Below are 57,671 nucleotides of genomic sequence, written 5' to 3'. Positions count from 1 at the left end.
TCAGCACGCGCTTCTTTTTCAAACTGTTCAGCTTCTTCAATTTCGCTAAGAATTTGTTGGCATGATAAATTAACATCACTTACTTTCTTAGTCTGTACGACATGTGGAGTCGCACAACCTTGTGCTAATAATGCAAATACACCAATCACCAAAATAGCTTTTTTCATAATCTTCTCAGAAGTTGTCTAACTTACAATTATTAATAGATAAGTTACGTTGCTTAAATTAAGTTTACATTTATATACATTAAGAAAGATAATGTCAACTTAATTTCACTCCTGAAAGGATCTAATTATCTATATTTTTTTGTTGTGGTACTAAATCATTGTATTTATTAATTTTTTAGAAAGATATATCTAGTAGATTTATCTAAATATTAGTAATATCTGATAAAGATCTTCTAGGACATATCTATCACATCAAGGTCTCTAGTATATGGGCTATGCTAAACTCTCTATTATGATTAACCCTCTAAATCCTATTTAATAAAAGAAACATGACTATGACCGACTCACAATTTATCAATCCCAATGAAGACACGCGCATCACTTTTGGCAGTCTCGTAAAGCTGCATTTTGAAGTATCATTAGAGAACGGTACGATGATTGACTCTACCTTTAGCCGCGATGCGCCTGTGACGCTGACCATTGGTGACGAGAGCTTACTACCGGGTTTTGAGCAAGTGTTAATGAACCTGCGTGCAGGTGACACACGCTCTGCCCACCTTGATCCAGAGCAAGCATTTGGTGATTGGAATCCCGACAATATTCAGCATTTTAGCCGCCCTCAGTTCGCGCTGGTCGCTGATAATCCAGAAATTGGTATGATGGTAGAATTTGAAGATAAAGGCAAAAACACCCTACCCGGTACCATCAGCGCCATCGATGATGACCAAGTCGAAGTGGACTTCAATCATCCACTCGCTGGGCAAGCTGTATTGTTTAAAGTAAAAATATTCAAAGTGACACCGCCCGGTGTAACGGGCATAAAGCTCATGTAAAACAATTCATTTAAAAATACTCTGTTGAATGAACGATAAGGATAAAAAATGCAATATCAAAAACTGCCACAAATTAATGAAGATGTTTCCAAAATCTGTCTAGGTACGATGACGTGGGGACAACAGAATGATGAGACCCAAGCGCATGAGCAGATGGACATGGCGCTAAGCGAAGGGGTGAATTTTTGGGACACGGCAGAGATGTATCCATCGCCGCCGGACAAAGACAAGCAGGGCGATACCGAACGCTTTATGGGCACATGGTTTAGCAAAACCAAACAGCGTGACAAAGTTATTCTTGCCAGCAAAATGTCACCGATGGATTTTTTACGCGACGGGCAAACGCGCTTTAATGCTGAGCAAATCAGCAGCGCCATTGATGGCAATCTTGAGCGTTTGCAAACCGACTATATTGATATTTATCAACTGCACTGGCCTGAACGCCAAGCGAATTTCTTCGGTCAGCGCGGTTATACTGAAGCGATGGCAGCGCAGTCACTAGACGATTTAACGCCTTTTTTAGAGACCATTCAAGCGTTAAATGATGAGATCAAAAAAGGTCGTATTCGTGCTTATGGGCTGTCGAATGATACTGCGTGGGGTCTGATGCGCTACCTATGGGAAGCAGATAAAAACGGCTTGATTGCCCCCATCACTGTGCAAAATCCCTATAGCCTGCTGAACCGCTTATATGAAGTCAATATGGCAGAGATTGCACATCGTGAAAATGTAGGTCTGCTTGCTTATTCACCGCTTGGTTTTGGTGTGTTATCTGGTAAATATCTCGATGGCAAACGTCCGACTGGCGCACGTCTGACGATGTACGACCGTTTTGGGCGCTACGTAAACGAACAAGCCAAATCAGCCACTGAGCAATATGCCAAGATAGCCGCTGATGCAGGTTTGGACATGGCACAGATGTCATTGGCTTTCGTCAACTCTCGTCACTTTGTCACCAGCAATATCATTGGGGCAACGACCACCGAGCAGCTCAAATCCAACATTGATAGTATTAATGTCGAGCTGACAGCAGACGTATTGGAAGCAATTGAAGCCGTACATACACAACAGCCTAATCCATCACCATAACCTGCCATCTATCAGAGCGTAGTGGATTAAATTAAGTAGGCTCTATTGAAGCTCCCACCAAAAAGGGCGCAAATCGCTAGCATTATCACTGCGATTTGCGCCCTTTTTTTGACTATTACTTCAATTGCAAATATTTAGTCTTTAGCTGGTACGTTAAGTACTCTTGAATGTAGTTCAGCCAACCCCTCTTGCATACGTGACTGCAATACATTGGTCAGCTCGCTTTTGCTACAGCCTGCTGGATCTATCGGCGCTAATGGCAATACATAAGCGGTTACGTCTTTGCTATCAAGCACTTTTTTCATGCTGTCCTTCATCGTCAGCTTGCCATAATATGGCAGTGCTTCGCTTAATGTACCGTCTTTATTGACATAAGCGATAACGATGGGACGAACCGGAACGTCTGCTTCTATCGCTGCTTGTAGCAATGTCCCATGAATACGTTTGATTTTTTTACCATCGGTAGTCGTCGCTTCTGGGAAAAATATCACCGAAAATCCTTTTGCTAAAAAGCTAGCAATCTGCGCTGCCACCGAGCCTGCATCACCGGAACCACGCTCAATAAATACCGTACCTGCCGCATGAGCCAACTTGCCAAATACTGGCCACTCACCGATTTCTGCTTTGGATAAGAAAAAGGCAGGACTCACCGTGCCCACGACCGGAATATCCATCCATGACACATGATTGGATACCCATAGACCATGATGCTGTTGCACTGGCTCAACTTCAACGACCTTTACCCCAAAGGAGCCTGCCATCTTACGACAAAACGCTTGAATGTAGCGTGGCAGTTTTTCGCGTGGTGGCTGCTTAAATGCGCCAATACGCTGAGCAGCCCTAAGACCACCAGCGATCGTCGTGGTCATTCCCGCGATTTGTTTACCGCGACCCCATTGTTGTTTGAGTGAAAAGCCTGACTTAGCTTGGCTCATCTTCGTCCCTCATGATTGAATGTTTGGTTTTTAGATAGTTAAAAAAACGAGCTAAGTATAACAAAGTTCTGTCACTCAGTGATAGCTTGTTCACTCAGTGAGTGTTTACTTTTATACAAATGGGTAATGAAGCAGATTTATAGAAAATCAGCCACCATAAATGCTGTAACATAAAATCATCGCTAATTATGCCAATACCCTTTAATATCAAGTGATAAGACCACATATAGACAACCATCTGAACGTTATATCAAAGCTTACTGAATCAAAGCTTACTAAATTGATAATAGCGATTTATTTACTTTATTAATAGGTGATACTCTTTGGATTATTTTGAAAGACATGAAGGTGGCGAACGCGCCATTATAGTACATTTAGACATCCGCCAAATTCAAGATCCTGACGATCTAGGTGAATTTGAGCTATTAGCAGACTCAGCAGGGGCTGATCGTTTGGCGTTGGTCACAGGCTCACGCCAAAGACCCGATGCCAAATACTTCGTCGGTAGCGGCAAAGCAGCAGAAATAGCAGAATTGGTGCGCGAACATGACGCTGATATCGTCCTTTTTAACCACAGCTTATCGCCATCACAAGAACGTAATATCGAAGCCTTGGTGCAATGTCGCGTACTGGATCGTACTGGTCTGATTTTGGACATTTTCGCACAGCGTGCGCGTACCTATGAAGGTAAGCTACAAGTAGAGCTGGCGCAGCTGAACCATTTATCGACACGTTTGGTACGTGGTTGGACGCATTTGGAACGTCAAAAAGGTGGTATCGGTCTGCGCGGACCCGGTGAAACCCAACTTGAGACCGATCGTCGCTTATTACAGACTCGTGTGAATCAGCTAAAAAGCAAACTGGAAAAAGTGCGCCAAACACGCGCTCAAGGTCGAGCACGTCGGCAAAAATCAGACGTGCCGACTATTTCACTCGTCGGTTATACCAATGCGGGTAAATCCACATTGTTTAATCGCTTAGTCGATGAAAACATCTATGCGGCGGACAAATTATTTGCCACGCTCGATCCAACTTTGCGCCGTTTAGACTGGCAGGGTGTTGGGCGCGTGGTCTTGGTCGACACGGTTGGTTTCGTCCGTCATCTACCGCATGAGCTAGTCGAGTCTTTTCATGCAACGTTAGAAGAGACATTAGAGGCCGATTTATTGCTACACGTCATCGACTCTTCTAGTGAAGATATGCACGAGCAAATTCAAGCAGTCAAAGATGTACTGGCAGAGATTGACAATGATGTGCCGGTACTCAATGTCTACAATAAGATTGATTTGACGGATGAGCCCGCTCATATTGGTTATGCTAGCGAAGGTCAACCCAACCGTGTCTATGTTTCCTCTAGAGAGAACCTAGGCATGGAAGGGTTGTCACTTGCTGTGCAACAGCTGCTAACTGGTGCTTTAACAACCTTTGATTTGACTCTTCCTTATAATGCAGGTCAATTCAAAAGTACCTTGTATGAGCTGGGCGTCATTTTAGAAGAAAGCTACGATGATACAGGTCATGAATGCTTGACCATTCGTTTGCCAAGTGACAGACTCAGACAGCTCCTTGGTCAAGCCGACTTGAATCCTCTAGATGTATTGCCATTAGCACAAGCCACGCTACTGATGCCAGTCCTTGAAGAGTTCGAGCAGCCTGATGAAGATGAAGACGAAGACCAACTTATGACGAAAGCAGAAGAACAAGCTTTTGATGATTTTGATGCCCTTAACTCTGAGACGTTGAGCTCTGAGACATTGCACTCAGAAACATCAGAAGAAAAATAAGCGTAAAATTTGGGTGTATAGATTTGATTTGGATTTACAAATTCAAATAGCGTCTTCCCAAAGCGCTTGTCTTCTTAATTAGTTGACGTTTTAACATCGTTAGCTTCTTAACATCATTGGTCAATTGGCATAGAGTGTTAAATGATAAATGGACGGTATCAACGATATCGTCTATTTTTTTGACCTTCATTTTTTCACCGTCATGTGTAACTAGATTTTTCGACTAAAAACTTAGAAGATCAATAACCAGTCCTAGCGTTTTAGAGGCTTTATTAGTTGGTGTGCTCTCTATATAATCAACTTTTATATATTTAACCCATTTAGACGTTATCTATTACATTGAAACCATAACCGAGCAAAGACATCCCTCTTTGCTATGCTCTTGGCGCTACTGCCTACTCGATTTTATGAACACACTCTCTATCTCTGACTTGGCCAGCACTGCTTATGAACTCCACTCATTCCTCGCGTATGCCCCTATGGATGGCCGTCATCCTAACGTTGGTCATGATCATTTTTGTCCGTGAATCTGCCGTTATCATCTGTCAGTGGGCAGGTATCGAAAAAGCCGCCAATATCGTCGGTTTAATCGCGATGTTTTTTATCTTGATGGCATGGCGTTTACTTAAAGGCCTACCCAGTTGGCTTACCCAAGCCAGTAATGTCTTATTGGTCGATAGTGGCTTTGCTTTTTTGCCCGTGTCAGCTGGTGCAGGCTTGCTATTATTCGCCTTAGGTGATGAGCTGTGGGGCGTGATGCTGACCATGCTAATCAGTACGCTCATACCACTATGGGGACTGGCCATTCTTGCTAACCACTGGCTAAGCGATAGCGCAAATACCAATACTATTCATAAGCAAAAACAGCAGCCTTGAGCTGTATGACCAAGGAAATGTAATGACTTTTGACAGCGTATTGATGGCGACCCTCGCAGCGATATTATTAACCTTGACAGCACATGTCATTGCCCGCGTCTTGGCTCGTAAGCTATCGTGGTTGCCAATGGTGATTACTGCGTTGATCCTTGTTCTTTTGTTCTTGTTTATACTGCAATGGGATTACAATAATTATTATAGCGTTGCCAAACCCGTATTTGACCATCTATTAGGCTATGTCACTGTCCTTTTAGCCGTGCCACTCGCGGCAATGAACTTTAAGGGTTTACCAGTTAAAAAGCTGACTTTGATCGTAGCCATGGCCAGCGTCATTGGTGCATTACTACCTATGTCATTGGCTTATCTATTTTCCTTAAGTCACGACACGATACTCGCCTTTGCCACCCGTTCAGTGACCACACCCATTGGCTTGAGCATCGCCGATTTGATTAAAGCGCCACTGGCCATGGCCAACTTGATTATTATTGTCTCAGGTATAATCGGCGGCACTTTAGCGCGATTTTTGTTTCGCGGTATCGATGATGATCGTGCCAAAGGTTTGGCACTTGGCTTGGCAGCCCATGCTTTTGGCACAGTAGAAGCTTGGCAAATCAGTCACACTGCTGGTCGTTATGCTGCCTTTGGTCTGGCGGTCAATGGTTTGGTCACTGCCGTGTGGGTGCCTATTTTTATCAGTGCCTTTTCCATTTAATAGCGTTCAAAAAATTCATCATTATCTTGAATAACTTTTCGTCTTTATTAATAATTCACCATCGCAGTGAGCATATTGAGGCGTTTGTATCAGCTTAAAAACACTGAAGCAGATATACAATCGATGCGCTTAAAAGCCTTAGTCTGTTGATTTTTTTACAAATTAAAGGCGGCTTTTGTGCTTTGTTCTGCTAATCCTATGCGCTAAAAAGTTATTATATGTTATAGTAAGCAACTATTATTTTTTGTATCTATCGCAAGTGGTTTCTTGTTAAGCGTGACCATTGCTAGGTAGCTATCTTCAATGTAGCTGTAAAATCCAGCAAACACGGTAACCGCTTTAACGCGCAACATGACGCGCCTATAGGCAAAACAATTTGCTATTATTCGATAAAAAGTGATATCTCTATGATAAGTATCTCCCCTTTGATTACCCGCTGTTTGTCTCCGCTTTTACTCAGCACCATTGCTAGTACACTTGCCCTCTCCACGCTTTCGATGACTGCCCACGCAGGCAATATGTATATCTATAAAGACAAAGGTGGACAAGTACTGCTCACCAATGTCAATCCTAGTGGCAACTTTGATAAATTCACCAAAAAAGTAAAGGTGACTTACTACAAAGACTCTAAGATGTATGATGGCAGTAATAGCAGCGGTAGTGATTATGGTAGCAGCACAGCAAGTAGTAGCGGTAGCCGCAACGCTTATGACAGTTATATTCGCGCCTCAGCTCAGCGACATGGCGTAGATCCTGCGCTCATAAAAGCAATGATGCATAGCGAATCCGCATTCAATCCCAACGCGCGCTCACCTGTTGGGGCCCAAGGTCTCATGCAGCTAATGCCAGCGACTGCGCGACGCTTTAAAGTCAGCAATCCTTGGAACCCTGCAGATAATATCGAAGGCTCTGCTAAATATATTGCATGGCTGATGAAGCGTTTTAATAACAACGTAGAATTTGCGGTTGCTGGCTATAATGCGGGTGAAGGTAACGTTGATAAATATAACGGCATCCCGCCTTTTAAAGAAACCCGTAACTATGTCAAAAATGTCATGAGCCGCTATCACAGCTTATATAAAAATGACTCAGGTCTGTCTGGTAGTAGCATGAGCGCCAGCAACAGCAATACCACTGCTAGTAATGGTCTACAAAACGTCAGCTATGGCACTAGCAGCAATACCAATAGCGCCAGTTATGCCAATTCAGCGTATGCGGCATTACGTTAATATAACTGTTAATGATATAACTAAATCAGCAGACACAAAAAAGCCCGTTAATGAATAACGGGCTTTTTTATGCTTGATTGCTTCTTATGTCAAACAATCTATAAGTACTGAGCAAAAACAAACTCAGTACTTACTGCATTTTAAAACTTACTTATTAGCTAGTGCTTGAGTTGCAGCAACTTCAGCAGCGAAATCTTCTTGCTTCTTCTCAATGCCTTCACCAACTTCTAGACGTTTAAAGCCAAGTACTTTTACGCCTTCAGCTTTCAATACGTCACCAACTTTTTTCTCGTTGTCCATGACGTATGGCTGACGCAATAACGTTACTTCGTCTAGGTACTTACGTAGGCCACCTTCGATCATTTTTTCAACGATGTTGTCAGGCTTGCCAGATTCTTTTGCTTTGGCTTCGATGATGTCTTTTTCGCGCGCTAGTACGTCAGCAGCGACGTCTTCGTCATCTACTGCAACTGGGTTGAACGCAGCGATATGCATGGCAAGGTTTTTGCCAGTGTCTGCACTGCCGCCTTCATAAGATACCACTACGCCGATACGTAGACCATGACGGTATGCAGCAATGTTAGCGCCTTCAAGTACTTCAACACGGCGGATTTGGATATTCTCACCGATTTTTTGTACTAAAGATACACGTGCTTCTTCAACTGTTTGGCCATCGCCATAAGGCAATTCAGAGATAGCAGCAACATCAGTCACGTTGTTCTCTAGAGCAATGCTAGCCACTTTTTCTGCAAATGCATTGAAGCTGTCATCTTTTGCAACGAAATCAGTCTGGCAGTTAACTTCTAGCAAGAATGCTTTGTTGTCGCCTTGAGCGATGATGATAGCGCCGTCAGCTGCGATGTTACCCGCTTTTTTAGCGGCTTTGGCTTGACCAGATTTACGTAGGTTATCAATGGCAGTTTCGACATCGCCGTTTGACTCTTCCAACGCTTTTTTACATTCCATCATGCCAAGACCAGTACGGTCACGCAATTCTTTTACCATTTTGGCAGATACTTTTACTTCTGACATAAGAGTTACCTTTTATATTGTTATGTATGGGAGTGCTTAACTTCTATTCAATATTTTCATACTATTTATAGAAACTATCTATAAGTACTATGTTTCATAGGTACTATACTTTATAAGTACTATATTGCTCTTGTAGTGATGATTGCTATTGTGATGAAAGTACTCATCGTTGCTTGTGATAGCAGAAGTCGTTGTGATAACAGATCTTGTGTATCATGAGGGCAACTATAAGCGATAATACTCGCCTATTAACAAACAGTCCATCAACAATAAGGCATGACGAGTAAAACTACATCATGCCTATTGTGAGCTTGTACGTATACGCTGTTAATACCTTTATATGGATGCTGATAGCATAACTATTAATACATCCTTATAAAGGTAAACCTTTTAGGTCAGCTATTTATTCTGCTGGAGTTGCTGCTTCTTCAGTAGCCGCTTCAGCTGGTGCTGCTTCAGTAGCTGCAACAGGTGCTTCTTGCTCAGCTTTGCCGCCTGCTTGAGTCTGTGCGTATTCTTTACCAGCAATAATCGCATCAGCCATAGAAGTTACATACAAAGTCACTGCACGGATAGCATCATCGTTTGCTGGAATGATGTAATCAACGTTATCTGGGTTTGAGTTGGTATCAACGATACCGATAACTGGAATACCTAGATTTTTAGCTTCTTTGATAGCAATCGCTTCATGATCTACGTCTACAACGAAGATTGCGTCAGGTAGGCCGCCCATGTCTTTGATACCGCCTAGTGAACGCTCAAGTTTTTCCATGTCGCGAGTACGCTCTAACGCTTCACGCTTAGTAAGCTTAGCGAAAGTACCGTCTTCTGCTTGTTTTTCTAGCTCTTTTAGACGGTTGATTGACTGGCGAAGTGTTTTCCAGTTAGTCAACATACCACCTAACCAGCGATGGTCAACATATGGCATGCCAGCACGAGCAGCTTGTTCACGGATGATACCGCTAGCAGCGCGTTTAGTACCAACGAACAATACTTTGTTTTTCTTAGCAGCTAAGCCGTTTACGTAAGTCAATGCTTCGTTAAACGCTTTTACAGTGTGCTCTAAGTTGATGATGTGAATCTTGTTACGTGCACCAAAGATGTATGGTCCCATTTTTGGGTTCCAAAAACGTGTTTGGTGACCAAAGTGAGCGCCGGCTTGTAGTAAGTCGCGCATTTCGATTTTGGTTGGATTCTTTGTAGCCATGTGAAATTCCTAGTGGTTGGGTTATGCCTCCACATCACAAAAACTGCCTATTTAGCGACACGCATCTGCTGAGGGTCAATGCTTATGAATACCGCACTAACTTTTTGCAAATTAATCAAGTCGCCAAACACCCAGCAATTTTTTGCCATGATGTGTGTGTCATTGGTTGATGGGTTGGTTTAAAAAATGAGCTATGATTTGAACTTAGCGATAAACACTAAATCATAAAATAGCTGCGCTGTATTTTATCATAAAAGTACAGCTTACTGCTAGCGCTATTATCATGAGACGCACAAGCTAAATATCAAATAAATGAACAAGCTATGGGACAAACCTTTGGATAAAAACCATAAAAAAAAACGACGCTTTAACGTCGTTTTTTTCGCTGATTACTATCATTAAATCCACAGACAGCTACGTTCAGTGCCCTGCTCAAAGGATCAGACACGCCCTAAGCGATACAAATACCAATCACCGCTTCGTAACCGCGCCAAGTAAATGGAGTCACATAGCTTTGGCGGTCTTTTGGTAAATAAGAGATGCTTGGCGCGCCCTCAATAATCTTGGGCGGTGAGATAATAAAATCTGAGCCAAACTCCGTACGCGCATTACCTGAGATGGTATTGGTCATCTCACCCAACAAGTCTTTCATCATCGTAATCGATGAATCTGGCTCGCCCATCACTTTTATGACTTCTCGCAACATTACGCTTGGCGCACTCACATAGACGCAGCCTTCGATAGGTCCGGATATTTTAATAATGCCGCTATAATCATAACCAACGGCACTTTTATTACTGTTCAAATATGGCGTATCAATCGCCACTGGCGTATCATCAATCTGCGCAAAGAATGCGCTGATTGAGCTTAAAAAGACGCCTAATTTTTCTACTTTAACCATAATAGTGTATTGTCCATAGCTAACATCGATGACGTGTGGGTGCTTAGTTTAATCTTGCAAACAAACCACAATTTCACCGACTTGACCGCGCCAAGTAACAGGAATGATAAAAGAGCGCTCATCGTGCGGCAACACAATACTTTGCGGTGCGCCTTTAAAAACAAACGGCACAGAAATATGAAACTCTGAACCAAACTCTTTGCGCGCATTACCCGCGATCGTATTGGCAACTTCGCCTGCCAAGTCGATGTAGTTTTCATCACTCTTATCAGTTTCTCCCATGCTGTCCAATATTGAAGACAGTAAATCACGGGTTGCCGAAAAATACACTACGCCTTTTTGTACCCCTGATATACCAATGACACCGGTATAGTCGTAGACTTTTGGCTGTTGATTTTCCAGCAAATAAGGGGTATCAACGATAAGTGCTTCACTACCGAACTGATTAAAATAGTTGGTGATGATATTTAAAAAAATATGTAAATGTTGTTCTTTCATAATGACATCTGCTTAAATCGTTGGCTGAAGTTAGTCTTGCATAAGCTCATGTAAAGCTTCGACAAGCTCTTCTTCTGAAAAAGGCTTACATAAAAATCCACTTGCACCCAACGATAATGCTTCAATGCCAGTCGATTTATCAGATAAGGCTGACACCACTAAAATACGAACTTCAGGATCGATCGCAATTATTTTTTCGATACACTCCAGACCGTCCATTTGTGGCATGGTCAAATCCATAGTAATGACATCAGGACGATGCACATTAAATTTCTCAATAGCTTGCACACCGCTGGTCGCCGTAGCCACCAACATAAACTCTCCTGAATCGTACGCACGCTGGATTCGGTTTCGAATGATATTAGAATCATCAACAATCATTAATTTATACATAACGTCTTTCTTATCCTCAATTAAGCTTTAGGCAAGGTAATGGTAAAGCGAGTCATTTTACCAAGCTCACTATTGACGTTGAGCTTACCGTCATACTCTTTTACTTGTGCTTTGATAATATCCAAGCCAACACCGCGACCACCATCTTCATCAGCGTGTTCTTTGGTCGAGAACCCTGACGTAAACAGTTGCTTTAATAGCTCACCCTGACTCATTTGAGCAGTAGCTTCTGCATCAAAGCGACCTTTGGCGATGAGTTTTTGGCGAATGCTGTCGTAATCGATACCCTGTCCGTCATCTTGCAAAGTAATAACGAGATCGCGGCTATCACTCTGTATTTCTAGATCAATAGTACCAACGGCTGGTTTGTCAGCTGACTGACGTACCGCAGGCGTCTCAATACCATGTACCACAGCATTGCGTAACAGCTGAATACTTATTTCTTTGACGACATTTTTAAGATGGGCTGGTATCGCCGTGTGCGCTAACGTCTGACTGCTCAACTGCACTTGCTTACCTTGTCTTGCCGCGATATCTTGCGCAAAACTTTGATAATAAGACAACTGATCATCATCCGACTCATCACTCAAATCAATATCAATATCATTACCGCTTGCCACAGGCATACTCATGGCTGACTGATGCGTTGATTGGTTTTCGCTAGCGGTTGATGTCTTAATGTTTGATGCAGGCGTGACTGATGATGCTACCGATTGGGTCGCATGAGTATTGTTTGTTGCACTGACACTTTTTGGCGTGGCTTGGTTGATACGCTCACCCAATGTTTCGATGGTATTAGATAGGCTAAGCAAATCATCTAAATGCACTGCTAACGGCAAGAAGTTATTACCCGATAATTTGCCTTGGTTTTGCAACGCATCCAGCTTGTCTTCCGCATCGGATGCAATCTTAGTAAAGCTGTGCAGTTTCAGCGCAGAAGCTTCACCTTTTAGGCTGTGCATTTCACGATAAATGGCTTTTAATTTACCTTCGAGCTCAAATTGTGAGCTACCTGGGTTTTTCAAAATGTTATTCATCTTGTCGATGTGCGCTTTGGTATTGGTAATAAATTCGTTAATGATTTTTGGATTGACGTTTAAGATGGTTGTTAACATCTCAATCTGCATGTCATTTTGTGAACGCTCTTTTTCTAGGCGCTGTTCTAAATATACGGCGTCTGAGACGTCATTGACGTTGACGAGAATACGAGCGATATCTTTATTTTCATAAACCCGCGAAAACTTGAAGTCTAAATAACGACTGTCGGCACCATCTGCTCCGTGAGCATTGTGCAACATGACTTTGTTCAGTGGGTTTAAAGAATCGACCAGCTTTTCTTTCACACGCGGATTATATAGCTGCTCAATGAATTGGCGAGTGGTATTTAGGTCTTTATCAGAAATACGACCACGCAAGACATTGGTAAAGTTTTCTCCTGCTAAGGTGTCAGCACCGATAATGTTGGTCAGTGCGCGAGAATGCTGCTGACCGATATTCAAATCTTTGTCTAGCAAGAAGAGACCCGTATTCACCGTCTCCATAATTTCTTGGGTTTCACGACGAGCGGCCAAAGCTTCTGCATCGGTATCACGCAGACGACGAACGAAGAAGAAAACGAAAATCAAGAAGTAAGCGAAGATAGCTGCAACACCCAATACCTGAATCAAACGGATGGTATCGGCTTGGCGCTCAGTTTCTTCGTAAACCTCTTTTGTCAGCTGATCCAAAGCAGCATTCATTCGCAGACTAGATGTTTTAGCTTGCTCATAAGCCAGCGCTAACTCATCTGAAGAATCAACTCGAATGTCATTAGCACCCTCAAGATAGGTTAAAATTAGTGGTTTTAGATTATCCCAATCTTGCTGTGCCTCTTCTAAAGCAGCCACTTCAGTTGCTGTGTTTATATTAGGGATCTGATAGGTATTACCGGCACTGTCAACATACTCAGAACCCTCACGCATACTAACAAGTAATCGATCGATATCTTGAGTGTTATTTTCGAGCCTTTCCCTAACACGTGTTTGATGAGGAGAGTTTATATGTTCACCTACGCTACTTTGTAAATCGAATAAATCTTTGATAATAACTTGAGCATTATTAGCGGTTTTATTAGATATATTTACTAGCGTAGTATTGCGCTCTAAAACGCTTGAAGTATAAAACGTAAACGCTAGCAAAACTCCAATCAATGCCAAGAAGGCAACAATCGACAGAATCAAACCACGGTAACGGGAATTACCGCTCTTAATTGAAGCAGTCATAGCACATTCCTTTTAATATAGATAAATTTATATTTAATAGTTGTTTAAGCTGAGATCATAGGTGCTATCGCTTATTGCACTGTAGACTGCTGTAAAATCTGTTGCTGCTGTAGAGAGATTTTGGTCAAATCCGTACCGAACCATTTAGTCGTTAGTTTCGCATAGGTACCATTTTCTTTTAGCTCTGTTAACCCTGTATTAATTTGCTTAAGTAGTTCTGGCTTACTCTTATCAATAAGAAATACTTTACGAGCGCCATCTGCTTTGATGCTTTCATAATCAAAATACACTGGCTTTAGAGTTGGCAAATCGTTTAGGGTATAGCGCAGTACCCCTGAATCATCTACCACTGCATCAACTTTATCTTGTGCCATCGCTTCTACTGCTGCAAACGTCGTTGGATATTGCTCCAAAGCTCCAATTTTATAGTTACCTTGCGCCAGATATTCATAAGGTTCAGAACTGCTTAATACCCCTACTCGCAAATCACTGAGATCATTTAAGGAATTAATATTTAGCGAGCTTTTTAAATATACAAGACTGGTAGGAAGCGGTGCATAGGCATCAGAAAGCAAGTATTTGCTAGCACGATCATTACTATATGTCAGTCCAGCTGCCACCATATCTCTACTTTCATTATCCAAGTTATCAAACAACCTTTCCCATGGGTCGTTATAAACCTCAACTTTAAACCCTTGATCTTCACCAATATGTTGCATTAGCTCTATATCGAATCCAGTGACATTGCCATATTCATCCTTAAACTCATAAGGTGCATAGTTTGCTTCAGTACCGACTTTTATTACTGGCGCAGTATCAGGTAGTTTACTGACAAACTCATCTTTACTTTCTGCTGCTATCGCCTTGCCAGTCGAGTTGGCGCTCTCTTGTGTAGAAGAATTACCACATCCGAATAAGCCAACACTTAACACAATCGGTAACATCCGATATATTTGCTTCATATCCCATCCTTAAAGTTTAAGGTTTTTCTAAATTTTAGTGAATAACAATCTAGCAAGGTCGAATAATCATTAAATAATATTTGCTTACAGAAAGTTACTTAGGATGATAATTGAGCAACTCTGTGATTGCAATAATTATGTTTAGAGAATACATACAAATTGTTATATATAGCAAAGGCCGCATATATAAATATTAAACATAAGTATATTTATTTACGCTTTATCGTATTTTAATATCTAATAAAAAGCATTATTTTAATTTTATAACGGACATTTGTTTATTTTAATAAGTAAAAATGTATATACATTTTTTTAGTACAAAGCACACAAAAAAGCACTCACAACGCCTTTGACGTTTGAGTGCTTTTTAGGAACTAAGTAAGGCGTGATTTAATTGATCATTTAATGACTCATTTGGGACTTATTCGGCATCATCAAGATTTAAATTACGATCTATCTGCCAAATCAAAAAGCAACCGAGACTCATTAAAGAAAACATGGCAATACCGATTTTAAGTACTGGATTGACCGGAAATAGATTCAACAATAAACCGCCAAAAATACCCACGGAGAACATAAGAGAGCCTTGCAATGCACTTGCCATACCTGCGCGGCGTTTTTGGAAGGCTAAAGCAATCGCAGAAGCATTCGGCTGCGTCAAACCAAGACCAGCAATACAAAAGAAAATACAGACCAATACTAGTGGTAGCCAGGCATCAGTACCTAAAAACAGACCTATCACGAATAGCACGCCTGCAGAAATAACCTGCATCATAGCACCAAAACGCAGAATACTCAGGATACGAAAGCGATTGGTGAGCCATTGGTTCAGCTGCGTTAAAGCGACAAAACCAGCCGCATTCATGCCAAAGAGCCAGCCAAAATGGGTCGCCGATACCCCATACGTATCCATGATCAATTCAGAAGCCGAGCTGATATAAACAAACATCGCTCCCATCAACAGACCGCCACCAATCGCAGGATAGCTAAAGGTGCGATCTTTCAGTAAGTCCCAGTATTGACTCAGGACTTCTTTGGCGGGACGCACATTACGGTTTTCTTCAGTTAGTGTTTCAAAAAAGAAAAATTTGGTAAGTAATAAGTTGAGCGTGCCAAAAGCCGCTAAAAACCAAAAAATAGAGTGCCATGTAAAAAAACGCAAAAATACCGCACCAAGTGATGGCGCTAATATCGGCGCTAAGCCCATCACCAATATCATGATAGAAAAGGCTTTGGCAGTTTGTTTGGCTGTTAGGCGATCGCGAATCGCGGCACGGGTAACCACAGCCCCCACGCAAGCCCCCAGTGCCTGAAGGGTACGTCCCACAAACAATACATATTCATCGTTTGTGGTTGCACAGATGATGGATGCGATGACATACAACGTCATACCTATATATAGAGGTTTGACGCGGCCAACACGATCACTAAACGGACCATAAAACAGCTGACCAAACACTAAGCCCAAAAAATACGCTGGCACAGAATTGGCCATAAAGGCAGTGGATACACCAAAGTCATCTGCCATCGATGGTAATGCTGGCAAATACATATCAATAGACAGCGGCCCTACTGCCACTATGAGTCCGAGCATCATGATCCATGCTACAGGCAAATCGGCAGAGCGCACTCGTTCAGAGGCAAGTGGTTTATTGGGCAAAGAAGGCTTTGGAGCAGACATAGTGAGACCGTTTTGTATAATGGTTATTATTTTATTATTCAGGCTTTGCGTGTGGCCAGTTTTTATTCAGGATAAAGGTATTCAAAATAAAAAACTGGCAGCAAATCAATAATGCATATTTATGCACAGATACACAAGCAGACAGTGTTATATCTTACTGTCTGCTTGTATTTCAATAGCCATATGATGTTAATAAAACAAACACTAACAACTTCTCAAGAAATGTCTAAGATTCTAACGGAATTGGCGCTTGGCAAATGCAGTGCTGGCTTGCTTGGCTTTTCTGAGCGCAAGCTTACGGTTGCGACCTAACATCATCTTTAGCTGCCAGACTTTTTCTTGATATAACGTCAACGCTGATTGTTCGTACATCGCATTGATGACACGCTTACTGGCCAGTACGGCATCTGGTGAGCGCTCTGCAAATTCAGCAGCGAGCTGTTGTGCTTGTGCTAAGGGTGTCTCGCTACAGTGACTGACGAGACCTAACTCTTTGCCTTCGGTTGCATCAATCGTACGGGCACTCATCGCCAGCTCTTTTAAGACATCGACGCGAACCACGCCCAATGCCGACTGGGTCAATCCCATATCAGGCACGAGCCCCCACTTGGCTTCCATAATAGACAAATTACAATCAGGATGACTGATGCGCACATCACACGCCAGCGCCAGTTGTAGCCCTGCACCAATACAATACCCTTCTAGTACCGCAATCACAGGGACAGGCACATCACGCCAAACCAGACAGACACGCTGAAAAAGGCTCTGCCAAGGTTTCATTAACTCCCAAAGTGCAAAAGCTTTGTTTTTTGGGTGGTTTAAGTCGCTCAAATCGATACCTGCACAAAACGTATCTCCAGCACCATTCAAAATCACCGCACGTATCGTTTTCTCTTTACCAATGCGACTTGCTACTTTGATCAACTCATCTATCATCTGAAAACTCATGGCATTCTTTTTTTCAGGGCGGTTTAAAGTAACGGTTAAAATATGGTCAGTCACACTCACTTGTAACGTTTTATACTGGTAAGTGGCAATCGCGTTCATAACAATCCTTATTAATAAATAAAATAAATATGCTGCTAATGATGCCAATATAACAGGGTTATATCTGCCATATCTTATGAATAACTGACTGTCAGGATACCACCCATCCATCAATCAATAGAAAACGGCCAATTTGCAGACAAAACCATCTGATATATTAGCTGCCTCAAATCATCTTCCACGTCATATCATTTTCACTCAGACGATGATAATTCAGCTGCGCATAAGACGATAAATCCAGCGCTTGTAAGTTATTTAATGCCGTTAATAACGCTTCATAATACGGCTCAAGCATCGCAAACTGTGCAGGCGTAGTGTGCTGAATATTCAACAAGCTCTTGTCTTCCAGATCTTGGCTGGCCTGACGTAGCTCTGGTACACCAGTATAGCGACTACCGCCTAAGATACGATGGGCAATTTGTGCAAGAGCACTACGGTCACGGGCATCCCACGCTTGAGTGAGGGCGCGTTTTTCCTCATTGATCGTATCGAGCATCATAATTATGAGCTTGGCTGCGAGATCCGGTTTATTCGCTGATCGAGTCAACGCATCTTGCCAGTCTAAGATATGGGAGGTGTTCGTATCATTAGCGCTTAGGTCGAGGTTTATATGCTCGTCTAACTTATCCTCGGTACTTGCTAGTACCTCAGGGTTGCTGCTGCCTGATATTTGGTACGGAGGGTACAGTAGCGATGCTTGTCTTTGCTGTTGATAGCGTAAGCTTTCATAGCGTGGCTGGCTTTCGCGTAGCGTTCCTTGTCTATAGTCTTCACGAGGCTGGCTGTCCTTTAGATAGTCATCACGGATTTTTTTTAATGATAAAGGTCGGGTTACTTTTTGCGGATTGATAGCTTCGGACACCTGACCATGATAATCGTCACTACCTTTAACCATCGGATAAGCCGGTGCTGTAGTGCCTACATACGAACCTAAAGGTTTTTCCACAGCGGTATTCGTTAAAGGGTCACTTTGCACATCAAAACCTTTTGCATCAAAATCTTTAGTAGCGATATCAGTACCGATATCAGTACCAACATCAGTACCGATATTTTGAGTATCAGCATTTTGAGTACCAGCCTCTTGTTCTGCATTGGCTTCAGTCACAGCGGTTAACTGCGGCACTGTCGTTGTGCGTCCTAGCCATTTTTGTAGCACTTGTAACAACTGTGGTTGGCTAATGGGCTTACCCACATAATCGTTAATGCCACTCGCCATAAGCTTGTCGCGCTCGTCTGCCAATCCATGTGCCGTCAACGCAATAATAGGAATACGATTATCAGCATTCTCGATATTACGAATCTGTCGAGCGGCTTCATGCCCTGACATCCGCGGCATTTGTATGTCCATAAATATCAAGTCGATGCTGTTTTTATCCTGATTACTGGTTTTACTCTGAGCATTGGTTGTACTCTGAGTAGTGCTTTTGTCTTCATTATTGCTATCTTCAGAGTATAGGGAACTGTTGGCGGCTTTACCCACTTCGTCGCGCGTTTCCGCTTTTGAAATTTGGGTCTTTTTCGACAAACTTTGCTTATCAGCTTTGGCGGTTTTGATATTTTTGGTTTGTTGCTTGCTGATAAGCTCTATGGCTTCAAAACCACTATTCGCCGTAATCACCTGAATGCCAAGCTCACTGAGTAAAGCATCGAGCACCAGTAGGTTGGGCAGATGGTCATCAACTGCCAGCACGGTCACGCCTTTCCAGCGCGGCTCTTGCATATTTTTGGGTGCGCTGCGCTTCTGCGTATCAAGCATACCGTAGAGCTGGCGTTTGTCTAACGGCTCATACAATATATTGGCATGATAACGATTTAACAGCGCTTGATCGGCAGCGACCTGATAACCAAACACCGCCAGTTTGCCTTGATAATGCAGACGAATCTGTTTGAGCAGCGCCATCATATCGTCTTGTTTGTCATCATCGACGATGACCCAATCCCAATAATTGCCGCGCTCTTTTAGTGACTCAAGCACGCCTGGCAACGAATTGGCTTGGGTCAGCTTAATCGGTAAGTATTGCAAGCTGGCTTTGAGTACCTGTATCGAAGCAGGATGATTAATCCATACCAACACATTAAACTCATCCGTGGCACTTGCCAGCGGTGCTAACACGGGTAGCGCAATCGTCTGCCCAGTAGCCGCCTCTAGCACATCGACATGGGCTGGCATTCGAAACCAGAACGTCGCGCCTTGATTGGCAATGTTCTCTTGTGCATTATCATAAAAACCAATATCACCGCCCATCAAACGGGTTAGTTGCTTGGAGATAACCAGACCCAGCCCTGTACCACCATACTGGCGGGTAATTGATGGATCGCCTTGGCTAAAGCTTTGGAACAGCATTTTTTGATCGGCCAAAGAAATGCCTTTACCACTGTCTTGTACGCTAATCATCAAGTAATTGTCGCGATGGTCATCTAAGCTGACACGCACCACCACATCGCCACTGTCTGTGAACTTAATGGCATTGCCCACGATATTGGTCAGTACTTGTTTGAGGCGCAAGGCATCACCATTGACGCGCATGGGCACATCATTGTAGAACAGCACCGCCATGCGCAGCCCCTTTTCTGAGGATACCGGCGACAGCATGTCGACCACGTCATAGATGGTGTCATACAAATCAAATTCATGACGATCGAGCACCAATTTGCCCGCTTCGATTTTAGAAAAATCCAAGACATCATTGACCAAAGCAAGCAAGTGCGCTGACGATTTTCGTATGGTCTGCACATACAAGTCTTGTTCAGGATTGAGCTCGCCATGACGCGCCAGCAAATTAATAAAGCCGTCAATACTGTTAAGCGGTGTGCGCAGTTCATGGCTGATATTGGCCAAAAATGCAGATTTGGCTTGGCTGGTTGAGATGGCGGCATCACGTGCATTTCTAATAGAAATGTTTTGCATTTCCATCTCATCAAAGGCCAAACGCAAGTCATCTTCGGTTTGCTCAGCATGGTCCTTAAGCTCTTGAAAGCTACCATGCAAACGGCGTAGAGTCCTAATTAAATCCTGTTGTAATAAATTAAGCTCACCAGTGGACTCGACCGAAGCGGGTTGGTATAGATTGTCGACATGGGTACGTTGTAATTGTAGGCGCAACTCATAAATTGGTGCAATCCAACGTTTTGAATAAATATTCAAACTCAGCAACAAGATTAAAATAGTAAACAAGCCAGTAATGACCAGTGCCATGGCGATGCGGTAACGGGCGATATAGAGCGGCTCGTTGTCCATATCAATCATCAACCACAGCTGCTGACCGTCAAAATCACCCAGCATGCTGCCATAGGCGGTACCGATAGGTGTTGGCTTTTGCGATAAAAACTCCCCTGTCGTGGCGATCAGAGGCCACGCTTCATTCGCCCCATAGCCTACCGTCACCAGTACTTGATTGCCCTCATCAATAATCGCAATACGCTGTACATGCTGCTCAGACTGCATACGCCCAAGCCTATCTTGGAGGCCGCTGAGTGTAACAGCCGATTTTTGCGGTGCCTCACTTGTATTGACCTCATCTATCGCTTGCTGACGCTGCTGCTCTAGTAGTTCGGGAATACGCTCGGCAATCGTGGGTGTATAACGAATAAGCATTGCCTCTGCTAATGCTTCTTGCTCTGAGTTGCTGGCACGCATGGTTTCGTGAAAGACCAAGATACCACCGACCGCTGCTAATAAACAGATCGGCAAAAACACCAATATAATCAGCTGACCATAAGCGCTACTGGTATCAAAACGTTTCTTGTATGCCATACTGGGGTTACTCTCCACTGATATTTTTGCGATAAATACTCATGCTGCTTTCACGTCTTATGCCGCAGCCAATAACTGGTGCTCGATATTATCTTAACAGGATTTTATGAATGGCTGTTAAACATTCATAGCGCCTACCTTAACCTTTATAATCCTGATAAGAGAACCCTCATCCATTGCTAACGTTGACAATCGCAAGGTTTAAATATTTGATAGGGATGGCAATGCGTTTACCAATAATACCTGATGTCATCAGCGCGGCTGAAAACAAAATGATATAATGACGCAACTTTTTATTTGTCATCATTTATACCTCGTCATATGACCAGATTAACGGCGTAATTACGACCCTCGCACTAATTGACTGGCTGACGATTGAGTAACAACCTTTATAGTAGCAGTCTCATAATTTATCGGGATGGTATCAAGCGATTGTTGGACGATAACAACAGTGTGTTAATCAGCAAGCCCTTATTTAAAATGCGGTGCTTCAGACGACTGTTAAATGAATAACGCCCTAAAAAATACCTAATATTAAAGAAATTGTCCTCTAAAAAACCAATAAGGATACCTTATGTCCACGACGACCACGTCAAATGCCAACTTTATCACGCAAGTGACTGCCCTTGCCGATTGCGTCGGTCAAACACCATTGGTGAAGCTTCAGCGTCTGCCTGAGCAGGAGTACATTACAAACGGTGCGGTTTTGCTCGCCAAACTTGAGGGCAATAATCCTGCTGGCTCTGTCAAAGACCGCCCTGCTTTTAATATGATTTACCAAGCAGAACAGCGCGGCGACATAAAGCCTGGAGATATGCTGATTGAAGCCACCAGTGGCAATACAGGCATTGCGTTGGCTATGGTCGCTGCGATGCGTGGCTATCCGATCACCCTACTGATGCCAACCAACTCGACTCAAGAGCGCAAAGACGCCATGATTGCTTATGGTGCGACGTTGATTGAAGTGGATGAAGGTATGGAAGCGGCGCGTGATTTGGCATTGCAGATGCAAACGGATGGCAAAGGCATCGTCTTAGATCAATTTAATAACCTCGATAACAGACAAGCCCATTATCTAACGACTGGCCCTGAGCTATGGGCGCAAACTGCGGGTAAAATCACCCATTTTATCAGCTCGATGGGCACGACTGGCACCATTACTGGTGTCTCGCAATACCTAAAAGAACAAAACCCAGCGATCAAAATCATCGGGCTGCAACCTGACGAGGAAGCGTCTATTGCTGGTATCCGCCGTTGGCCTGCCGCTTATATGCCGGGTATTTTTGATGCAGACTTGGTCGATGAAGTGATGGATATTGACCAACATATCGCTGAAGTTTATATGCGCAAACTGGCCAAAACCGAAGGTATATTCGCAGGCGTATCTTCAGGCGCCGCTGCATGGGCTGCCGTACAGGTGGCTAAAGAAAACCCTGATGCCGTTATCGCCTTTATTGTCTGTGATCGTGGAGACCGTTATTTATCGACGGGGCTGTATAGTATCGATGACAGCGTAGACAATGCAGCACCATAATCTCGAAATTAATTAGGTTTATCTATGTCACACGCCCTACCCTCCGACCCTATATTGGTCTTTGATATTGAAACTGTCGCGGATACAGCTGCCGCGCGCCGTATTTACCCGCAGCTGGCGGATCTAAATGATGCGGACGCACTGAGCGCATTGACAGCGCTACGTACACAAGAGGCTGGGCACGATTTTATGCGTTTGCCGCTGCAACGTATTGTTTGTATTTCGGCGTTATATATAAAAGCTGGCAAGTTGTCGTTGTTTTCGTTGACTGCAGATAAGTTCAGCGAAAAGGACATTCTCGTTAAATTCTTTCGAGCGTTTAGTGACATTGAAAAATTGCCACAGCTGATCAGCTGGAATGGTTCAGGTTTTGATATTCCGGTATTGATTTACCGCGCCATGCAGTATGACCTTTCAGCACCATGGCTGTTTGAAGAAGGCGAACGCATCAAAAACATGCGCTTTGATAATTATGTCAATCGCTTCCATACTCGCCATCTTGATTTAATGGACAGATTTAGCCAATACGGTGCCAGTCGCCGCGAAGCGATGGATATCGTCGCAAGCTTGTATGGACTTCCCGGCAAAACCAGTGTCGATGGCAGTATGGTTGGCGATCTTGTCAGCAATGATGATTGGCAGACGCTGTCTATTTATTGCGAGTCTGACGTGATGAATACCTGGCTAATTTATCTGCGCTGGCTGCGTTTAACGGGTCAACTGTCCTCACAAGATTTTGATGCTTGGCAGCAGCAAAGCCATGACTATCTAGCAAAATACACCCAAGCCGATGGCAGTGCACGTCATCAAGAATTTATTGCTGATTGGTCATTTACGCCGTCAGTATAAGCATGATTCGTTGTACCAATCTCCGTACTCACCTTTTCAGTTATTTATTATTTATTTAAGGCAGGTTTATGCAACCCACCGATTCAAAAACATCTACCGCAGCTGATGCAACGCTGCAGGCGAACGATACCCAAACCATTACCATCCCGCCTAACAAGAAAAAATCCAAACCGTCATCAAAGACCCGTCGCCGTCTAAAAGAGGCTGAACCCTTACCGTTTAATATTGATGGATTGTCGCATGATGGTCGCGGCGTGGCAGTATATGGCAATGGCTTAGGTGAAGCAGAAGGTCATGCCGTAGACAAGCACGGTAAAAAAGTCTTTGTCAGCTTTGCTTTGCCGGGTGAAAGCGCTTTGGTCAAGCTTACCAATAGCCGAACCAGCTTTGAAGAAGGTGACGCGATCAGCATCACTGCCAACCCAAATCCTGAACGTGTGGTACCGCCCTGCCCGCACTTCGGTGTCTGTGGTGGCTGTAGCTTGCAGCATTGGCAGCCAGATGCTCAGATTAATTTTAAGCAGTCTGTCCTTGCTGAAATGCTGATGCATCAAGCCAAAGCCGAGCCTGATCATTGGCTAGCACCTGTAATCGGCGATCGCCTCGGTTATCGCACCAAAGCAAGAATGGGTGTGCGTTATGTGACCAAAAAAGAAACCGCCTTGGTGGGCTTTCGTGAACGCTCAAGTAACTTTTTGGCTGAGCTAAATGAGTGTCATATCTTAGATCCCCGTATTGGCTTTGAGCTTGAAAATTTAAAAACCCTTATCAGCACTCTAGAGAGTCGTGACAAGATTGCCCAGCTTGAATTGGCGATGGGTGAAGAGATGCCAGAGCTACCAGATGGCAACCAGCCAGTCGCCCTCATTGTGCGCAACTTAGCGCCGTTATCTGATGCTGATGTAGAGAAGCTAAAGGTGTTTTTTGCCGCGCGCAATTGGCAGCTGTATTTACAATCAAAAGGCGTTGACAGCATCCAGCGTATCGCCTTGACGGATGCTGATGACCTGAGTCAGAAATTTGGACGTTTGTATTACCAACTGCCAGAATACGACCTTACTTTTGAATTTATCCCAACAGATTTCACTCAAGTTAATCTGTCGGTGAACCGTCAGATGACCAAACTTGCTTGTGATTTATTAGATCTAAAAGCCGGTGAACGCGTACTTGATTTATTCAGTGGTTTAGGTAACTTTAGCTTGCCATTGGCACGATTGGTTGGCGAGACTGGCTCTGTCGTCGGTGTTGAAGGTAGCGAAGCGATGACCGCACGCGCCGCTGACAATGCACGTCGTAATGGTATCAATAACACTGAATTCTATAGCCAAGACTTAACGCAAGACTGTACTGATAAGCCTTGGGCCAATCAAGGCTTTGATGCGCTATTGATCGATCCGCCTCGCTCTGGTGCATGGGAGATTATGCAGTATCTGCCGAAGTTTAACGCCGAGCGTATTGTCTATGTCTCTTGCAACCCTGCAACGCTCGCCCGCGATACAAAAGCATTATTAGAGCAAGGCTACCGTCTGACTCATGCTGGCGTAATGGATATGTTTTGTCATACCGGACATGTTGAGTCCATTGCGCGCTTTGAAAAGGTCGCTAATTAACGTTGGTTTTTTCGCATATTTTCTTGTATGAGTTACTAGGCATGCTATCAACACATTTTGCCTATTCATAAATTAGGTCAAAGTATGCTATTAAAGTAGCCGATATGTTAATCGATATGTTAATCATAGTGACATGAGCATTACAGAGCCTCTCTTGATTTGTCGTCTTAAAATGAGATAATAATAGTCGTTCTTTCTATGCTTATTTAATCAGCATACAGCAGTTATTAACACTCATAATCTTACATATTCTACATACAACTCTATGGCTGCTAAAAATGGATTTTTAGCGGCTGTATTGATTTCTAGTTGCCGACTTATATATTGTATAAGTTTGGGTTTCGTACGTAGTAGATGAGGTTATAATCAATTCGAAATAGCTAAGAGGAGTCGGCTATGGTAAAAATTCGTGAAGGATTACCGTTGGTAGATGGACAGACCACACAAGCCGACAGTGCGACGTTAGCGGCACAACTGGTTGCGAGTCAACGCTCTCATCAGTCTGCTAATAGCTATGCTCAAATTCCACTCGATATCAAATACCAACTGGCCACTCACAAGCTGCATACGACTTTTGATCGCTCCGCACAGCATGCTTACCACAGTCATGACCCAAATCTTGAAAATGAGTATTTGGACAACCAGCTTTTAGATGATGCTCATATTCTCTCAGAAGAGGAGCTTGAAGCAATCGATCTAGACAATGCCAATATCGATGTCCCTGCGTGGTTAGATAACGTGGCCAAGCGTATCGGCCAAGAGTCTGTGCCCAACCTCAGCGCTGCCTGTGACTTTATTCGTAGTCATATGAATACCAGCGAATCTGAGCGCTCCGGTGCTTATGTCACTGGTATCGGTATGACTGATATATTGACCTACCTTTATCAAGATGAAGATGCGCTGGTTGCTGCGATGCTCTATCGCAGTGCCCGAAAATCAATCATCAGTCTGACTGAAATTGAGCAAAAATTTGGCAAAGAGATATCCACCTTGGTCAAAGATACTTTGGCAATGGGTAAACTGTCGGAAATTATCGAAAGCAACAAACGCTTAGAGGATCACTTCGTAAACAATCAGCGTGACCAATTATCAAACATCTATAGCATGCTCATCTCCGTCACAAATGACGTGCGTGTGGTGCTTATCAAGCTGGCTGAACGTACCTTCGCCATGCGCGAATTGACCTTTTCTCACTTAGAGCGGCAAAATCGAGTGGCACGTGAGGTCATGACGATCTATGCGCCACTAGCCCATAGATTGGGTATTGCCCAACTAAAATGGGAGCTTGAAGACCTCGCCTTTCGATATCTCGCCCCTGAGCGTTATAAAGAAATAGCCAAGCTATTGTCAGAAAAACGCAGCGAACGTGAGTCTTATATTCAGCGTGTGCAAGATAAGCTCAATGAAGCCTTGGCAGAAGCAGATATCGCGGGTGAAGTGTCAGGACGCGTCAAGCACATCTATTCTATTTATCGAAAAATGAAGCTCAAAGGCTTATCCTTCGATCAGCTTTACGATATTCGTGCACTGCGTGTTTTAGTGACCAATCCTTCCGACTGTTATCACGTTTTAGGATTGGTACATGGTCTGTGGCGCTATATCCCTGAACAGTTTGATGACTATATTACCAACCCTAAATCAAATGGCTATCGCTCGCTGCACACGGCGGTGATTGCCGAAAACAAATCGCTTGAAGTACAGATTCGTACCCATGAGATGCACTTTGAGGCTGAGCTTGGCATGTGCGCGCATGTCAATTATAAAGAAGGGCTAAAAAACAAAAAAGACAATTATCTCAACCAGAGAATCAGCTCACTGCGTCAACTGCTTTCTATCAATAATGAAACACGTAATCAGCCACGCTCATCCATGTTGACTGGTGATGAGCTAGAAGAAATAGAGTTCGACGAAGAAGAGCAACTGGTTGATTTTGATGAGCTTGAGCGCATTTACATCTTTAGTCGTGACGGTGATATTACCGAACTTCCAAAAGGCGCGACCGTTCTTGATTTTGCCTACTATGTACATACTCAGGTCGGTAACCGTGCGCAAGCCGCTCGGGTCAACCAACGCTATGTGCCTCTGACTTATCAGCTCAAAACTGGTGAGCAAGTTGAGATTATTACCAAAGCTTCTCGCGAGCCCAATCGTGATTGGCTGGTTGCCTCACTTGGTTATATTCATACCAATCGAGCACGCTCAAAACTGCGTCAATGGTTTAACAAGCAAGACCGCGACAAAAATATTGAGATCGGTCGGCACATGCTGAGTAAAGAGCTGGAGCGTTTATCCGTCCACCCTAACAGTATTGATTTAAATGATTACACTCAGTTTTTTCACGTCAATAATACAGACGACGTCATTGTTGGTTTGGTCACAGGTGATATCAGCCTAAACCAGCTGACCAGCCATATCTCTCGTCAGCTACACTTAGAGCCAGAGAGACCTGAGGAAGATTTCACACCCAGTGTCGATGCTAGAGATGCTGGCAAAATTGATGCCTATAAAATTCATATCGACGGTCTGGACAATATCGAAGTCAACTTAGCAGGCTGCTGTCATCCTGTACACGGTGAGCCGATTGCAGGTTACATCACTTTATCACGCGGCGTTAGTGTACATAATCGGGGCTGTCCAGAATATTTGCGCCTTATAGAACGTGACCCTGAGCGCCAGATAGATGCTGCTTGGCGCGTAAAATCAGGTCGTTACCAACCCGTAGACATTCATGTAGAAGCTTATGATAGACGTGGATTGTTGCGCGACTTAACTCAAATTATTGACAAAGAAAATGTCAATATTCGTCAAGTTGAGACCCTGAGCAATGATGACAATATTGCCTTTTTAAAGTTTCATATTGAGGTGTCAGGATTGGCGCATTTGTCCAAACTCTTAGCCAAACTTGAACAGCAGCATGGCATATTACATGCACGGCGTGCGGTTGCTTAAGTAAAATGCTAAGGCTTTGTGCAAACCTATCCATTTAATAATCGAGTTATTACCAAAAACACTATGCCTGAATTGCCTGAAGTAGAAACAACCAAAACCAGCTTAACCCCTCTATTGGGGCAACAAGTGATTGACATAAAAGTATTCCAGCCAAAGCTGCGCTGGTCGATGCCTGACAATTTAGATGCCTTGAACGGTTATACCTTAGGCAGCATCGAGCGACGAGCGAAGTATTTGATATTAAATTTTTTACCGCCCTTATCTAAGCATAACGCTACTACTGAGCTTGCTACATTGGCACCGCGGCAGCTTCTCATTCATTTGGGTATGTCCGGTAGTTTACAGCAGCACAGTAAGGATACAGAGAAGCGAAAACATGACCATTTAGTGATGGTATTTGGTAGCACTGATAAAAAGCAAATACAATTACACTATCATGATCCTAGACGCTTTGGCTCGGTGCTGTGGCATGAGGATTATGGTGCTAAGCTGTTAGATCACTTGGGTGCTGAGCCTTTATCAGAGGAATTCACTGCTGATTACTTGTATCAGCTCATCCAACGCACGGATCTATCTGATAAAACCGCTATTGAAACTACGGCTGGTAAAAAAACAGCGAGTAAAGCAAAATCGAAAAAGCGGCCAATCATGCGAGCCATCAAATCCGTCATTATGGAGCAGCAAGTGGTCGTTGGCGTTGGCAATATATACGCGACCGAAAGCCTGTATCTATCAGGGATTCATCCTGCGACCCCTGCTCATCAATTATCGTATGATGATATTGTTATTTTGGTCGATCATATTAAAACCATTCTACAAAAAGCGATAGCGCTTGGTGGCTCGACCTTACGAGATTTCACGGTCGCTAGCGGGCAAACTGGATATTTTCAACAGACTCTAAATGTCTATGGTAGACAGGGTGAAGCTTGTCCGCACTGTCAAACGACGCTAGAAAATATCAAGCTAAATGGACGTGCTAGCGTTTACTGCCCCAACTGCCAGCCCCTAGCGTAGTAAGTGAAATGCTACGACATACTTGATAAGCATTAATGTTATCAAGCCTCACTGATACAGTAGAAAATATTTTTTAAGGTTAGTAAATTTTGTGATTACAGTAGCTGTATCACACGCATTTTTGTTGCTTATTGGCCTACGTCTTGCTTTAATAGTGAAAGAGCTTACATAAATAGTGCAAACCATTTATTTATCTGTAATAATTAATCTATTTATCGTTGCCGCATTGCTTGTATAGGGAAATTGTCTCTGTATGAAAATAGCAGCAGCCATCCATTATACTGCTTACGAGTTTTAGGATATCATTATGACTGTTAAAGCCCATACACAACGCACCGTCAAGCGCAAAATTTTTACCCTGATTACAAGCGTAAGCTTGATTGTGGCCAGTATGCAACCTGCTTTGGCAGCGATAGAAATTGATGAAGATGACTTTGGGCCTTCTTATGGCACTATGGTAGTAGATACTATCGTTGGCAAGCCACTGGGTTTAGTGACTGCCGTGGCTGGTACGGCAGCTTATATTGTCAGCCTCCCTTTTTCTCTAATCGGTGGTAACGCTGATCAAGCTCAGCAGAAGCTGTTTGTAGAGCCTTGGGATGCGATGGGACGGTGCTTAGGCTGTACGGTTGCCGAAGACAACTATTATAAATCGCAGGTCGTTGACAATAACGTTGTGCGTATCGTCGTTGATCAACCATCAGAGATTATTATTAATACCAATGACTATGTTGTCGTTAGACCCTAAACATAACTACCATTAAGTAGTTGTAAAAAATCCAATAAAAAAAGGCTAACATGACGTTAGCCTTTTTTTATTTTTTAATCCGACGGTCAGTAAAATGTGTTTACTTATTAATATTGCCAAGCTTAGCGCTAATTTCACGAAGCAATTGCACTTCTTCTGACGGCTCTTCTATTGCTTCTTCTATTGCTTCTTCTACCTCATCTGCACGGCGTAATCTGTTGACCATTTTTACCATCATAAAAATAATAAATGCCAAGATTAAAAAGTTAATCAGTACGGTAATGAAGCTACCGTAAGCCAATACAGGAATGCCAGCAGCTTTGAGGGCGTCATAGGTTCTTGCCACACCTTCTGGCGCATCGCCCAATATCAAAAACATATTCTTGAAATTAATTTCGCCGCCGACGATAAAAGCAACAATGGGCATTATCACGTCTTCTACTAAAGACGTTGTGATCGTAGCGAAAGCTCCCCCGATGATTACACCGACGGCCAGATCCATCACATTACCCTTTAAAGCAAATTCTTTAAACTCAGATACCATACTCATAATTTCTCTCCTCAAAAATCTTATCGACCATAAGATAAGCGTATAAATGATGAATCCAACTTAGGATTTCAATAATAACCGTAAAATTACTTTTCTTACTAAATGATATCCGACTATTGTCTTTTTATTCTATGTAAAATGCAACACAAAAAAAGCAGCATAGAATAGTTGGTATACCACTATTCTATGCTGCTCACTATATATCTTTAATGCGGAACCAAATAATGGATAACCACTATTTATTGTTCAATATTACGCACCTTTCTTACGACCATGACGCTTACGCTCACTTTCAGTCAAGTAACGCTTACGTAGACGAATCGCTTTAGGTGTTACTTCAACCAATTCGTCATCTTGGATGAACTCAAGTGCTTGCTCAAGCGTAAACTTAACTGCTGGAGTCAACGTCAATGCTTCATCAGTACCACTAGCGCGAACGTTAGTTAACTGTTTAGCAGTCGTTGGGTTAACAGCCATATCATCGTTACGTGAGTTAAGACCAACGATCATGCCTTCATATACTTCAAGCTGTGGCTCAGCGAATAATTTACCGCGCTTTTGCAAGTTAAACAATGCGAAGCCTAGGCAAACGCCTTTAGCCATAGAAACGAGTACACCGTTAGAGCGGCCACCAACATCACCAATTTTCTGTGGACCATAATGTGAGAAGCTTGACGTCATGATTCCTGAACCTGATGTTAAGGTTAAGAATTCAGAACGGAAACCGATCAAACCACGTGCTGGCATAGTTGCTTCAATACGCATACGACCTTTGCCATCAAGTTCCATGTTAGTCATCTCGCCTTTGCGTAGACCAACCTGCTCCATGATAGAACCTTGATGCTCATCTTCAATATCGAACACAACGTTTTCATACGGCTCTTGTAGTTTACCGTCAACTTCTTTAACGATAACTTCTGGGCCTGAAACACCCATTTCAAAACCTTCACGGCGCATGTTTTCGATAAGTACAGATAAGTGAAGCTCACCGCGACCTGATACTTTAAATTTATCAGGAGACTCAGTGTCTTCTACACGTAGTGCAACGTTATGAATCAATTCACGCTCAAGACGCTCACGAATATTACGTGAAGTCACAAACTTACCATCACGACCAGCGAACGGTGAGTTGTTTACTTGGAAGTTCATTGATACGGTTGGTTCATCAACCGTTAGTGCTGGTAATGCTTCAACGTTAGCTGGATCACAAATCGTATCTGAGATATTAAGTGCATCAATACCAGTGATACAAACGATATCACCAGCTTGTGCATCTTCAACATCAATACGATCAAGACCATGATAGCCCATGATTTTTAGAATACGGCCATTACGCGTGTTGCCATGCTTATCAATGACAGTTACTTGCGTATTAAGTTTAACTTTACCACGCTGAATACGACCAATACCGATAACACCAACGAAGCTATTGAAGTCAAGACTTGAGATTTGCATGCGGAACGGTGCATCTGCATCCACTTGTGGTGGCTGCACGACATCAACGATAGTTTTGAACAGTGGCGTCATATCATCAGCTAAATCATCAGCTTCTAAACCCGCAATACCATTCAATGCTGACGCATAAACAACTGGGAAATCAAGCTGTTCATCAGTTGCGCCTAGGTTATCGAACAAATCAAAAATTTGATCCATTACCCAATCAGGGCGCGAACCAGGACGGTCAATTTTGTTGATAACAACAATAGGCTTTAGACCTTGCTCGAACGCTTTTTGCGTTACGAAACGAGTCTGTGGCATTGGGCCATCAACAGCATCAACCACTAGAAGTACGCAGTCAACCATCGACATGACACGCTCAACTTCACCACCAAAATCGGCGTGACCTGGGGTATCAACGATGTTGATGCGATACTCTGTATCCGAAGATTTATCTGTCCAGCGGATAGCTGTGTTTTTAGCCAAAATGGTAATGCCACGTTCTTGCTCAATATCGCCTGAATCCATTGCACGTTCAGCAATGTTTGCACGATCGCCAAAAGTGCCAGATTGATGTAATAGTTTATCAACCAAAGTTGTCTTACCGTGATCAACGTGGGCAATAATTGCGATGTTACGCAGGTGTTTGATATCGTTCGCCATATAAAATGCTCTTTTCGTCTTAAAAAAAATGCAGTAGCAGTAAGCACCGCTGGATAAACTTTTACCATCAACCAGAGAGATATGACTACAGGACTTTTAAATGAGTACACAATAGGTGAGTTCATTTAATTAATAGCAGTAAAATCAAATACCTATGCTGGAAAATCCATCGTACAGATAGCTATGCTAATGTACACTTTGTCAATCTACAAAGTGTTTGGGTCGATAGTATAACATTATTGCACGATAAATTTATGTAATAACTTACTTTTCTCAGTACATAAATAAAAAAAAGCCACCCAATGGGTAGCTTTTTTTGTAACGATATAACTATCTAGCTATTATTTACTGAACAACCATATCTTTAGTTTGTTCAACAGTCATAGTTTTGTCACCAGTAATGATGGCATAAACACGACGGTTCATAGCGCGACCTTCTTCAGTGTCGTTTGGTGCGATTGGTTGGTCATAACCATAACCAACTGTTGATAGACGGTTTGGAGCAATACCAAATTCGTTAGTCAACATAGATTTCACAGCAACAGCACGGGCTTCAGACAGACGTTGGTTATAACGTGCTGAAGGACCAGTTTTAGAAGCATGACCTTCTACGCGTGCAGTTGAGTTAGGATACTCACGCATCTTCTCTGCTACTTTAGCGATTTCAGGCTTGTACTGGTTTTTGATAGCTGATTTATCGTTATCAAAGAATACACGAAGTTCCATTTTCAGTTCGTCAGTAATATCTACTGGTACTGGGCAACCACGCTCATCAACAACAACATTCATTGGAGTGCCTGGGCATGCATCGATGCTATCAGGTACGCCATCGCCGTCAGAATCAAGATCAGATTCAACAACAACGATTGGTGCAGTATCAACCATAGGCTCTTCCATTGGAGGAACAGCTACTGTAGGTGCTAAATGGCCACCAAGTACAACTTCTAGACCGGCTAGAGCCATGCCTTCCCACCAGTTGTTGTCGAAGTTATGAATCGCACGAGCTTCACCACGTAGGCTTAACGCGTCGTTGATGCGATACATAGCACCTAGACCTAGGTTACCGATAGTGTCTTTTGAGCTTGATACTTCAGTACCAGCGTCAACCGTGTCGCCATTAGAAGCAATGTAACGCTCTTGGTTTTCTACTTCGATTTTAGACTGACCGGCACCAACTAATACATAAGGCTTAAGTGCGCCATCAGTATAACCAGTAAATTCTTCAGTACCGATTAAGAAGTTACCAGAGATCATGGTTTGTTCAACGTCAAAACGGTTGATACCAGCATCTGCAGAATCTTCAGACGCTTCGCCATTCGTGTTTGACACACCATACTCTACTTGGAACTGAGTAGAAGGAGTTAATTCGATACCTAGTGCAGCACCAGTATATAGACCACTTTCTTTAGCGATGCCGCCGTTGCTGTTACCACGTGAGCCGTCACCGATTTGATTGCCATTGGCATCTTCATAAAGGTTTTTACCAGTACGTAGGATTTCACGCTGTTTGTCAGCTGTATCACTGAATTCGTCATCAACCATGTGATAACCAAGTAACAATGGGCTAATAGTAACGCCAGCGTTAGCTGCTAGAGGCGCAGCTGCTACGGCAACCAGAGCTAGAGCGATTTTATTCAATTTCATGGACTTCCTCCAAAGGATAATTTTAGTGATGCGTTAAGCAAAACTACTTCTCAAGATGCTCCAAAATAGACATCTTTTACGAATTTTAAATGACAAAGCAAAACTAATTTAGAAGTAGCTTAGCGATTATCGATTCAGTTTACAACTTTTTTCGTTAACGAGCTACACATTATTACACGATAATGTCGTAACTAAAACACAATAACCAGCTTAAGTTACTGAGTACAAACACACCTTACGTTTTTTACCTTTTGTGTATGAGCTCGCAATAGACTTTCAACCGAAGTGTCTCTGTTGGTTGAGGGTATTTTAATACAACTGGTACCTTTTCTCTATTGTTAAAATTACCTATTCACTAATTGAAACATTTTTTGACAGTAGACATATATTCTGTTTATATTATAATAACAAACATTAATCTAATTTTTATCTTTGGCTAAAATGATAAGTACATAGAACGATTAATATCTCAGCAACCTAAATATTATTAACGAAAATATTTAAGGACTTGAATGACAGCTATCAGGCATACGCATTCTGACATAGGGTCAAATACATTATTTGTTACAAGTAATAATCCTATGGCTATAGTATATAAAATATCGTCAAATTACCAACAACTATCTGCATATATTTTACTTAAATTTATTTTAGGTAAGAATAAACTTGCTCACCCATCCATTGTGATACCAAGGGCTAAGATTTATTTTATAAATGATAAACAAATCACATTGAATAAGAATTTTATGCTCGATAGACGTATGTCTAAAAGCTCAAGCCAAAATGGCTTTACATTAATAGAGCTCATGGTGACCGTAGCAGTATTAGCAATTATCATGATGATTGCCGCACCCGCTATCTTGACACAATTGGCACGCATGGAAGCTCAGCGTATCAGGTACGGAATAACAGACACGCTAAAATTAGCGAAAGCGGAAAGTGTCATTCGTCGCCAAAACTTATTAGTGTGTTTGTCAGACGGCAATGGTTTATGTCATAAGAACAGCAATAAAACCTTGTTGCTCTTTGTAGATAACAACGATAACCAGCATTTTGATAAAGGAGCAGACGAGTTGTTAGAAACACAAAACCTGAATCCCAAATATGGCACCTTGCATCTACGTGCAGGAAAACGTCGTTACGTCAGGTTCTATGGTGATAGCGGTAAACCACGCGGGCATTTTGGTCATTTTAAGTATTGTGCAAACTCAACATACAGCCAGGCGATGTATCAAATATCATTCAGTCAAGGCGCTAATATTACTTTTAAGCCTAATGACAGCCATCCGACTGGGTGTGGTGACTGACATGCTTTGAGGTTAAAGCTTTTAAATTTTTTCATGCTTTAGCTATAACTGATAGCGCTGTTGCTGCTGCCAAAGCAAGCGACTTTGTAGCGGCTGATAATCTAGGAGGTGGTCAATCAGTTGTCGATGCAAACGCGACCAAGCATTAAGTGTGACATCGCTTATTCCTTGCTCCACCATCATCACTATCTCACTGCCCTCAAAAACCGCTCGCCCCATATCAGCACTTTCTAAAAACTCACCTTGCACAATCGGCACCAAACCGGCATCCGGTAAGAATTGATAAATACTATGAGGCTCGATACTATCTTGAACGTTATCCTGCATTAGCGTCAAGGCAAAACCCAACTCATTAAATAGATACTGCTCAAACTGCCGCAAACACAAGCGCAGCTCATTAGCCGTCAATGGCTGTTTTAGCCTATCTAAACTGTCTTGGTAATGTTGCCATAGTTTTGGCATTGGATCTTCAGTGGGCAATAAGCGCCATAGTATTTCGTTTAGATATAAGGCAGCGTATTGGTGTTGACCAGTGATATTCTCGTAGGCAACGGCTTTTAACGTTTTCGCGGCATCGTCTTCTGGAAGCACGTCTGTCTGTACGACGTACTGAGGTGCAATATTAATCTGACTGAATGTCTTTAAATCCCGCTTACCCGTGGCAAACAGTTGTAAAGGCATAAATAAAGGCGCGCCTTTTTTACCAATCCCATGTATGACACCATGCTGCTGAGAAAATAAATAGTATAAGGCACGTTTTTCTTGGTAAGGGCGCTGGTGTAATAAATAACCAATCAATGGTTCATTACGCATCTATCATTACCTCAGCGCTGATTATAAAAGACTAATTTTAATCGCTATTAATAGCCTAAACTGGTCAATGCACGTTCGTCATCAGACCAACCACGTTTCACTTTCACCCACAGTGTCAGCATAATTTTTTTATCAAACAACTGCTCCATATCTTTACGAGCATCCATACCAACTTGCTTAATACGCTGACCTTTATCACCAATCACAATGGCTTTTTGACCACTACGCTCGACGTAGATAGTTGCATCAATAAAGGTACAAGCCTTACGTGGACGCCCTGTTTTTGGATCAGTGTGCGCAGGCTCATCTTTGAACCCATCAATCTGTACCGTTAAGTCATAAGGTACTTCGTCACCAGCGCTACGCATGATTTTTTCGCGGATAATTTCACTGGCTAAGAAACGCTCTGAGCGATCAGTGATTTGCTCGGTATCATAAATGGGGGCAGCAATAGGTAGATGTGAGGCGATTACTTCTTGCAGGCGATCTAAGTTTTGGTTTTTCAAAGCGGAGACCGGGACGATGTCGGCAAAATCAAAGCTGTCATTAAAGGTTTCCATCAGCGGTAAAACACTGCCTTTGTCCTTTAAGGTATCCGCTTTATTAATCACTAAAACTACAGTTAGATTAGTATCGCCAAGCTTTTGTAAAACTAACAAATCATCATCACGCCATTGATCTGAATCAACAACGAATAATACCAAATCAACATCTACTAATGCAGATACTGCGGCTTTATTCATACGCTCATTAATAGCACGTACTTCATTGCGATGAATACCCGGTGTGTCAACGAATACTGCCTGCATCTCATGATTTGACAAAATACCGTGGATGCGGTGACGAGTCGTTTGCGGTTTACGTGACGTAATGGATAATTTTTGACCCAATAAATGGTTCATCAAGGTCGACTTACCCACGTTTGGACGTCCAACGATTGCCACATAGCCAGCTTTAAAATCATCAGCCATACTCGCACTATTATTTGGCGAGAAAAACTCTTCGATGGCTAGATCATTTTCTACATCGTTGCTTTCTACATCGTTGCTTTCTGCCTCATTATTTTCTGAGTGCTCGGAATTTAATTCAGCACTTTTTAATTCAGCATTTTCTAATATTGGTTTTACATCTGTTTTTTGGGTCATAGCGTTGGTGTTATCTTCATTGTTTGATGGAAAGTCAGTATGATTGCTCATAGGTTTATCCTGTGGGGTTTATCATCAGCTCAACAGTTCTACTGCTATCTAAAATAAAGTAGTATCAAATAAGATAGCAGCACCATGCTTGGCTTGAGAATATTTGCGGTTTTAAAATAAGTATTATTTAAAAATAACTCTTACTTAAAAAAATTGTAAAGTCATTTTTTGGTTAAAATATGGTTTTGCTGTCTAGGGTCTGTTGAACATTCAAATGTGGTACTGGCAGTGGCTATTTTTTAGACAATACGCAGTGAAATTTTTGACGCCTAGTCGTTCTAGGTTAGACAATTTCGCCATGTATTGGCAAAAAATAGCCCTGCCCTGAAAGGCTGATACTAAAATCGCCCCAAACGTTGTTGTAAACCTAGCTAAGGTCTCGACATTATCGTCGGTTTACGCCTAGTTTGGGACGATTTTAGCAATCAGCAGTCCTAATATTTTAATGTTCAACAGACCCTAGATTACGAGCGAGTTTTAGGCAGGCTTGGGAGCTTATGCAGCTGATTAATCATCAGCTCTGCTGCTTTTTGTTCAGCAATACGGCGACTTTCACCCGATTCAGTAATATCAGGGCAGTTACTAATGTTTACCTGACAGCGCACCACAAAAATTTGATGCGGTGCATTGCCACGGGTTTCCATAAGCTCGTAATGTGGCAAATCAAACTGCTTAGATTGTAGCCATTCTTGCAAGCGGCTCTTAGCGTCTTTTAGAGCTTTCTGGTCATTGACATTATCAATCAGGTCTCCATACCATGAGAGCACGCAATCACGAGTAATAGTCATATCCTGACTGTCTAAATAGATAGCACCAATCAGCGACTCTACGGCATCCGCTAATATAGAAGCACGATTACGACCACCACCTTTACGCTCCCCTATCCCTAATATTAAATGATTGGAAAGCTCTAAATTTTGAGCAATGATGACCAGCGATTCTTGGCGTACCAAAGTGGCACGCATACGCGTCAAACGCCCTTCGTTTTGACTGGGATAACGATGATATAAAGCCTCACCCACAATCATACCCAATAGTGCATCGCCCAAAAACTCTAAACGCTCGTAGTTTTTTTTGCTATCAAACGAGCGATGAGTCAGTGCCAGCTTGGGAAGTGTTAGATTATTAAACACATAACCCAGCTTGCGCGTTAATATGGCCAAGCGTTGGATGAATTCTGAGCTAACAATAAGCGTGTCGACAGACGTATTATTTGTTTGGGGAGTAGGAACCGCCTGAGAGTGCTGCGAAGTTGGTTTCATGCGTGGCTTGTGGTTATCCCTTTTGTTTTACTGAGGTAATTGGTTAATAATGACTGGTTAATAACGATTAATTAATAAAAAATATGGTCGTAAATGATGTTTGACGAATAAATAAGAAATGAGCTATATACTCATTCAGGCTACTCTGCCATGGTTGCGTCAATATCACCTTCGAAGCGATTGACAATATCGACATTACCGAAAAGGTTATTGGTTTGTTCGTATTTCTTATAGATAGCTAGCTGACCCGTCTTTTTATTAGTGAAAGTAAACACGTCTTCTGCATTGGTATCATAATCAGCATTGATAGATAACTGCCGATTCACACGCTCGACGAATTGCTTGGCCGTCTCACCTTTGTCATTGGCTTCTTTAAGCTCCATTCCTAAGAGCTTAGTCAGCTGATAATCACCGATCTGTGCTGGTACAATAGCAATCATCAACTTGACAGCAATACCGAGAACAATGATAAATAATACAATGCTAGTCACGCTAGCGCCGCGCTGGGTAGACAAACCAGATAACTGCTGCACCATAACACCTCTTAACGGGTAAATTACTATATTTTTATTAGATACCTCAATAACACTAAGTATCCATTTATTAAACTATTAGACAGTCACAGTGATTGGATATTTAACATTATCGAATCATCATAATAGTAGCACGAAACTATTGTCCATAAATAAACACGCTGTTGTTCCATGACTCTAATCAATAGAGCCATTACGCGAAAAGGTGGGTACGTTGAGACCGGGTGGCTTATGCATCCAAATATAAACGGCCTTGCCTGCTAGGTTTTCATCAGGGACAAAGCCCCAAAAGCGACCGTCAGCACTGCGATCACGGTTATCACCCATCACAAAGTAATTACCTTCAGGAACCGTAATACGCCACTCGTTCCCTTCTGAGCTAACCACTTCTGGTGACTGCTGCTGCAAAAACGGCCCGTACTGCGAACTATTCATACCATTCAAGTAGCGAACGAGATGCTCATGCTCACCCTGTGTTTCTTGAAAATACTGCGCCTCACCTTCTTCTTGTTGACCCATTGCTGCAGCGTTTTCTTCCGTAAGTACTTGCCCTGGTGCAATTTGTCCTGGGGGATACAGCTGTGCAGTGAGCTCAGCATTAGCATCAAAATCGATTGATTTGGTTGCTACCGGTACGTCATTGATAGCAAGCGTGCCTTGATCATAGCTGACCGTATCACCCGGTAAGCCAATGACGCGCTTGATATAATAAATACTTGGGTTTTCTGGGTAGCGAAATACCGCCACATCACCATGTTCAGGCGCGCCTGTATCCAATACTTTATTATAAGTCAGTGGTAAGCGTACGCCGTAGGCATACTTGTTGACCGCAATAAAGTCGCCCGTATATAACGTCGGCACCATAGAAGATGATGGGATATTAAAAGGCTCAATCAAAAATGAGCGTACTATTAATACCACTGCCAATACAGGGAAAAAATCATAGGCCCAGCGTACCAATAAACTCTCTTGACCGCGACCACGTGTTTTGCGCTGTTTAAACGCTAGCTTATCTAATAGCCAAATAATACCCAAGCCAATAGTTAATGGCACTAAAATCAAATTAAAATCGAAATCCATACTAAATTGCCTATTAACGAGCTGCTTATCTGACTATTTTAATTTATAAGACTAGCGATGATTATACGTATATCAATATCTTAATCGACTTGCAATACTGCTAAAAAGGCCTCTTGGGGAATTTCCACATTACCCACTTGCTTCATGCGTTTTTTACCTGCTTTTTGTTTGGACAGCAGTTTCTTTTTACGAGAAACATCACCACCATAACACTTGGCCAATACATCTTTACGCATGGCTTTGACAGTGCTACGTCCAATGATTTGACTGCCAATAGCAGCCTGAATCGCCACATCAAACATTTGGCGTGGTATCAATTCTTTCATTTTAGTAACAAGCGCATTACCACGGTAACGAGACTGGGTTTCGTGCACAATCATGGCTAGGGCGTCGACTTTGTCACCGTTAATCAACACATCTACTTTGACCAGTTTGTCGACTTGGTAACGTTCAAAATTATAATCAAGCGAGGCAAATCCACGTGACACAGACTTTAGGCGATCAAAGAAATCCATCACCACCTCGCCCATCGGAATATCAAATATTAGCTGAACTTGACGTCCCATAAAGCGCATATCAACTTGGACGCCGCGACGCTCAATACATAGCGTCATAACGTTACCCAAATAATCTTGCGGTACTAAAATCTGACAGCGGGCGATCGGCTCACGAAACTCTTCAATGTTATTGGGTTCAGGCAGTCTTGATGGGTTATCGACATAAATAATACTGCCATCTTTTTTTACAATCTCATAAATAACCGACGGTGCCGTGGTGATGAGATCCAAGTCATACTCACGCTCTAGGCGCTCTTGGATAATCTCCATGTGCAGCATACCCAAAAAGCCGCAACGGAAACCGAAACCAAGCGCATCTGAGGTATCTGGCTCAAAAAACAACGAGGCATCGTTAATTTGCAATTTTTGCAACGCTTCACGAAATTTTTCAAAGTCAGTAGATTCAACAGGGAACATACCAGCATAGACTTGCGGCGTTACTTGCTTAAAACCCGGAATACGATCGACATCAGGCGTTTTGGCATGGGTAATCGTATCACCAACGGGCGCACCAGCAATATCTTTAATACCAGCAATAATAAAGCCAACTTCACCAGCTTCCAAAACACCCGTATCTAGAGGTTTCGGTGTGAAAACACCGATAGAGCCGACCAAGTGTGCTTCTTTGGTGGACTTGATATAGAGCTTGTCACCTTTACGTATGGTTCCTTGACGCACACGTACTAAAGAGACCACACCCAAATAATTGTCAAACCATGAGTCAATAATCAACGCTTGTAGCGGGGCTTCACGGTCGCCGGTGGGTGCGGGAATAAAAGCAACCAAAGCCTCTAGTAATTTATCCACACCAAGACCAGATTTCGCTGATACACGTGGGGCATCGACAGCATCGATACCAATGATGTCCTCAATCTCTTGAATAACACGCTCAGGCTCAACTTGTGGTAGGTCAATTTTGTTTAAAACCGCCATCACTTCTAAGCCTTGATCGACTGCGGTATAGCAGTTAGCGACCGATTGTGCTTCCACGCCTTGCGCCGCATCTACGACCAATAGCGCCCCTTCACAGGCAGCCAATGAACGCGAGACTTCGTAAGAAAAATCAACGTGGCCTGGCGTATCAATAAAGTTGAGCTGATAGCGCTCGCCATTTGGGTGGTCATAAAACAAAGTCACTGACTGCGCTTTGATGGTGATACCGCGCTCACGCTCAATATCCATTGAGTCGAGTACTTGCGCCTGCATTTCACGGTCTTGCAAGGCACCGCACATTTGAATGAAACGATCGGCAAGGGTCGATTTGCCATGATCAATGTGGGCAATGATAGAAAAGTTACGAATATTGGCTAATGCAGTCACAAAGCGCCTACTAAATTAAGGGTGATAGAATAATGATCGGTTCGCAAAAAGGGCAATAACATCCATTGCTGCGACGTACCGATATATGCAGGTATTCTAGCAGTTTTCCACTGTAAAGTAAGGCGATTTTATTAGTAGGAATTAGAATGGCTGCTGACACTAACGACTGAATAGCGTTAACGGTTAAATAAGCGCTTAATTTAGCATTTTATAACGCAACGTTAAACGCTGTAATGAATCAAAGAACATTGATAGCCAACTCCTGCTTGATGAGCTATTTAGCCGTATCAGAGATTGCGCTGGTGTCTCTATTTGTTTGCTTTAGATATTTGTACATCCATGGCGATCGACCATAAAAAGCCCCATTGATTTGTGTCTGCTCGATCAGATACTCACGGAATCTTAAATAGAACTCATTGTCTGGGTCTTTAGGATGCTGCCAAAAATCATCAAGCGGCTTTGGGTCGGTCAGTTTTGGGGTGTCGTAAATTGCTCGACCCATCACCTTAGTAGGTTTTTTGTGGTATACCGACTGCAACCCTGTTGTACTGTTAATCGTCACCATGCCGATACTATGCTTCATCAAGGTTGGTAGATGCATATCGCAGCCATAAAAGACGCGGTGGCTGACCTGATAGCGCGTGGCTAAACTGGAGACCAATTCACGATAGTCTCGATGACCACGATCTAAGGGATGGTGTTTAAATACCAATAGCTGTGTTTGATTCGCATGACCTGCAAAGCTTGCAATGGCTTCGTCAATGAACTGTACTATGTCATGATAATCACTATGATGGGTAATCTGCGAGTCATTATGGACTTGTAAGCTGATCAAGAAATAATTATCACTTTCTTGTTTGGTCAGCCTCTTTTGTAGTTGTTTATCAGGTAAATACCCTCGCAATTTACGCCATGGCGCTTTGAGCCACGCGATTGCCTCTTGCCATGCCGTCATGCCACGGTAATGTGAATAATGCGGATAGCGGCTTTTGTATAGCCAAGCAATAATATAATAAACAATAGCAGCAATACTTAGCCGATAAAAGCGATTGTGCGTATAGATTGGATGGTCATTAGCCTTTTTGAGCGCTTTAATATCTTCAGTATTTAGGCGTGAATAGCCATTAATACCATACTCTTGCAAGGTAATATAATCGGGTCGTAAATAGCCTTCTTCAAACACAAAAAATGAGGTGCCTAATTTTTCACTGATACAGGACGCTTGCGTATGATGTGGGCGACAGTCACCAAAACATACAATCGCATCAATATTATGCTCAGCAATAAAAACCTGCAACCAAGATGAAAAGTGCGCCAAAGTACCCGTGTATTCATGCGTATTGGGATGGCTATAAAAAAAAGCATCGCCTGCATTAAAGTTTACTTTACTCACTTGAATATTTTGAGTTTGCAAAAATGTAGAAAAACGGTCAAAAAATCCGCCCATCTTTCCCTGTAACAGCAAAACGTGTCGATGAGTAAGCAAATGAGACATCGAAGCTGCCATAGTATTGAATTACCATTAATTGAAGGATAAAAGATCAAAGCAAGCGTGGTCGTTAGACCGTGTGAATAGACATTAATTATCAATGATTATACCGAAAAAGCCCATACTTGTCGCAGTGGTTTTACATCACGCGTTCAAAGGAAACTAACGAAGCACGCTACGTAGACGCTGCTGCCATTGATGACGCTGCTGCATAAAACGGGTGGCAGCTTGGCGCTTCAACTGACTGGGTACGGCTGAAAGTTTTTTGGAAATAAAGATTGTTTTGACCGAATTATTATTTATTTCATTTTGAGTTGCGGCAAAAGCGTTATTTTTTGGCGGGTACAAGTAATCAATGACTTGCTCGACTTGCGCCAGCCCATAACCATTGGGAAGTCGATATAAAGGATAGTCTATCAACGTGCAATGCAGCAGTTGTTCAAGTGTCAATGCTGTTTCTCGTTTGCGCCTGCTTAGATACTCAGCTTTTAATGGTAGCTGTGCATCAATATCGGTCGTTAGGCCCCAGCCTGCATAAAATGGTAAACCGTAGCAAGTCACTTTTAGACCACGCAACAAGGCTTCAAATCCCGTCAATGAACTCATGGTATGAACTTCATCGACACCCTCTAAACAGTCCGGCATCGCTGTATCATAAGCGACCGCTTGAACTTGTTTTAGATGCGTCTCTCCTACCTTACCTACGCGCAATCCCGCCTCAACATCTGGATGAGGTTTATAAATCAGATAAGCATCTGGATTGTCTCGCTGTACACGCTCAATCAAGCCGCTATTGGTCTTTATTTCTGAACCACAATATTGCACCGATAAATCATCTTCGACTTGTCCAACGATAAGAATGCGGCGTTTTCCAGATACCTTTGCATTATGTACCCAAGAAGTATGCTGGCTATTAGCACTGCCGATATCGGTCCCGACATTGTATTTACTCACCCGCTGATTAAGCAACTTATCTTGAAGTTGTTTTACACGCCTACTTTGCTGTGGGTTCATCGCCTGACAATGACGTAATAACGTTTCCAAATCTGACGGCTGCGTCGCGTCATAGTAGATACCTTGCTTGTCTATAACCACTGACAATGGCGCCAGCAAGGTCGCACCCAAACCGTTTGAGCGAATAAACCCATCTTCCATGCAGTAAATAGGCGGCATCTGTGAATGCTGCTGCTTGGAAATCTTAGTCTGTAGTTTTTTTTGTACCTGTTGACGCTTGGCTAAACCCCATACCAATAGCGGCTGCTGATAATTGACCCGTAAGTGATCAGGGTGCAGTAAATTCTTGAGGCGTGGTTTGGGTTTTATAAACAGAGTGGTACGGGGCAGATGAACGAAAGCCTTCACAAACGGCAGCTTCCAGCGGCTAAATTCATATACCGTTAAATTGCCTTCAATGCATCCCTGCCAATATCGATTAGTCACTAGCCATTCAATAGCTGTGTCAATCTCGCAGGCTTGCTTGGTGGCTGGATCTACATAACGACTGTAATCGATATAGGCGCTATAAAATAACGTTTCTAGCGTCGCAGATGTTTTTTTAGCAAATAATGTAGGAAACAATGCAGGAGTTGAATTTCCCTTAGCCTCTCGTAGTTTGGTGGCAAGTTTTTGACGACGTTTCTCGACCGCTTTAAGCAGATTTTTGGGTGCACCGCTGTCATCGGTCAGTCCCCAGCCACTATACCAATTAACACCAAAGCAATGCACTGTCTTACCAAGCATCAATGCTTCAAAGCCCATATGCGAGCTAACGGTATAAACATCGCTAACTTGCGTTAACAATTCGATAGGGTTAAGCGCCTGAGTTAATAGTCGGACGTTTTTTGGTAACTTTAAATTGGTCAGGTATCCTGATTTTGAGGCAGGATGAGCTTTGATCCAAATATGAGCATTTGAATGACTACGGCATGCAGATTTTAACATCTTCTTAAACTGACGTTTGTTCGCACCAGCACCTTTAATAGACGCGTCGCCAACCACTTGGTCAATCAATAAAACATGCGATGTTAAAGCGCTTTCTTTTGGATTTGTATTTGCTTCATTAGCCAACTTGTCCAATGATGGACAATCGATAACTGAGTTGTACTTGCTAAGCTTTTCGTCGCATATACGTACCATCAATTGTCGAGCGCGTTCTTCATCTATACTTTTATTATTGGTCGTAATAGCATTTTTAGTACGCTCAATAATCAGTTGCTCAAGGCGTGAGTGCTGCGTTAAATCAAAGTAAATACCAATATCATCAGTGACGACGCTCAGCCCATAGCGGCTACTGAGCCCTGAATCTAACGACCGTAAAAAACCATCCTCGATACTTAATGTAGGAATATCTTGGCGTTTGGCAGCATGCTTTGCTCGTTGATAGCTTTTCTTATGACCCCAACCGATAAAGGCATCAGGGGTTTCAATGCCTATATTAAGACGTTGTTGCAAGCTTGACCAAGGATACCAACGCTGAATATCTGCTCGTAGGACGCTCGATAATAAAAGGTTATTACTGCGCATACCTTTACCGACTACCGCCAGACGTTTTGGTACTTTGGGTTTTAATGCCTCAGGTTTCAATACCTCAGGCTTCAATAATGGCGAAAATAGTGCGTCATCAAAGGTAGACATTCCTTGCATCTCATCCTTATGCTTTACACTTTTTGCCATTCTCGATACCTTTATTAGTCATTATTAGTCATTGATGTCTCAATCTACATAACCAGTATGAACCGTTATAGATCTAATACAACCTTAGCCGCAATTGCCAATTGATAAATAATTTGCGATAAGCCACGAGCAATTTCCACACGCTTGGTTTTGACTTTCGGGAGCACCATAATCTCATCACCCTGCTGAATACGGTAGGCAGTGTTGACCACTTCACTGGCGCCATTTTGATGAATAATCAAAATTTCTTTAACGTCGGCATTATCAGAGAAACCACCAGAATTGGCAACATAATCACCAACGGTATAATCAGGATTAAAAGTAAGTGCGCCTTGTGCTCGTACTTGACCATTAACTGTAATGACTGATGTCTGCGCTGGTATCTCAATAATATCGCCTTGTTGCAGAATAATATCCTGCCATGAGTTTGGCACAACAACAATCTGACCATCAGTCTGTACATTACGCGCCTTGGCGACGAACTGCTTAACCAGTGCAGCATCATCTTGGCGTAGTGCCGCTTCTTCACGAGTCGTTGACTGAGTGGCTAGTGTTAACTCTTCCAAACGATCAAGCGATTCATTAATCATGCGTTTTTGTTGTTCAGCAACAGATTGACGATATATGGTGAGATGCGTCAGTTTCGCCAGTGGACTCGGCTGCAATTGCGGGACGATATCTTTTAGGCGAGCACCGTATGGTACAACCATTGCGCCATTACCCGTATGCGCACCTTTCACCTGTACAGCAATTGTGCCTGCATAGCGATCTGAGGTCACTACCATTTGATCGCCATTATAGACAGGGACATTCTGCGCTTCTGCAAGGGAATAATACTCTGCCGTTTGCGCTCGTCCTGCACTGCGAGTAATACTAACGTTGGTAGCATTCGCTGCTGGACTGGCCACTTGCAATACGTCACCAATGGTCAAATCATTCACATCAAATTCAAAGGTGTATTCATTCTGAACTTGTCCACCCACTACAAACGTTTTTTTCTGCGGCGCAACCGTAATCACATCACCGTCACGAAACGCAAATGATTGCAGTTTACCCGCCAGTAAAAAATCATATAGATTGACTTGCTGTAGCATCTGACCATTGCGCTTGATTTGGATATCAATATAACTACCACGTGTTGGGTCGACACCACCTGCACGATCTAAATAAGACAATACCGAATCTGCGGCAAGTCCACCGTAGTAACCAGGTTGTTTGACAAAGCCAGTCACGAAAACTTTGACTGGTTGTGCTTGCTCTAAAGATGCATAAACACCAACGTTCGAGCGGTAAATGCGACTGACCGCGCTTTTGACCACGTTTTGTAGACTGCCATTTTGCACACCAGAAATACGGACTGGACCCACATTTGGCAAAAAGATATTGCCTTGCGGATCAACAGTTGTCGTTGCCGCATATTGATACGCACCCCACATCCGCACCTGTACATTATCACCAGGGTTGATCACATAGCTATCGTTAAAGGTAGAGCCAGAAGTCGTCGAGAACGCACCACGAAATAACTGTTCGCCAAACATCAAATCTTGGGTATTGATATCTTGATAAGGTCGTGTGGTGTTAATAACCGACTGACTCGGTAAACTTGCTGCATCGACTGCTTCTTGAGTCGTTGCTTGAGCTGGCACACCGCCAGCAAAAGCTTGCGTTGAGACATTGATATTGCTGCGGTTTTGGTCTTGACTCATGCTATTGCTACTAGTGCCAAAGCTAGATCCTGATATTTGATCCGCATAACTGGTCGCTGCTAGTGCTGAGATGCTGGTCGCAGCCATCGTCAAGCTCATTACCTTAATCATCGTCACGATAGGACGTGGTTTCATGTTCATGCGTTGTATTCCTTTGCAGATCTGTCGATCATTACTGGTATCTGGTTTTTCAAAACTGCCTTGATCAAATCTAGCTACGATGGTCACGAACCACTGCCATCACTAAACGTACGAAGCCATAAAGCATCAAAAGCAATGCAAGCGATGTCCAAATGATATAAATGTGACGTGGATATGATGACTCTTCAGCTTCATAAGGGGTGGAAATCACAATCAAGTTTTTCATCTTTTTAAAGGCTTCTAAACGTGCCTTTTCAAGCGATGATAGTGACAACTTATATAGTTCAGTGGCAAACTCAACGTCGGCTTTAATCGTCTCAAACTGTACCGCTTGACGGTTCAATTTGGTGGTGTTTGGTGACGTCAATTTGGTTTGCTCTTGATTGATTTGTTCTTCAACCGCTTTTATCTGACTTCTTAACGACACCACTTGCGGGGCATCTGGATTGAGATAGCTGAGCAGTTGTCGCTCTTCTGTGCGCAATGAGCTAAGCTGCGCTTGTAAGCTACCAATCAGCTGATTAACAATTTGCGCATTGGCTTGCGGATCATAAATTTCATTTTCGTTTTGATAGTTAAGCAGCTGCTCTTTGGCATCATTCAAGCGATCTTGTGACTCATCGAGTTGCGTCTCTGCAAATACTAGCTGATCACGAGCAACCTCTTGTGAGATACGGTTTACAAACTGCTCAGACTCACTCAAAATCGCTTTATTAAGCTCAAAAGCATAATCAGAATCAAAGGCCTCTGTCGATACTGAAAGCACATAGCTTTGTTCGTCAAGATTGATATGGACACGGCTTTTGAAATATTCGAGTAAATCTTCTTGCGAGGCATCAGGGTCAATTTCATTGAGAGGATCCGAGCCATCGACATGATAAGCTTCTCGGAACTTGAACTTGTTATCGAGGCGCTTCACCATGTCATTAGACAAGATATATTCAGTCAGATAGGTGGCATCTTCTTTACTGGTGCTATTCACCCCCAATAAGGCCGATAAACCGCCACCAGAGGGCACACTAGACTCGCTTACTTGTTTCACAACCACGTCAGCGGTCGAGATGAAGCGCGGATGTGCAAGTGTTATGACATAAAATATCACTAGCACCCAAGGAATGATCACTAAGCCGATAAATAACGAGATGTTAACTATCTTACTTTTTTGCTTTGTGGATATGCTTTTCATAAACCTCAATCGCTTCTGTTGTATCGTCAAAGACGTGTGCTGTCTGATCCATTAAAACAATGCCAATATCGCAATTACGTTTAATATCACCAATATTGTGTGACACTATTAAAAACCCTGCTTGTGCGCGTCGCGCTGCCAAAATCTCTTCACTACGCTTACGAAAAGCTGCATCACCAACAGCACCTGCCTCATCGAGCATATAATAATCAAAATCAAACGCTAAGCTTAAGCCGAACGTCAAGCGTGCTTTCATTCCTGATGAGTAGCTCTTAACTGGCATATCAAAATAATTACCAATATCTGCGAACTCTTCAACAAAACGAATCTTTTCGTCAATATAAGGACCGCTAGAATAAAGACGACAAACGAAACGGACATTTTGACGACCGGTCAAGCTGCCTTGGAAACCGCCTGCTACGCCAACTGGCCATGAAATAGTCGAGTCGGTGAGAATTTCTCCGTGATCAGGCTGATCTAGTCCGCAGATAATACGTAATAGCGTTGATTTTCCCGCACCATTGCGACCAAGCAAACCGACACTTTGTTTATCACCGATAGTCAGATTCAAGTTTTTGAACAAATAGTGCCGACCTTTCTTGGTCATAAATGACTTAGAAACACCTCTAATCTCAATCATTTACTTACCTTTTTATATAACCTATATAACCTATATAACGACATCTAACGACATCTAACGACATCTAACGACATCTAACGACATCTAACGAGAACGAATCATGTCACGCTCAGCATACTTGTAAAGCAATAACCCTATAAAATTCACCACAAACATCCATTTTAAAAAATACCAAATATCAATATGAGATGAAGGATAACTAGGTGAGAAAGCATGTCTCATTAGTTCTATATTGTGAATAAAAGGGTTATAGAGTAAATAGCTAAAATAAGGTTCAGGAATGACATGAACGGGATACAGAATGCCTGAAGTGAAGTAAATTATAGTAAAGATAACTGAGATCATTTTGCTGACTTCTCCACCGTAAAAACCAATAACCATTGTGATAAGCGCAACTCCAAAGCTAAATACAAACATACTAAGCCAACAGAAAATAATAATATGCAAGTTTAACAAGCTTGGATAAATATCAAAAAATATTAGGCTGAAGATTAGTATAATGGAAGTAGAAAAGTATATTACCAACTCAAGGAATGAGCGAGCAATGATGACATCAATATGCTTTATCGAACGGTACATTAATAAACCTTGATTTGCACTCGCGGCACCAAGGGATCTTATCGAAATTCGCTGAAACATTCGAAACGGTACCATTCCTACGACTAGAAACAAAGAAAAATCCATTCCTGTCACTAGACGTTCACGGAAAGCGCCAAATAGCACTAAAAGTATAACGACTTGAGTCATTACTTCTATTGGTGCCCACAGGTAACCCAAACGGTAGCCACCAAAGCGTGTTTGCAGCTCACGCATCAATAATGCATGAAATGCTGCACCCATGACTTTGAGGCCACTACGATGCTTGATCGGACGATAAGGAGGTAATTGTACAGACATGGCGTTACAGGACTTTACTGAAAACAGCCCCTATGATAAGTAAGCGCGACATAAGTTACAACAATTAATCTGTGTCTAAACAGATAAACCTATGATTTAGCAAGAAAACAGTAGGTAAATATAATTGCGCATTCTATTTATATTCCTGTAAAATATTGTTTTCACTGATTTATTTTAGGCAAAAAAAAACCAATCACAAAGGATTGGCTTTTTTAATGTTACTAGTCTTGCTATAAATGGTGGCGATGAAGAGACTTGAACTCTTGACCTCACGATTATGAGTCATGCGCTCTAACCAGCTGAGCTACATCGCCATTTTAGGCTCGGTATTATGCCCAAGTTGACTAACCTCGTCAACCCCCAAAAGGCATTTTTTCGAAAAAACATGGCATTTTCTGCAAATAAAGACTCACCAACACACAGTAAGCATTTTATAAATACAATTTCAGCCATTAAAAAGGTTTGGTAAACCGATAAGCCGGGTTCTGTCGTGGACAATCATTCCTCTAGGCGTACAATCGCTCGTACGCTCAAGCAACCTACCCGCATCGAACGCGGGCCGCGCCATGCCGATGCCTATTTGGTCTTGCTACGCGTGGAGTTTACCATGCCGTGAACTGTTGCCAGCCACGCGGTGCGCTCTTACCGCACCCTTTCACCCTTACCGATGACATGAATATCTTGCGATACCCATATAAGCCAAAGGCGGTCTACTCTCTGCTGCACTGGTCGTCAAGTTACCCTGCCCAGCCGTTAGCTGGCACGCTGCCCTATGTAGCCCGGACTTTCCTCCCCTGCTCATCTGTTGCCAGTGTGCAGCGGCGATTGCCTAGTCTACCAAGCGCGCTAGTATAGCAAATCTAATCGCCGTCTAGGAATATCTTTTACGCTTATTTTCATTCACAAGAATACTATTCATAAACCACTTAAATAAAGTCCTTTGGCAAAGACAATGTCTGATGCTTCAACGCTGTTTTAGTATCAGACGTTGAATGGTTTTCTAAATGGGGTAACTGTAGCCAGTGTGTCGTTGGATAATATTGCTGTAGATGGTTCTGTAAAAACTCAATCGTGCTATCGGCTATCTCGGCATCAGTATTATCGGTATCATCATGTATATGATTATAAATGACAGTATGAACCTGTAAGCCGCGCTGGGTAATAGCTTCGAGACTAAGTAAGGTATGATTGATACTACCTAAGCGACCCGAAGTAACTAAAAGAATCGGATAGCCTTGAGCAGCAATGTAGTCCAAGACGAATAACTGCTCAGTAATGGGCACTAGCAGTCCACCTGCGCCTTCTAATAACACTACTTCATAATCAGCTTGCAAGCTTTTTGTAGCGCTCGTAATAACCTCAGGATCGAGTGTTTGTTTGGATAGTCTACTCGCAAGATGCGGTGAAGCAGGTTTTTTATAACGATAAGGACAAGTAGTAAAATCCAAATCACACGGCTGTAGCGGTATGTCCATTAACGCGCGGTGCGTGATAATATCATCAGCAATACCCATTTCACCGGTCATTGGATTGACACTAACGCCCGTTTGGACCAGTTTTTGAGTGATAACGCTTGTGCCTTGCTGCATTAAGGCTTTTGCAAGCATACCTGTGGCATAGGTTTTGCCAATATCGGTATCGATACCAGAGATGAATAGCACGCTCATAGCGGAACTCTATCGGTCGTAGAAATTTGACCTAAGTAAGCAGTGACAACGGTTAGTAATGACTGGCATAACGTTACCAGCTCATCCTCAGTGATGATGTAAGGAGGCATAATATAGACCAACTTACCAAAGGGTCTGACCCAAATACCATTTTCAATCAGCAATGTTTGAAAGGTCGGCATATCAACGGCTTCTTGCAGCTCAATCACTGCTACCGCACCCAAACAACGCACCTCAGCAACACCATTTAACATAGCAGCTGGAGCAAGTTGCTGTTCCATGACAGATTGCATATTGGCTGTACGCGCTTCAATATCATAGGACAGTATTAAATCAATGGACGCGCACGCCACTGCACATGCCAGCGGATTACCCATAAAGGTTGGGCCATGCATCAGAGCTGGATAATCGCTTTGGCTAATGGTATCAGCAATATGGCGCGTACATAAAGTCGCGGCAAAGGTCATATAGCCGCCAGTCAAGGCTTTACCAATCGTCATGATATCAGGGCTAATATCGGCATGCTCGCAAGCAAACAGCTTGCCACTACGCCCAAAACCAGTGGCGATTTCATCAGCAATCAGCAGCACCTCATGCTCATCACATAGCTGACGTAACAGTTGCAGATATTCAGGACTATAGAAACGCATGCCACCAGCGCCTTGGATAATCGGCTCGATAATAAAGCCTGCCAGCTTATCGCTATACTCATCAAAAAACGTTGTCAGTGCGGTGCGTTCTTCTAACGTTAAAATGCGCTCAAACCCTAATGGTGGTGCTGGCACAAAATGCTGCATCGGTAATTGTTTGCCATACAAGCTGTGCATACCATTGACAGGGTCGCAAACACTCATCGCGTGCCACGTGTCGCCATAATAACCAGAGTGTGTTGAGACAAACTGGCATTTCTGTGGACGCTTGGCGGCAATCTGATATTGCAATGCCATCTTAAGCGCAACTTCTACCGCAATACTGCCGCTGTCCGCATAGAAAATCGCATCAAGTCCAGTAGGCACAATATCGAGCAGTTTTTTGCCTAAATCTATCGCTGGCTGATGCGTCAAACCACCAAACATGACATGCGCCATTTTGCCTAACTGCTCAATCATCGCCGCATTTAGTTTGGGATGATTATAGCCATGTGCACTCGCCCACCACGACGACATACCATCGATCAGGCGCGTACCATCTTGGGTAATGATATAAATACCCTCAGCACGATCAATAACGATATTGGGATAAGTCGGTGGTAGGCTGGCATACGGGTGCCAAAGGTGCTGCTGGTCAAAGTCGCTCGTTATCTGGCTTGCATTTATCGTCATTACATTGTCCCTAAAGCGCTTTAAATCCAGATGTTATCAATAGTATATGAGTCACTTATTGACCAGTAATGCGTTTGTATTTAGACATCAAATCACTTTCAGTTTCGACATGGTTAGGATCATGAGGAATACAGTCAACCGGACAAATAACCACGCATTGCGGCTCATCGAAATGACCGACGCATTCCGTGCATAAATCAGGATCGATGACATAGATATCATCGCCTTCTGAGATGGCTTCGTTTGGGCAGGCAGGCTCGCACACATCACAATTGATGCATTCATCAGTAATTAATAGCGCCATAAACTGCTCCTTATTGTTTATTATTAGCCTATATGCTGTAGCTATGAGCTTATTAAAGGACTAGCTGTATTTAATAGACAGTTTTTTTGTAAAAGCCTGTGCCACACACGGAGGGACAAATTTATTGACATCGCCGCCAAGTCTGGCAATTTCGCGAATCATCGTCGACGAGATAAATGAATAGTTCTGAGAAGGGGTCAAAAACACCGCTTCAAAGTTTTCATCGAGCTCGCGATTCATATTAGCGAGCTGAAACTCATATTCAAAATCCGACATCGCCCGTAGACCACGCAATACCGCAGTGGCGTTTTTTTCACGCATAAAATCTACTAGTAAGCCTTCGAAACCAATGACCGAAACTTGGGGTAAATCTTCAAACACGGTCTCTACTAAAGTGACGCGCTCTTCAAAATTAAATAACGGTTTTTTATGATGCCCTGAGGCAACGGCGATGACGACCTCATCAAACAGCTTGGTTGCACGCTTGACCAAGTCCACATGACCATTGGTAATCGGGTCAAAAGTGCCAGGATATAAAATTTTGGTGTGCAGCTTTGAGGAATTAGAAGTAATAGAGTGGCTCATAACATGGCTAATATAGTCGGTAATATTACGCCATATGCTAGCAAATTTTGCCCGAACTTAATACTTATCTGCTACATTTGTCCTAACAGCTGACTTACATTTTTGTGAGGTGCTTTGCTACAATAGGCGGTTCGACTCATCCGTCTTATCATTCGCATATAAGATAATCCAATTAAACGGGTTAGGATGAGGAATTAGTAGGACTGGTCAGATAAGAACACGATACTTTTAAGTGATTCTTATGGAGAAATTATGTCAAAAAAATCAAAAAAACCGGAAAATCAAATTTGTGCGAACAAAAAAGCTCGACACGAGTATTTCATTGAAGAAACGTTTGAGGCAGGATTGTCGTTACAAGGTTGGGAAGTCAAAGCCATTCGCGCGGGCAAAATGACCATTACCGAAGCTTATATCATCTTCCGTAATAACGAGGCTTTCATATTTGGCGCGCATATTCAGCCGCTACTATCCAGCTCAACGCATGTCAGTCCTGATAGTATCCGTACTCGCAAACTGCTGCTCAATCGCCGCGAAATCGAAAAATTGATGGGTGCAGTCAACCAAAAAGGCTATGCCTGCGTGCCATTATCCTGCTATTGGAAAAACTCGCTGGTGAAATGTCAAATTGGCTTAGCATTGGGTAAAAAGCAGCATGACAAACGCAAAACGCTTAAAGATCGTGATTGGGAACGTGATAAGCAACGTGGCTTTAAACAGCATTTAGATTAATGAACGAATGAAATGATTCACTTTAATCTAAGGTAAAAAGGACGGCTCGATTAATTGAGCCGTCCTTTTTTATCGCTTATCCATATTGTCAATCGTAGCTTTTACGCAACTTGTTTTTTGACCGAAGACGATAAGTTTTTGCGAGCGCGGCGCAGTTGGCGAATGCCATGAGTAACCAAACAAGCAATACCCAGCCAAATCAAGCCATAGCTATAAATCATCGCTGATTCAAACGGGTTGCCCAACATGGTGATGGCCAGTATAAACAATAATGCAGGCTCCAAATAACTCATCATACCGTAGACATTTACCGGCAGCATTTGACTGGCATCCACGTTGGTTTTCATGGCTAACACACTCATGACACCCAGACCTGCCAGCATCATGATAAAAAAACCAGAGCCGCTAACGAGTATTAAACTACTAGGTGCTATCAAAAACAAATAAGCCAAAGCAAATGGTGCGAATATCGTCAAATCGACCAATAATCCAGTCACAGCACCGATTCCTTGCAGACGACGCAAGATATAATAAATAGGATACGTACCGCAGACCCAAAGCGTTGCCCAAGAGATACTTTGCGTACGGATAATTTCACTGCCGACCCCTAATGCGGCAAAGCCAACCGCCAACCATTGTAGACGGCTTAACTTTTCGCCAAAAAAGACGCAGCCAAATATAACCATCATTAGTGGGAATAAGAAATAACCCATCGCGGTTTGTACACCTTGCCCATTCACGGGTGCCCACATAAATAACCAAAACTGGCTTAAGAATATCGGCGTTGGTAATAACAACCACACCCATTGCTTCACAGTACCTAGCGCTTTTAACTTATCAATATGAACACCTAAGCGCCCACTAATCAGCAAATATCCTATCAGTGCCGCCCACATCGCGAGCATACGCCAGATAAAGACTTGCGTACCTGATAATGGCGTTAAAAAGCTGCTGTAAGCATAAAGTACGCCAAACAACAAATTCGACAGCACGGCTAACGCTACGCCTAACATTAATGTGCGCTGCTGTGCGCTACCTGCTGTCCAAATAGTAGGCAGTGGCAAGCGTGAAACAGTCGTTGCGAGCGTATTTGCAAAGACAGTAGAAAGGATTGAAGTAGACATAAAAGCACCGTACATTTAAATAGATATTAGGAGACCAGCTATTAGCTTTGATTTGTCATGACTAAGCTTTTTTGAGCTCTAGGCTCTGATTGCTAAGCTTTGATTGTTGATCTTGATTAACAGCATCTATTTTACGAATTAACGATGAGATATTATTGCTATAACAACCCATTTATAAATAAATTTATCTTTTTGAACACTCAAAACTGAATATTTTCTTATATTTTAATTTATGGTGATAATAATGATAAGAACGGATAATGAAAGCATTTCATAGAAGGGAGAACATAATGAGCCAAATTTTAGATGATATCGATAAAGCGATTTTAAATTTGCTACAGGACGATGCGACCTTGCCATTGAAAACGGTGGCAGAACAAGTGCATGTGTCTATCGCTACTGCCCAGCGCCGTATCCAAGCATTAATCAGCAACGGCGTGATTACTAAGCAGGTCGCTATCGTTGACCCAAACAAGGTGGGTTACGGACTGACTGCGGTGGTGATGATAGAGATGGCGCGATCTAATACCTCGATGCAGCATCGGTTTGAGCGCTTGATGAATACACAGCCACAGGTCATGAGCTGCTATGAAGTGTCAGGTGATGCGGATTTTATGTTGATGGTCAATGCCAAAAATATGAGCGATTACCATCGATTCACGACGGGTTTGCTGACCTATGAGAATAATGTGCGCAACTTTAAAAGCCAATTTGTGATGAATTTCACTAAAAGTGGTACAAAGATTTTATTGGATTAGCAATCTCGACAAGCATTGGTTTA

At 42.8% G+C, this 57,671-nt stretch carries 48 protein-coding genes, 1 tRNA gene and 1 other RNA gene (1 of these 50 cut by a window edge); 15 read left to right on the top strand and 35 right to left on the bottom strand.

Annotated elements, in window-relative coordinates:
* Nucleotides 1–167: the 5' portion of a hypothetical protein gene (locus J5X94_RS10115; protein WP_010201751.1), read on the bottom strand. The gene continues 151 nt to the left of window position 1, outside the view; 167 of the gene's 318 nt are visible here — the first part of the coding sequence; its start codon is at nt 165–167; its stop codon lies off the left edge, out of view.
* A gap of 335 nt (nt 168–502) precedes the next feature.
* Here J5X94_RS10115 and J5X94_RS10110 point away from each other — a divergent pair, with 335 nt between their 5' ends.
* Nucleotides 503–1,000 (top strand): FKBP-type peptidyl-prolyl cis-trans isomerase, encoded by a 498-nt coding sequence (locus J5X94_RS10110; protein WP_010201752.1) that lies wholly within the window; start codon nt 503–505, stop codon nt 998–1,000.
* A 48-nt stretch (nt 1,001–1,048) separates the two neighbouring features.
* Nucleotides 1,049–2,089, top strand: a complete 1,041-nt coding sequence (locus J5X94_RS10105; protein ID WP_210541165.1) for an aldo/keto reductase — start codon at nt 1,049–1,051, stop codon at nt 2,087–2,089.
* Between the two features lie 134 nt (nt 2,090–2,223).
* On the opposite strand, the gene J5X94_RS10100 is transcribed toward J5X94_RS10105, so the two are convergent.
* Nucleotides 2,224–3,024, bottom strand: a complete 801-nt coding sequence (locus J5X94_RS10100) for a lysophospholipid acyltransferase family protein (RefSeq protein ID WP_010201754.1) — start codon at nt 3,022–3,024, stop codon at nt 2,224–2,226.
* A gap of 323 nt (nt 3,025–3,347) precedes the next feature.
* On the opposite strand from J5X94_RS10100, the gene hflX reads away from it, so the two are divergent.
* The 4 genes from hflX (at nt 3,348) to J5X94_RS10080 (ending at nt 7,625) form a co-directional block, all read left to right on the top strand.
* Entirely contained in the window at nt 3,348–4,808 is a 1,461-nt protein-coding gene (hflX, locus tag J5X94_RS10095; RefSeq protein ID WP_194620839.1) for a ribosome rescue GTPase HflX, read from the top strand.
* A gap of 447 nt (nt 4,809–5,255) precedes the next feature.
* Nucleotides 5,256–5,684: a CidA/LrgA family protein gene (locus J5X94_RS10090; protein ID WP_210541164.1), complete on the top strand. Its 429-nt coding sequence runs from the start codon at nt 5,256–5,258 to the stop codon at nt 5,682–5,684.
* A gap of 22 nt (nt 5,685–5,706) precedes the next feature.
* Complete coding sequence (locus J5X94_RS10085) at nt 5,707–6,396, top strand: LrgB family protein (protein WP_010201757.1); 690 nt, start codon at nt 5,707–5,709, stop codon at nt 6,394–6,396.
* A gap of 407 nt (nt 6,397–6,803) precedes the next feature.
* Nucleotides 6,804–7,625 (top strand): lytic transglycosylase domain-containing protein, encoded by an 822-nt coding sequence (locus J5X94_RS10080; protein WP_210541163.1) that lies wholly within the window; start codon nt 6,804–6,806, stop codon nt 7,623–7,625.
* Nucleotides 7,626–7,772: 147 nt separating this feature from the next.
* Here J5X94_RS10080 and tsf read toward each other — a convergent pair whose 3' ends face one another.
* The 11 genes from tsf to J5X94_RS10025 all read right to left on the bottom strand — a co-directional run bounded on the left by tsf (nt 7,773) and on the right by J5X94_RS10025 (nt 21,668).
* Nucleotides 7,773–8,657: a translation elongation factor Ts gene (tsf, locus tag J5X94_RS10075; RefSeq protein WP_010201759.1), complete on the bottom strand. Its 885-nt coding sequence runs from the start codon at nt 8,655–8,657 to the stop codon at nt 7,773–7,775.
* A gap of 403 nt (nt 8,658–9,060) precedes the next feature.
* Entirely contained in the window at nt 9,061–9,864 is an 804-nt protein-coding gene (gene rpsB, locus J5X94_RS10070) for a 30S ribosomal protein S2 (protein WP_010201760.1), read from the bottom strand.
* 451 nt (nt 9,865–10,315) lie between these two features.
* The gene (locus J5X94_RS10065) at nt 10,316–10,765 is read right to left on the bottom strand and encodes a chemotaxis protein CheX (protein ID WP_210541162.1); all 450 of its coding nucleotides are present in this window, start codon (nt 10,763–10,765) and stop codon (nt 10,316–10,318) included.
* A gap of 48 nt (nt 10,766–10,813) precedes the next feature.
* Nucleotides 10,814–11,263, bottom strand: coding sequence for a chemotaxis protein CheX (locus J5X94_RS10060; protein WP_210541161.1), 450 nt, complete (start codon nt 11,261–11,263; stop codon nt 10,814–10,816).
* 30 nt (nt 11,264–11,293) lie between these two features.
* Nucleotides 11,294–11,656 carry a response regulator gene (locus J5X94_RS10055; RefSeq protein WP_189582679.1) on the bottom strand — a complete coding sequence of 121 codons (363 nt, stop codon included), beginning with the start codon at nt 11,654–11,656 and terminating at the stop codon, nt 11,294–11,296.
* 20 nt (nt 11,657–11,676) lie between these two features.
* A complete protein-coding gene (locus J5X94_RS10050; RefSeq protein ID WP_210541160.1) occupies nt 11,677–13,917 on the bottom strand; it encodes an ATP-binding protein in 2,241 nt (746 codons plus the stop codon).
* A 71-nt stretch (nt 13,918–13,988) separates the two neighbouring features.
* Nucleotides 13,989–14,879 carry a substrate-binding periplasmic protein gene (locus tag J5X94_RS10045; RefSeq protein WP_210541159.1) on the bottom strand — a complete coding sequence of 297 codons (891 nt, stop codon included), beginning with the start codon at nt 14,877–14,879 and terminating at the stop codon, nt 13,989–13,991.
* Between the two features lie 421 nt (nt 14,880–15,300).
* On the bottom strand, nt 15,301–16,560 hold the full coding sequence (locus J5X94_RS10040; RefSeq protein ID WP_210541158.1) for a multidrug effflux MFS transporter: 1,260 nt from the start codon (nt 16,558–16,560) through the stop codon (nt 15,301–15,303).
* 234 nt (nt 16,561–16,794) lie between these two features.
* Complete coding sequence (locus J5X94_RS10035; RefSeq protein ID WP_210541157.1) at nt 16,795–17,607, bottom strand: crotonase/enoyl-CoA hydratase family protein; 813 nt, start codon at nt 17,605–17,607, stop codon at nt 16,795–16,797.
* Between the two features lie 166 nt (nt 17,608–17,773).
* Nucleotides 17,774–21,361, bottom strand: a complete 3,588-nt coding sequence (locus J5X94_RS10030; RefSeq protein WP_210541156.1) for an ATP-binding protein — start codon at nt 21,359–21,361, stop codon at nt 17,774–17,776.
* A gap of 169 nt (nt 21,362–21,530) precedes the next feature.
* Nucleotides 21,531–21,668 carry a hypothetical protein gene (locus J5X94_RS10025; RefSeq protein WP_210541155.1) on the bottom strand — a complete coding sequence of 46 codons (138 nt, stop codon included), beginning with the start codon at nt 21,666–21,668 and terminating at the stop codon, nt 21,531–21,533.
* Nucleotides 21,669–21,935: 267 nt separating this feature from the next.
* On the opposite strand from J5X94_RS10025, the gene cysM reads away from it, so the two are divergent.
* The 6 genes from cysM to J5X94_RS09995 all read left to right on the top strand — a co-directional run bounded on the left by cysM (nt 21,936) and on the right by J5X94_RS09995 (nt 30,065).
* Nucleotides 21,936–22,895, top strand: a complete 960-nt coding sequence (gene cysM, locus J5X94_RS10020) for a cysteine synthase CysM (RefSeq protein ID WP_210541154.1) — start codon at nt 21,936–21,938, stop codon at nt 22,893–22,895.
* Nucleotides 22,896–22,919: 24 nt separating this feature from the next.
* Nucleotides 22,920–23,744 carry a 3'-5' exonuclease gene (locus J5X94_RS10015; RefSeq protein ID WP_210541153.1) on the top strand — a complete coding sequence of 275 codons (825 nt, stop codon included), beginning with the start codon at nt 22,920–22,922 and terminating at the stop codon, nt 23,742–23,744.
* A 68-nt stretch (nt 23,745–23,812) separates the two neighbouring features.
* The gene (gene rlmD / locus J5X94_RS10010) at nt 23,813–25,354 is read left to right on the top strand and encodes a 23S rRNA (uracil(1939)-C(5))-methyltransferase RlmD (RefSeq protein WP_210541152.1); all 1,542 of its coding nucleotides are present in this window, start codon (nt 23,813–23,815) and stop codon (nt 25,352–25,354) included.
* 396 nt (nt 25,355–25,750) lie between these two features.
* Entirely contained in the window at nt 25,751–28,303 is a 2,553-nt protein-coding gene (locus J5X94_RS10005; protein WP_210541151.1) for a RelA/SpoT family protein, read from the top strand.
* Nucleotides 28,304–28,366: 63 nt separating this feature from the next.
* Complete coding sequence (gene mutM / locus J5X94_RS10000) at nt 28,367–29,317, top strand: bifunctional DNA-formamidopyrimidine glycosylase/DNA-(apurinic or apyrimidinic site) lyase (protein WP_210541194.1); 951 nt, start codon at nt 28,367–28,369, stop codon at nt 29,315–29,317.
* A 307-nt stretch (nt 29,318–29,624) separates the two neighbouring features.
* Complete coding sequence (locus J5X94_RS09995) at nt 29,625–30,065, top strand: hypothetical protein (protein ID WP_210541150.1); 441 nt, start codon at nt 29,625–29,627, stop codon at nt 30,063–30,065.
* 100 nt (nt 30,066–30,165) lie between these two features.
* On the opposite strand, the gene mscL is transcribed toward J5X94_RS09995, so the two are convergent.
* From mscL to J5X94_RS09980, 3 genes are all read right to left on the bottom strand, one after another.
* The gene (gene mscL, locus J5X94_RS09990; RefSeq protein WP_010201776.1) at nt 30,166–30,615 is read right to left on the bottom strand and encodes a large conductance mechanosensitive channel protein MscL; all 450 of its coding nucleotides are present in this window, start codon (nt 30,613–30,615) and stop codon (nt 30,166–30,168) included.
* 252 nt (nt 30,616–30,867) lie between these two features.
* Nucleotides 30,868–32,715, bottom strand: a complete 1,848-nt coding sequence (gene typA / locus J5X94_RS09985; RefSeq protein WP_010201777.1) for a translational GTPase TypA — start codon at nt 32,713–32,715, stop codon at nt 30,868–30,870.
* A 345-nt stretch (nt 32,716–33,060) separates the two neighbouring features.
* A complete protein-coding gene (locus J5X94_RS09980; RefSeq protein ID WP_194620831.1) occupies nt 33,061–34,359 on the bottom strand; it encodes an OmpA family protein in 1,299 nt (432 codons plus the stop codon).
* Between the two features lie 512 nt (nt 34,360–34,871).
* Here J5X94_RS09980 and J5X94_RS09975 point away from each other — a divergent pair.
* On the top strand, nt 34,872–35,666 hold the full coding sequence (locus tag J5X94_RS09975; protein ID WP_228293224.1) for a GspH/FimT family pseudopilin: 795 nt from the start codon (nt 34,872–34,874) through the stop codon (nt 35,664–35,666).
* A gap of 42 nt (nt 35,667–35,708) precedes the next feature.
* Here the strand turns inward: J5X94_RS09975 and recO are convergent, their stop codons facing one another.
* The 18 genes from recO to coaD form a co-directional block, all read right to left on the bottom strand.
* Nucleotides 35,709–36,479: a DNA repair protein RecO gene (recO, locus tag J5X94_RS09970; RefSeq protein WP_210541149.1), complete on the bottom strand. Its 771-nt coding sequence runs from the start codon at nt 36,477–36,479 to the stop codon at nt 35,709–35,711.
* A gap of 47 nt (nt 36,480–36,526) precedes the next feature.
* On the bottom strand, nt 36,527–37,675 hold the full coding sequence (gene era, locus J5X94_RS09965; RefSeq protein WP_210541148.1) for a GTPase Era: 1,149 nt from the start codon (nt 37,673–37,675) through the stop codon (nt 36,527–36,529).
* A gap of 464 nt (nt 37,676–38,139) precedes the next feature.
* Nucleotides 38,140–38,937 carry a ribonuclease III gene (rnc, locus tag J5X94_RS09960; protein WP_010201782.1) on the bottom strand — a complete coding sequence of 266 codons (798 nt, stop codon included), beginning with the start codon at nt 38,935–38,937 and terminating at the stop codon, nt 38,140–38,142.
* A 140-nt stretch (nt 38,938–39,077) separates the two neighbouring features.
* A complete protein-coding gene (locus J5X94_RS09955) occupies nt 39,078–39,473 on the bottom strand; it encodes a DUF4845 domain-containing protein (RefSeq protein ID WP_010201783.1) in 396 nt (131 codons plus the stop codon).
* Between the two features lie 174 nt (nt 39,474–39,647).
* A complete protein-coding gene (gene lepB / locus J5X94_RS09950; RefSeq protein ID WP_189582723.1) occupies nt 39,648–40,550 on the bottom strand; it encodes a signal peptidase I in 903 nt (300 codons plus the stop codon).
* A gap of 80 nt (nt 40,551–40,630) precedes the next feature.
* Nucleotides 40,631–42,427, bottom strand: coding sequence for a translation elongation factor 4 (lepA, locus tag J5X94_RS09945; protein WP_010201785.1), 1,797 nt, complete (start codon nt 42,425–42,427; stop codon nt 40,631–40,633).
* Between the two features lie 274 nt (nt 42,428–42,701).
* Nucleotides 42,702–43,934: a capsule biosynthesis protein gene (locus J5X94_RS09940; protein ID WP_210541147.1), complete on the bottom strand. Its 1,233-nt coding sequence runs from the start codon at nt 43,932–43,934 to the stop codon at nt 42,702–42,704.
* A gap of 144 nt (nt 43,935–44,078) precedes the next feature.
* Nucleotides 44,079–46,589 (bottom strand): capsular polysaccharide biosynthesis protein, encoded by a 2,511-nt coding sequence (locus J5X94_RS09935; RefSeq protein WP_228293223.1) that lies wholly within the window; start codon nt 46,587–46,589, stop codon nt 44,079–44,081.
* A 65-nt stretch (nt 46,590–46,654) separates the two neighbouring features.
* On the bottom strand, nt 46,655–48,436 hold the full coding sequence (locus J5X94_RS09930) for a polysaccharide biosynthesis/export family protein (protein ID WP_010201788.1): 1,782 nt from the start codon (nt 48,434–48,436) through the stop codon (nt 46,655–46,657).
* A gap of 70 nt (nt 48,437–48,506) precedes the next feature.
* Nucleotides 48,507–49,622 carry a capsule biosynthesis protein gene (locus J5X94_RS09925; RefSeq protein WP_210541146.1) on the bottom strand — a complete coding sequence of 372 codons (1,116 nt, stop codon included), beginning with the start codon at nt 49,620–49,622 and terminating at the stop codon, nt 48,507–48,509.
* On the bottom strand, nt 49,591–50,262 hold the full coding sequence (locus J5X94_RS09920; RefSeq protein ID WP_210541145.1) for an ABC transporter ATP-binding protein: 672 nt from the start codon (nt 50,260–50,262) through the stop codon (nt 49,591–49,593). Before J5X94_RS09920 ends, J5X94_RS09925 begins: the two co-directional genes overlap by 32 nt.
* A gap of 84 nt (nt 50,263–50,346) precedes the next feature.
* Nucleotides 50,347–51,159 carry an ABC transporter permease gene (locus tag J5X94_RS09915; RefSeq protein ID WP_210541144.1) on the bottom strand — a complete coding sequence of 271 codons (813 nt, stop codon included), beginning with the start codon at nt 51,157–51,159 and terminating at the stop codon, nt 50,347–50,349.
* A 237-nt stretch (nt 51,160–51,396) separates the two neighbouring features.
* A tRNA-Met gene (locus tag J5X94_RS09910) sits at nt 51,397–51,473 on the bottom strand.
* 144 nt (nt 51,474–51,617) lie between these two features.
* Nucleotides 51,618–52,000: RNase P RNA component class A (gene rnpB, locus J5X94_RS09905), an RNA gene on the bottom strand.
* 85 nt (nt 52,001–52,085) lie between these two features.
* Nucleotides 52,086–52,826 (bottom strand): dethiobiotin synthase, encoded by a 741-nt coding sequence (bioD, locus tag J5X94_RS09900; protein ID WP_210541143.1) that lies wholly within the window; start codon nt 52,824–52,826, stop codon nt 52,086–52,088.
* Complete coding sequence (gene bioA, locus J5X94_RS09895) at nt 52,823–54,148, bottom strand: adenosylmethionine--8-amino-7-oxononanoate transaminase (RefSeq protein ID WP_210541142.1); 1,326 nt, start codon at nt 54,146–54,148, stop codon at nt 52,823–52,825. Before bioA ends, bioD begins: the two co-directional genes overlap by 4 nt.
* Before the next feature lie 55 nt (nt 54,149–54,203).
* On the bottom strand, nt 54,204–54,452 hold the full coding sequence (locus J5X94_RS09890) for a YfhL family 4Fe-4S dicluster ferredoxin (protein WP_025651626.1): 249 nt from the start codon (nt 54,450–54,452) through the stop codon (nt 54,204–54,206).
* A 60-nt stretch (nt 54,453–54,512) separates the two neighbouring features.
* Entirely contained in the window at nt 54,513–55,037 is a 525-nt protein-coding gene (gene coaD / locus J5X94_RS09885; protein ID WP_210541141.1) for a pantetheine-phosphate adenylyltransferase, read from the bottom strand.
* 252 nt (nt 55,038–55,289) lie between these two features.
* Here coaD and smpB point away from each other — a divergent pair, with 252 nt between their 5' ends.
* On the top strand, nt 55,290–55,766 hold the full coding sequence (gene smpB / locus J5X94_RS09880; RefSeq protein ID WP_010201796.1) for an SsrA-binding protein SmpB: 477 nt from the start codon (nt 55,290–55,292) through the stop codon (nt 55,764–55,766).
* Nucleotides 55,767–55,867: 101 nt separating this feature from the next.
* On the opposite strand, the gene rarD is transcribed toward smpB, so the two are convergent.
* Nucleotides 55,868–56,890, bottom strand: a complete 1,023-nt coding sequence (gene rarD, locus J5X94_RS09875; protein WP_210541140.1) for an EamA family transporter RarD — start codon at nt 56,888–56,890, stop codon at nt 55,868–55,870.
* A 290-nt stretch (nt 56,891–57,180) separates the two neighbouring features.
* Between rarD and J5X94_RS09870 the strand changes: the two genes are divergently transcribed.
* Complete coding sequence (locus J5X94_RS09870) at nt 57,181–57,648, top strand: Lrp/AsnC family transcriptional regulator (protein WP_189582755.1); 468 nt, start codon at nt 57,181–57,183, stop codon at nt 57,646–57,648.
* Nucleotides 57,649–57,671 lie beyond the last annotated feature (23 nt).

The organism is Psychrobacter sp. K31L (genome assembly GCF_017942195.1).
Classification (GTDB): Bacteria; Pseudomonadota; Gammaproteobacteria; order Pseudomonadales; family Moraxellaceae; genus Psychrobacter; species Psychrobacter glaciei.
Note: the sequence above shows the minus strand (reverse complement) of the source record. Positions and strands in the feature narration are given on the sequence as shown.

What these genes read in the sequence shown, in the direction of transcription:
- J5X94_RS10110 (WP_010201752.1), top strand. Translation starts at nt 503, where the DNA reads ATGACCGACTCACAATTTATCAATCCCAATGAAGACACGCGCATCACT.
- J5X94_RS10105 (WP_210541165.1), top strand. Translation starts at nt 1,049, where the DNA reads ATGCAATATCAAAAACTGCCACAAATTAATGAAGATGTTTCCAAAATC.
- J5X94_RS10100 (WP_010201754.1), bottom strand. Translation starts at nt 3,024, where the DNA reads ATGAGCCAAGCTAAGTCAGGCTTTTCACTCAAACAACAATGGGGTCGC.
- J5X94_RS10090 (WP_210541164.1), top strand. Translation starts at nt 5,256, where the DNA reads ATGAACTCCACTCATTCCTCGCGTATGCCCCTATGGATGGCCGTCATC.
- J5X94_RS10085 (WP_010201757.1), top strand. Translation starts at nt 5,707, where the DNA reads ATGACTTTTGACAGCGTATTGATGGCGACCCTCGCAGCGATATTATTA.
- J5X94_RS10080 (WP_210541163.1), top strand. Translation starts at nt 6,804, where the DNA reads ATGATAAGTATCTCCCCTTTGATTACCCGCTGTTTGTCTCCGCTTTTA.
- tsf (WP_010201759.1), bottom strand. Translation starts at nt 8,657, where the DNA reads ATGTCAGAAGTAAAAGTATCTGCCAAAATGGTAAAAGAATTGCGTGAC.
- rpsB (WP_010201760.1), bottom strand. Translation starts at nt 9,864, where the DNA reads ATGGCTACAAAGAATCCAACCAAAATCGAAATGCGCGACTTACTACAA.
- J5X94_RS10065 (WP_210541162.1), bottom strand. Translation starts at nt 10,765, where the DNA reads ATGGTTAAAGTAGAAAAATTAGGCGTCTTTTTAAGCTCAATCAGCGCA.
- J5X94_RS10060 (WP_210541161.1), bottom strand. Translation starts at nt 11,263, where the DNA reads ATGAAAGAACAACATTTACATATTTTTTTAAATATCATCACCAACTAT.
- J5X94_RS10055 (WP_189582679.1), bottom strand. Translation starts at nt 11,656, where the DNA reads ATGTATAAATTAATGATTGTTGATGATTCTAATATCATTCGAAACCGA.
- J5X94_RS10050 (WP_210541160.1), bottom strand. Translation starts at nt 13,917, where the DNA reads ATGACTGCTTCAATTAAGAGCGGTAATTCCCGTTACCGTGGTTTGATT.
- J5X94_RS10045 (WP_210541159.1), bottom strand. Translation starts at nt 14,879, where the DNA reads ATGAAGCAAATATATCGGATGTTACCGATTGTGTTAAGTGTTGGCTTA.
- J5X94_RS10040 (WP_210541158.1), bottom strand. Translation starts at nt 16,560, where the DNA reads ATGTCTGCTCCAAAGCCTTCTTTGCCCAATAAACCACTTGCCTCTGAA.
- J5X94_RS10035 (WP_210541157.1), bottom strand. Translation starts at nt 17,607, where the DNA reads ATGAACGCGATTGCCACTTACCAGTATAAAACGTTACAAGTGAGTGTG.
- J5X94_RS10030 (WP_210541156.1), bottom strand. Translation starts at nt 21,361, where the DNA reads ATGGCATACAAGAAACGTTTTGATACCAGTAGCGCTTATGGTCAGCTG.
- J5X94_RS10025 (WP_210541155.1), bottom strand. Translation starts at nt 21,668, where the DNA reads ATGATGACAAATAAAAAGTTGCGTCATTATATCATTTTGTTTTCAGCC.
- cysM (WP_210541154.1), top strand. Translation starts at nt 21,936, where the DNA reads ATGTCCACGACGACCACGTCAAATGCCAACTTTATCACGCAAGTGACT.
- J5X94_RS10015 (WP_210541153.1), top strand. Translation starts at nt 22,920, where the DNA reads ATGTCACACGCCCTACCCTCCGACCCTATATTGGTCTTTGATATTGAA.
- rlmD (WP_210541152.1), top strand. Translation starts at nt 23,813, where the DNA reads ATGCAACCCACCGATTCAAAAACATCTACCGCAGCTGATGCAACGCTG.
- J5X94_RS10005 (WP_210541151.1), top strand. Translation starts at nt 25,751, where the DNA reads ATGGTAAAAATTCGTGAAGGATTACCGTTGGTAGATGGACAGACCACA.
- mutM (WP_210541194.1), top strand. Translation starts at nt 28,367, where the DNA reads ATGCCTGAATTGCCTGAAGTAGAAACAACCAAAACCAGCTTAACCCCT.
- J5X94_RS09995 (WP_210541150.1), top strand. Translation starts at nt 29,625, where the DNA reads ATGACTGTTAAAGCCCATACACAACGCACCGTCAAGCGCAAAATTTTT.
- mscL (WP_010201776.1), bottom strand. Translation starts at nt 30,615, where the DNA reads ATGAGTATGGTATCTGAGTTTAAAGAATTTGCTTTAAAGGGTAATGTG.
- typA (WP_010201777.1), bottom strand. Translation starts at nt 32,715, where the DNA reads ATGGCGAACGATATCAAACACCTGCGTAACATCGCAATTATTGCCCAC.
- J5X94_RS09980 (WP_194620831.1), bottom strand. Translation starts at nt 34,359, where the DNA reads ATGAAATTGAATAAAATCGCTCTAGCTCTGGTTGCCGTAGCAGCTGCG.
- J5X94_RS09975 (WP_228293224.1), top strand. Translation starts at nt 34,872, where the DNA reads ATGACAGCTATCAGGCATACGCATTCTGACATAGGGTCAAATACATTA.
- recO (WP_210541149.1), bottom strand. Translation starts at nt 36,479, where the DNA reads ATGCGTAATGAACCATTGATTGGTTATTTATTACACCAGCGCCCTTAC.
- era (WP_210541148.1), bottom strand. Translation starts at nt 37,675, where the DNA reads ATGAGCAATCATACTGACTTTCCATCAAACAATGAAGATAACACCAAC.
- rnc (WP_010201782.1), bottom strand. Translation starts at nt 38,937, where the DNA reads ATGAAACCAACTTCGCAGCACTCTCAGGCGGTTCCTACTCCCCAAACA.
- J5X94_RS09955 (WP_010201783.1), bottom strand. Translation starts at nt 39,473, where the DNA reads ATGGTGCAGCAGTTATCTGGTTTGTCTACCCAGCGCGGCGCTAGCGTG.
- lepB (WP_189582723.1), bottom strand. Translation starts at nt 40,550, where the DNA reads ATGGATTTCGATTTTAATTTGATTTTAGTGCCATTAACTATTGGCTTG.
- J5X94_RS09940 (WP_210541147.1), bottom strand. Translation starts at nt 43,934, where the DNA reads ATGGCAGCTTCGATGTCTCATTTGCTTACTCATCGACACGTTTTGCTG.
- J5X94_RS09935 (WP_228293223.1), bottom strand. Translation starts at nt 46,589, where the DNA reads ATGGCAAAAAGTGTAAAGCATAAGGATGAGATGCAAGGAATGTCTACC.
- J5X94_RS09930 (WP_010201788.1), bottom strand. Translation starts at nt 48,436, where the DNA reads ATGAACATGAAACCACGTCCTATCGTGACGATGATTAAGGTAATGAGC.
- J5X94_RS09925 (WP_210541146.1), bottom strand. Translation starts at nt 49,622, where the DNA reads ATGAAAAGCATATCCACAAAGCAAAAAAGTAAGATAGTTAACATCTCG.
- J5X94_RS09920 (WP_210541145.1), bottom strand. Translation starts at nt 50,262, where the DNA reads ATGATTGAGATTAGAGGTGTTTCTAAGTCATTTATGACCAAGAAAGGT.
- J5X94_RS09915 (WP_210541144.1), bottom strand. Translation starts at nt 51,159, where the DNA reads ATGTCTGTACAATTACCTCCTTATCGTCCGATCAAGCATCGTAGTGGC.
- bioD (WP_210541143.1), bottom strand. Translation starts at nt 52,826, where the DNA reads ATGAGCGTGCTATTCATCTCTGGTATCGATACCGATATTGGCAAAACC.
- bioA (WP_210541142.1), bottom strand. Translation starts at nt 54,148, where the DNA reads ATGACGATAAATGCAAGCCAGATAACGAGCGACTTTGACCAGCAGCAC.
- J5X94_RS09890 (WP_025651626.1), bottom strand. Translation starts at nt 54,452, where the DNA reads ATGGCGCTATTAATTACTGATGAATGCATCAATTGTGATGTGTGCGAG.
- coaD (WP_210541141.1), bottom strand. Translation starts at nt 55,037, where the DNA reads ATGAGCCACTCTATTACTTCTAATTCCTCAAAGCTGCACACCAAAATT.
- smpB (WP_010201796.1), top strand. Translation starts at nt 55,290, where the DNA reads ATGTCAAAAAAATCAAAAAAACCGGAAAATCAAATTTGTGCGAACAAA.
- rarD (WP_210541140.1), bottom strand. Translation starts at nt 56,890, where the DNA reads ATGTCTACTTCAATCCTTTCTACTGTCTTTGCAAATACGCTCGCAACG.
- J5X94_RS09870 (WP_189582755.1), top strand. Translation starts at nt 57,181, where the DNA reads ATGAGCCAAATTTTAGATGATATCGATAAAGCGATTTTAAATTTGCTA.